51 protein-coding genes, 1 tRNA gene and 1 pseudogene (1 of these 53 only partly in view) are annotated in these 55,710 nt (G+C 73.0%); 28 read left to right on the forward strand and 25 right to left on the reverse strand.

Features of this window, described 5'->3' with window-relative positions:
* Positions 1–212, reverse strand: a pseudogene (locus EOE48_RS11515) (invasion associated locus B family protein); the annotation flags it as partial.
* A 410-nt stretch (positions 213–622) separates the two neighbouring features.
* Between EOE48_RS11515 and EOE48_RS11520 the strand changes: the two are divergent.
* The 7 genes from EOE48_RS11520 to EOE48_RS11550 all read left to right on the forward strand — a co-directional run bounded on the left by EOE48_RS11520 (position 623) and on the right by EOE48_RS11550 (position 6,128).
* On the forward strand, positions 623–1,381 hold the full coding sequence (locus EOE48_RS11520; RefSeq protein ID WP_127729071.1) for a pyridoxine 5'-phosphate synthase: 759 nt from the start codon (positions 623–625) through the stop codon (positions 1,379–1,381).
* Positions 1,378–1,776 (forward strand): holo-ACP synthase, encoded by a 399-nt coding sequence (gene acpS / locus EOE48_RS11525; protein WP_127729073.1) that lies wholly within the window; start codon positions 1,378–1,380, stop codon positions 1,774–1,776. The genes EOE48_RS11520 and acpS overlap by 4 nt, the downstream gene beginning before the upstream one ends.
* A 142-nt stretch (positions 1,777–1,918) precedes the next feature.
* Positions 1,919–2,710 (forward strand): signal peptidase I, encoded by a 792-nt coding sequence (gene lepB, locus EOE48_RS11530; protein ID WP_127729075.1) that lies wholly within the window; start codon positions 1,919–1,921, stop codon positions 2,708–2,710.
* A gap of 23 nt (positions 2,711–2,733) precedes the next feature.
* Positions 2,734–3,519 (forward strand): ribonuclease III, encoded by a 786-nt coding sequence (rnc, locus tag EOE48_RS11535; protein ID WP_425463652.1) that lies wholly within the window; start codon positions 2,734–2,736, stop codon positions 3,517–3,519.
* A gap of 5 nt (positions 3,520–3,524) precedes the next feature.
* On the forward strand, positions 3,525–4,466 hold the full coding sequence (gene era, locus EOE48_RS11540; protein ID WP_127729077.1) for a GTPase Era: 942 nt from the start codon (positions 3,525–3,527) through the stop codon (positions 4,464–4,466).
* Complete coding sequence (locus EOE48_RS11545) at positions 4,463–5,380, forward strand: class I SAM-dependent methyltransferase (RefSeq protein WP_127729079.1); 918 nt, start codon at positions 4,463–4,465, stop codon at positions 5,378–5,380. Before era ends, EOE48_RS11545 begins: the two co-directional genes overlap by 4 nt.
* Positions 5,381–5,390: 10 nt before the next feature.
* On the forward strand, positions 5,391–6,128 hold the full coding sequence (locus EOE48_RS11550; RefSeq protein ID WP_127729081.1) for a 16S rRNA pseudouridine(516) synthase: 738 nt from the start codon (positions 5,391–5,393) through the stop codon (positions 6,126–6,128).
* A 395-nt stretch (positions 6,129–6,523) separates the two neighbouring features.
* Here the strand turns inward: EOE48_RS11550 and EOE48_RS11555 are convergent, their stop codons facing one another.
* Positions 6,524–7,942, reverse strand: a complete 1,419-nt coding sequence (locus EOE48_RS11555; RefSeq protein WP_187371398.1) for an exopolysaccharide biosynthesis polyprenyl glycosylphosphotransferase — start codon at positions 7,940–7,942, stop codon at positions 6,524–6,526.
* Positions 7,943–8,316: 374 nt separating this feature from the next.
* Between EOE48_RS11555 and EOE48_RS11560 the strand changes: the two genes are divergently transcribed.
* Positions 8,317–9,585, forward strand: coding sequence for an MFS transporter (locus EOE48_RS11560; protein WP_127729085.1), 1,269 nt, complete (start codon positions 8,317–8,319; stop codon positions 9,583–9,585).
* A gap of 72 nt (positions 9,586–9,657) precedes the next feature.
* On the opposite strand, the gene hmuQ is transcribed toward EOE48_RS11560, so the two are convergent.
* On the reverse strand, positions 9,658–9,993 hold the full coding sequence (gene hmuQ, locus EOE48_RS11565; protein ID WP_127729087.1) for a heme-degrading protein HmuQ: 336 nt from the start codon (positions 9,991–9,993) through the stop codon (positions 9,658–9,660).
* A gap of 577 nt (positions 9,994–10,570) precedes the next feature.
* Between hmuQ and EOE48_RS11570 the strand changes: the two genes are divergently transcribed.
* On the forward strand, positions 10,571–10,975 hold the full coding sequence (locus tag EOE48_RS11570; protein ID WP_127729089.1) for a helix-turn-helix domain-containing protein: 405 nt from the start codon (positions 10,571–10,573) through the stop codon (positions 10,973–10,975).
* A gap of 127 nt (positions 10,976–11,102) precedes the next feature.
* On the opposite strand, the gene EOE48_RS11575 is transcribed toward EOE48_RS11570, so the two are convergent.
* Complete coding sequence (locus EOE48_RS11575) at positions 11,103–12,428, reverse strand: cobyrinic acid a,c-diamide synthase CobB (RefSeq protein ID WP_246154183.1); 1,326 nt, start codon at positions 12,426–12,428, stop codon at positions 11,103–11,105.
* A gap of 157 nt (positions 12,429–12,585) precedes the next feature.
* Here EOE48_RS11575 and EOE48_RS11580 point away from each other — a divergent pair, with 157 nt between their 5' ends.
* The 3 genes from EOE48_RS11580 (at position 12,586) to EOE48_RS11590 (ending at position 16,587) form a co-directional block, all read left to right on the forward strand.
* Positions 12,586–13,686, forward strand: coding sequence for a cobalt-precorrin-5B (C(1))-methyltransferase (locus EOE48_RS11580; protein ID WP_127729093.1), 1,101 nt, complete (start codon positions 12,586–12,588; stop codon positions 13,684–13,686).
* A gap of 99 nt (positions 13,687–13,785) precedes the next feature.
* The gene (locus tag EOE48_RS11585; protein ID WP_127729095.1) at positions 13,786–14,121 is read left to right on the forward strand and encodes a hypothetical protein; all 336 of its coding nucleotides are present in this window, start codon (positions 13,786–13,788) and stop codon (positions 14,119–14,121) included.
* Between the two features lie 6 nt (positions 14,122–14,127).
* Positions 14,128–16,587, forward strand: a complete 2,460-nt coding sequence (locus tag EOE48_RS11590) for a PBP1A family penicillin-binding protein (RefSeq protein WP_187371392.1) — start codon at positions 14,128–14,130, stop codon at positions 16,585–16,587.
* A 28-nt stretch (positions 16,588–16,615) separates the two neighbouring features.
* Here EOE48_RS11590 and EOE48_RS11595 read toward each other — a convergent pair whose 3' ends face one another.
* The 4 genes from EOE48_RS11595 to EOE48_RS11610 form a co-directional block, all read right to left on the reverse strand.
* Positions 16,616–17,191, reverse strand: a complete 576-nt coding sequence (locus tag EOE48_RS11595) for a cob(I)yrinic acid a,c-diamide adenosyltransferase (protein WP_127729097.1) — start codon at positions 17,189–17,191, stop codon at positions 16,616–16,618.
* A 44-nt stretch (positions 17,192–17,235) separates the two neighbouring features.
* Positions 17,236–17,823, reverse strand: a complete 588-nt coding sequence (locus tag EOE48_RS11600; protein WP_127729100.1) for an acyloxyacyl hydrolase — start codon at positions 17,821–17,823, stop codon at positions 17,236–17,238.
* A 139-nt stretch (positions 17,824–17,962) separates the two neighbouring features.
* A complete protein-coding gene (locus tag EOE48_RS11605) occupies positions 17,963–18,148 on the reverse strand; it encodes a twin transmembrane helix small protein (RefSeq protein ID WP_127729102.1) in 186 nt (61 codons plus the stop codon).
* Between the two features lie 107 nt (positions 18,149–18,255).
* On the reverse strand, positions 18,256–19,062 hold the full coding sequence (locus EOE48_RS11610; protein ID WP_246154184.1) for a glycoside hydrolase family 25 protein: 807 nt from the start codon (positions 19,060–19,062) through the stop codon (positions 18,256–18,258).
* 194 nt (positions 19,063–19,256) lie between these two features.
* On the opposite strand from EOE48_RS11610, the gene EOE48_RS11615 reads away from it, so the two are divergent.
* Positions 19,257–19,700, forward strand: a complete 444-nt coding sequence (locus EOE48_RS11615) for a DUF488 domain-containing protein (RefSeq protein ID WP_127729106.1) — start codon at positions 19,257–19,259, stop codon at positions 19,698–19,700.
* A 7-nt stretch (positions 19,701–19,707) separates the two neighbouring features.
* Here the strand turns inward: EOE48_RS11615 and EOE48_RS11620 are convergent, their stop codons facing one another.
* Positions 19,708–20,775: a glycosyltransferase family 4 protein gene (locus tag EOE48_RS11620; protein WP_127729108.1), complete on the reverse strand. Its 1,068-nt coding sequence runs from the start codon at positions 20,773–20,775 to the stop codon at positions 19,708–19,710.
* The gene (locus tag EOE48_RS11625) at positions 20,772–21,602 is read right to left on the reverse strand and encodes a UDP-2,3-diacylglucosamine diphosphatase (RefSeq protein WP_127729110.1); all 831 of its coding nucleotides are present in this window, start codon (positions 21,600–21,602) and stop codon (positions 20,772–20,774) included. Before EOE48_RS11625 ends, EOE48_RS11620 begins: the two co-directional genes overlap by 4 nt.
* A 251-nt stretch (positions 21,603–21,853) precedes the next feature.
* On the opposite strand from EOE48_RS11625, the gene EOE48_RS11630 reads away from it, so the two are divergent.
* The 4 genes from EOE48_RS11630 to EOE48_RS11645 all read left to right on the forward strand — a co-directional run bounded on the left by EOE48_RS11630 (position 21,854) and on the right by EOE48_RS11645 (position 25,627).
* Positions 21,854–22,843, forward strand: a complete 990-nt coding sequence (locus EOE48_RS11630; RefSeq protein WP_127729112.1) for a DMT family transporter — start codon at positions 21,854–21,856, stop codon at positions 22,841–22,843.
* A 139-nt stretch (positions 22,844–22,982) separates the two neighbouring features.
* Complete coding sequence (locus EOE48_RS11635; protein WP_127729114.1) at positions 22,983–23,456, forward strand: RidA family protein; 474 nt, start codon at positions 22,983–22,985, stop codon at positions 23,454–23,456.
* Positions 23,457–23,459: 3 nt separating this feature from the next.
* Positions 23,460–24,215 (forward strand): glycerophosphodiester phosphodiesterase family protein, encoded by a 756-nt coding sequence (locus tag EOE48_RS11640; protein ID WP_127729116.1) that lies wholly within the window; start codon positions 23,460–23,462, stop codon positions 24,213–24,215.
* 107 nt (positions 24,216–24,322) lie between these two features.
* On the forward strand, positions 24,323–25,627 hold the full coding sequence (locus EOE48_RS11645; RefSeq protein ID WP_127729118.1) for an MFS transporter: 1,305 nt from the start codon (positions 24,323–24,325) through the stop codon (positions 25,625–25,627).
* A gap of 4 nt (positions 25,628–25,631) precedes the next feature.
* Here the strand turns inward: EOE48_RS11645 and EOE48_RS11650 are convergent, their stop codons facing one another.
* From EOE48_RS11650 to EOE48_RS11660, 3 genes are all read right to left on the reverse strand, one after another.
* Positions 25,632–27,038 carry an amidase gene (locus EOE48_RS11650; RefSeq protein WP_127729120.1) on the reverse strand — a complete coding sequence of 469 codons (1,407 nt, stop codon included), beginning with the start codon at positions 27,036–27,038 and terminating at the stop codon, positions 25,632–25,634.
* Positions 27,035–28,651 carry an ABC transporter substrate-binding protein gene (locus EOE48_RS11655; RefSeq protein ID WP_127729122.1) on the reverse strand — a complete coding sequence of 539 codons (1,617 nt, stop codon included), beginning with the start codon at positions 28,649–28,651 and terminating at the stop codon, positions 27,035–27,037. Before EOE48_RS11655 ends, EOE48_RS11650 begins: the two co-directional genes overlap by 4 nt.
* Before the next feature lie 70 nt (positions 28,652–28,721).
* Positions 28,722–29,603 carry a beta-keto acid cleavage family enzyme gene (locus EOE48_RS11660; RefSeq protein ID WP_127729124.1) on the reverse strand — a complete coding sequence of 294 codons (882 nt, stop codon included), beginning with the start codon at positions 29,601–29,603 and terminating at the stop codon, positions 28,722–28,724.
* 292 nt (positions 29,604–29,895) lie between these two features.
* Here EOE48_RS11660 and EOE48_RS11665 point away from each other — a divergent pair, with 292 nt between their 5' ends.
* Together EOE48_RS11665 and EOE48_RS11670 are read left to right on the forward strand one after the other, a co-directional pair.
* Complete coding sequence (locus EOE48_RS11665) at positions 29,896–30,375, forward strand: (2Fe-2S)-binding protein (RefSeq protein ID WP_127729126.1); 480 nt, start codon at positions 29,896–29,898, stop codon at positions 30,373–30,375.
* Complete coding sequence (locus tag EOE48_RS11670) at positions 30,372–32,702, forward strand: xanthine dehydrogenase family protein molybdopterin-binding subunit (RefSeq protein WP_127729128.1); 2,331 nt, start codon at positions 30,372–30,374, stop codon at positions 32,700–32,702. Before EOE48_RS11665 ends, EOE48_RS11670 begins: the two co-directional genes overlap by 4 nt.
* A 51-nt stretch (positions 32,703–32,753) precedes the next feature.
* Here EOE48_RS11670 and EOE48_RS11675 read toward each other — a convergent pair whose 3' ends face one another.
* The 3 genes from EOE48_RS11675 to EOE48_RS11685 form a co-directional block, all read right to left on the reverse strand.
* Entirely contained in the window at positions 32,754–32,990 is a 237-nt protein-coding gene (locus EOE48_RS11675; RefSeq protein ID WP_127729130.1) for a hypothetical protein, read from the reverse strand.
* 56 nt (positions 32,991–33,046) lie between these two features.
* Positions 33,047–33,481 (reverse strand): hypothetical protein, encoded by a 435-nt coding sequence (locus EOE48_RS11680; RefSeq protein WP_127729132.1) that lies wholly within the window; start codon positions 33,479–33,481, stop codon positions 33,047–33,049.
* A 614-nt stretch (positions 33,482–34,095) separates the two neighbouring features.
* Positions 34,096–35,046, reverse strand: a complete 951-nt coding sequence (locus tag EOE48_RS11685; RefSeq protein WP_127729134.1) for a class I SAM-dependent DNA methyltransferase — start codon at positions 35,044–35,046, stop codon at positions 34,096–34,098.
* A gap of 103 nt (positions 35,047–35,149) precedes the next feature.
* On the opposite strand from EOE48_RS11685, the gene EOE48_RS11690 reads away from it, so the two are divergent.
* The 6 genes from EOE48_RS11690 (at position 35,150) to EOE48_RS11715 (ending at position 40,676) form a co-directional block, all read left to right on the forward strand.
* A complete protein-coding gene (locus tag EOE48_RS11690) occupies positions 35,150–36,229 on the forward strand; it encodes a ligase-associated DNA damage response exonuclease (protein ID WP_127729136.1) in 1,080 nt (359 codons plus the stop codon).
* Entirely contained in the window at positions 36,226–37,932 is a 1,707-nt protein-coding gene (locus EOE48_RS11695; RefSeq protein ID WP_127729138.1) for a cisplatin damage response ATP-dependent DNA ligase, read from the forward strand. Before EOE48_RS11690 ends, EOE48_RS11695 begins: the two co-directional genes overlap by 4 nt.
* A gap of 325 nt (positions 37,933–38,257) precedes the next feature.
* On the forward strand, positions 38,258–38,965 hold the full coding sequence (locus tag EOE48_RS11700; RefSeq protein WP_127729140.1) for a thiamine phosphate synthase: 708 nt from the start codon (positions 38,258–38,260) through the stop codon (positions 38,963–38,965).
* Entirely contained in the window at positions 38,962–39,768 is an 807-nt protein-coding gene (thiD, locus tag EOE48_RS11705) for a bifunctional hydroxymethylpyrimidine kinase/phosphomethylpyrimidine kinase (protein WP_127729142.1), read from the forward strand. The genes EOE48_RS11700 and thiD overlap by 4 nt, the downstream gene beginning before the upstream one ends.
* 53 nt (positions 39,769–39,821) lie before the next feature.
* Positions 39,822–40,379 carry a metallophosphoesterase gene (locus EOE48_RS11710; RefSeq protein WP_127729144.1) on the forward strand — a complete coding sequence of 186 codons (558 nt, stop codon included), beginning with the start codon at positions 39,822–39,824 and terminating at the stop codon, positions 40,377–40,379.
* A gap of 222 nt (positions 40,380–40,601) precedes the next feature.
* Positions 40,602–40,676 (forward strand) — tRNA-Gly (locus EOE48_RS11715).
* 67 nt (positions 40,677–40,743) lie between these two features.
* On the opposite strand, the gene EOE48_RS11720 is transcribed toward EOE48_RS11715, so the two are convergent.
* The 5 genes from EOE48_RS11720 to EOE48_RS11740 form a co-directional block, all read right to left on the reverse strand.
* Complete coding sequence (locus tag EOE48_RS11720) at positions 40,744–41,247, reverse strand: L,D-transpeptidase (protein ID WP_127729146.1); 504 nt, start codon at positions 41,245–41,247, stop codon at positions 40,744–40,746.
* A gap of 137 nt (positions 41,248–41,384) precedes the next feature.
* Positions 41,385–41,960 (reverse strand): TetR/AcrR family transcriptional regulator, encoded by a 576-nt coding sequence (locus EOE48_RS29175; RefSeq protein WP_187371393.1) that lies wholly within the window; start codon positions 41,958–41,960, stop codon positions 41,385–41,387.
* A gap of 320 nt (positions 41,961–42,280) precedes the next feature.
* Positions 42,281–42,688: a tautomerase family protein gene (locus EOE48_RS11730; RefSeq protein ID WP_127729150.1), complete on the reverse strand. Its 408-nt coding sequence runs from the start codon at positions 42,686–42,688 to the stop codon at positions 42,281–42,283.
* Positions 42,689–42,760: 72 nt separating this feature from the next.
* Positions 42,761–43,402, reverse strand: a complete 642-nt coding sequence (gene bluB / locus EOE48_RS11735) for a 5,6-dimethylbenzimidazole synthase (protein WP_127729152.1) — start codon at positions 43,400–43,402, stop codon at positions 42,761–42,763.
* The gene (locus EOE48_RS11740; protein ID WP_127729154.1) at positions 43,399–48,261 is read right to left on the reverse strand and encodes an NAD-glutamate dehydrogenase; all 4,863 of its coding nucleotides are present in this window, start codon (positions 48,259–48,261) and stop codon (positions 43,399–43,401) included. Before EOE48_RS11740 ends, bluB begins: the two co-directional genes overlap by 4 nt.
* Before the next feature lie 137 nt (positions 48,262–48,398).
* Between EOE48_RS11740 and EOE48_RS11745 the strand changes: the two genes are divergently transcribed.
* The gene (locus EOE48_RS11745) at positions 48,399–49,055 is read left to right on the forward strand and encodes a peroxidase-related enzyme (protein ID WP_127729156.1); all 657 of its coding nucleotides are present in this window, start codon (positions 48,399–48,401) and stop codon (positions 49,053–49,055) included.
* A gap of 6 nt (positions 49,056–49,061) precedes the next feature.
* On the opposite strand, the gene EOE48_RS11750 is transcribed toward EOE48_RS11745, so the two are convergent.
* Entirely contained in the window at positions 49,062–49,367 is a 306-nt protein-coding gene (locus tag EOE48_RS11750) for a hypothetical protein (RefSeq protein ID WP_127729158.1), read from the reverse strand.
* A 433-nt stretch (positions 49,368–49,800) separates the two neighbouring features.
* Here EOE48_RS11750 and EOE48_RS11755 point away from each other — a divergent pair, with 433 nt between their 5' ends.
* Both EOE48_RS11755 and EOE48_RS11760 read left to right on the forward strand, forming a co-directional pair.
* Positions 49,801–50,682, forward strand: a complete 882-nt coding sequence (locus tag EOE48_RS11755; RefSeq protein WP_246154186.1) for a hypothetical protein — start codon at positions 49,801–49,803, stop codon at positions 50,680–50,682.
* Between the two features lie 101 nt (positions 50,683–50,783).
* The gene (locus EOE48_RS11760; protein ID WP_127729160.1) at positions 50,784–51,200 is read left to right on the forward strand and encodes a hypothetical protein; all 417 of its coding nucleotides are present in this window, start codon (positions 50,784–50,786) and stop codon (positions 51,198–51,200) included.
* 61 nt (positions 51,201–51,261) lie between these two features.
* Here the strand turns inward: EOE48_RS11760 and rsmA are convergent, their stop codons facing one another.
* The 3 genes in view from rsmA to EOE48_RS11775 are tightly spaced (at most 13 nt apart) and all read right to left on the reverse strand, a layout consistent with a single transcriptional unit that may run on beyond the window.
* Positions 51,262–52,095, reverse strand: coding sequence for a 16S rRNA (adenine(1518)-N(6)/adenine(1519)-N(6))-dimethyltransferase RsmA (rsmA, locus tag EOE48_RS11765; RefSeq protein ID WP_127729162.1), 834 nt, complete (start codon positions 52,093–52,095; stop codon positions 51,262–51,264).
* Entirely contained in the window at positions 52,092–53,096 is a 1,005-nt protein-coding gene (pdxA, locus tag EOE48_RS11770; RefSeq protein WP_127729164.1) for a 4-hydroxythreonine-4-phosphate dehydrogenase PdxA, read from the reverse strand. Before pdxA ends, rsmA begins: the two co-directional genes overlap by 4 nt.
* Before the next feature lie 13 nt (positions 53,097–53,109).
* A protein-coding gene (locus EOE48_RS11775; protein WP_425463653.1) for an LPS-assembly protein LptD crosses the window boundary here: on the reverse strand, positions 53,110–55,710 show its 3' portion. The gene runs 18 nt beyond the window's last position; 2,601 of the gene's 2,619 nt are visible here — the last part of the coding sequence; its start codon lies off the right edge, out of view; the stop codon is at positions 53,110–53,112.

Raw genomic sequence — 55,710 nt, forward strand, 5'->3', positions numbered from 1 at the left:
GGCGGCGCGTCGGCGCGAGGGAGCGCCGGCTGGGCCGGCTCCTCGGCGGGCTTGGCGGGCGCCGGGGCATCCTGCCCCTTGGGAGCGGCATCCGCCGGCGGCTGGCCGGCCGGTGCCTGGGCCAGGGCCGCCGGGACCGAGGCGGTCAGCGCCGCCGCCGCGAGGGCGATTCGCAACCTGGACAGGACCGTGCTCTCCGCTTGCTCCGCCACGCGCTTCCACCGCCCAACCGCCCCGCGGGCGGGCGGTTCCGCAACGCCATCCGAGCCGCCAGGCTGCGCCGGGAAGGCGGCGAAGTTGTGGGGCGCCGGCAGGGGCGGCCGGGCGGGCGCGTCGCCGCCGCGGGGGAGCCGTCGAACAGACATCGTGAGCCTCTCCGGGGCGGTCACCGGCCGCCCAAGCGATCGTCGGGTTGCGCGCGGCGGCCCCGCCGCGGCGGCCGGACAGTGGGGTGCCGTCGCCGGAGTGTCCAGGCGAGAGGCGCCCGCGACGGCGATTTCCCGGCCGTTCCCGGTGGATGGGCGGCATCCGGACCGGGATTCGGTGCCCGGATGGAAGAACGTCCGGCTGGTCCGCCGGACCTCCGCGCGCTACACCGCGCGGGCCTCACAGAGTGCTTCCGATGTCCGCGTCCTCCCTGCGCCTCGGCGTCAACGTCGATCACGTCGCCACCCTCCGCAACGCCCGCGGCGGCTCCTACCCGGATCCGGTGCGCGCCGCGCACGAGGCGGTGCGGGCCGGCGCCGACGGGATCACTGCCCATCTGCGCGAGGACCGGCGCCACATCCGGGACGCCGACATGGAGCGGCTGCGCCGCGAGGTCGACCGCCCGCTCAACTTCGAGATGGCGGCGACCGGCGAGATGGTGGCGCTCGCCTGCGCTCTGCGCCCCCACGCCGCCTGCCTCGTCCCGGAGAAGCGCGAGGAGCGCACCACCGAGGGCGGGCTCGACATCGTGACCGGGCGCGAGCACCTGCGCCCGGCGATCGCGCGGCTGGCCGGGGCGGGGATCCGGGTGTCGCTGTTCGTCGAGCCGGAGGTCCACGTCATGGAGGCGGCCCGCGCGCTCGGCGCGCCGGTGGTCGAGCTGCACACGGGGACGTATTGCGAGGCGTACCTCGCCGGGGACGAGGCGGCGACGGCCCGCGAACTCGCCCGGCTCGCCCGCGCGGCGGCGCACGGGGCCGCCCTCGGGCTCGAGATCCATGCCGGGCACGGCCTCACCCTCGAGAGCGTCGGGCCGGTGGCGGCGCTGCCGCAGGTGCGCGAGCTGAACATCGGCCACGCCCTCGTCGCCGAGGCGGTCTTCGTCGGCCTCGGGCCGGCGGTGGCGGCGATGCGGGCGGCGATGGACGCGGCCCGCGCGGAGGCGGCGGCGTGATCGTCGGCATCGGCTCCGACCTGTGCGACATCCGCCGGATCGAGCGCTCCCTGGCGCGGTTCGGCGACCGCTTCACCCACCGGGTCTTCACCGAGGGCGAGCGCGCCCGCAGCGACCGGCGCGCGGCCCGCGCGCCGTCCTACGCCCGCCGCTTCGCCGCCAAGGAGGCCTGCGCCAAGGCGCTCGGCACCGGCATGAGCGGGGGGGTGTTCTGGCGCGACATGGAGGTGGTCAACCTGCCGGGCGGGCGCCCGACCCTGCGCCTGACCGGAGGCGCGGCGGCGCGCCTCGCCGCCCTGGTCCCGGATGGGCACCGCGGGGTGGTCCACGTGACGCTCACCGACGACCCGCCGCTGGCCCAGGCCTTCGTGATCATCGAGGCGCTGCCGGCGTGAGTCGGCGCACGCCGCGTCACCGCGCCTGCCGGGTGCCGCGTTGCGAGGCCGCGGAGGTTGGTCTAGACCGCCCGCTTGCGGCAGGCCGGGCGGCGTGCCACCGGCGGCAGCCAAGGCGGGAGGACCGCCGGAGACGAAGACGATGGACCGTGCGCGCAGCAACCAGGACGTGAAGGCCGGTCGGGAGGCCGGCCTGTGGGACTCGATCAAGGAAACCCTCAAGGTCGGCATCCAGGCGCTGCTCATCGCGGTCGTGGTCCGGACCCTGCTGTTCCAGCCGTTCAACATCCCGTCCGGGTCGCTGGTGCCGACGCTGCTGATCGGCGACTACCTGTTCGTATCGAAATATTCCTACGGCTATTCCAAGTATTCGCTGCCGCTGTCGGAGTATCTGCCGTTCCAGGCCCACGGCCGGATCTGGGGCGCCGAGCCCAAGCGCGGCGACATCGCGGTGTTCAAGCTGCCGAAGGACAATTCCACCGACTACATCAAGCGGGTGATCGGTCTGCCCGGCGACCGCATCCAGATGATCAACGGCCTCCTCAACATCAACGGCCGGCCGGTGAAGCGCGAGCAGATCGCCGACTACTCGACCACCGACGCCTTCGGCCAGCCGACCCAGGTCGCCCAGTACACCGAGACGCTGCCGAACGGCGTCTCGCACACGATCATCGAGCGCGACGGCGACCGCGGCCTGTGGGACAACACCAGCGTCTACACCGTGCCGGCCAACCACTTCTTCATGATGGGCGACAACCGCGACAACTCCACCGACTCGCGCGATCTCGGCAGCGTCGGCTACGTGCCGTTCGAGAACTTCGTCGGCCGGGCGGAGGTCATCTTCTTCTCGGTCGACGAGGGCGCGGCCGCGTGGCAGGTGTGGAACTGGCCCTGGACCGTGCGCTGGAGCCGGCTGTTCAAGCCGATCCACTGACGGGGGCCGAATTGGACACCGACGTGGACGCCGACGACGGCCCCGCCGAGATCCGGATCGCGACCGGGGCCGCCCCGCCGGCCCGGGCCCGCAAGGGCACGCGCCCGCGCCCGGACCTGGCGGTCCTCGAGGAGCAGGTCGGCCACCGGTTCCGCGACCGGTCGCTGCTGATCCGGGCGCTCACCCATGTCAGCGCCGCATCTGGCAGCGGCGGCAGCTACCAGCGGCTCGAATTCCTCGGCGACCGGGTGCTGGGCCTCGCGGTCGCCGACGGGCTGTTCGCGGCCCTGCCCGACGCCGACGAGGGCGACCTGTCGCGGCGGCTGTCGGGGCTGGTGCGCCGCGAGAGCTGCGCCGCCGTCGCCACCGCCTGGAACGTCGGCCCGCACCTGAAGCTCGGCCTCGGCGAGGTCCATGGCGGCGGGCGCCGCAACGCCGCGATCCTGGCCGACGCCTGCGAGGCGATCCTCGGGGCGGTGTTCCTCGATGCCGGCTACGACGCCGCCAAGGCGGTGATCGACCGCGCCTTCGCGGCCGGGGAGGAGACCGGCGGCACCCGCAGCCGCGACCCGAAATCGGCCCTCCAGGAATGGGCCCAGGCGCGGGGGCTGGCGCCGCCGACCTACGTCGTGGCGGAGCGCTCCGGCCCCGATCACGCGCCGCGCTTCTATATCGAGGCCCGGCTCGCCGGCCTCGCCCCCGGGCTCGGCGTCGGCGGGTCGAAGCGGCTCGCCGAACAGGAGGCCGCCCGGCTGCTGCTGGTCCGCGAGGGCGTGTGGGAGAACGAGCCCGAGGCCGGGCAGGACTGAGCGAGATGGCACAAGACACTCCCCCCGACGAGGCCGCCGGCCCGTCCGAGGCCCAGACCCGCGCGGGCTTCGTCGCGCTCATCGGCGTGCCGAATGCCGGCAAGTCGACCCTGCTCAACAGCCTCGTCGGGACCAAGGTCTCGATCGTGTCGCGCAAGGTCCAGACCACCCGGGCGCTGATCCGCGGCATCGCGATGGACGGGCCAGCGCAGATCGTCCTCGTCGACACGCCCGGCATCTTCGCCCCCAAGCGCCGGCTCGACCGGGCGATGGTCACCTCGGCCTGGAGCGGCGCGGCGGACGCCGACGCGGTCTGCCTCCTCGTCGACGCGCGCAAGGGGGTCGACGAGGAGGTCGCGGCGATCCTCGGGCGGCTGCCCGACCTGCGCCGGCCCAAGATCCTGATCCTGAACAAGATCGACCTGATCCCCCGCGAGCGCCTGCTGGCGCTCGCCGCCGACCTCAACGGGCGGGTGCCGTTCGACCACACCTTCATGGTCTCGGCGCTGAACGGCGACGGCGTCGACGACCTGCGCCGGGCGCTCGCCGCGCAGATGCCGCCGGGCCCCTGGCTCTACCCCGAGGATCAGGTCTCGGACGCGCCCCTGCGCGTGCTCGCCGCCGAGATCACCCGCGAGAAGATCTACGACCGGCTGCACGAGGAACTGCCCTATTCCTCCACGGTCGAGACCGACCAGTGGCAGGTGCGCAAGGACGGTTCGGTCCGCATCGAGCAGACGATCTTCGTCGAGCGCGAGAGCCAACGGAAGATCGTGCTCGGCAAGGGCGGCCAGACGATCAAGGCGATCGGGCAGGCGGCCCGGGTCGAGATCGCCGAGGCGGCCGAGGCCGAGGTCCACCTGTTCCTGTTCGTGAAGGTGCGCGAGAACTGGGCCGACGACCCCGAGCGCTACCGCGAGATGGGGCTGGAGTTCCCCCGCGGGTGAGTGCCGGTCCCGATTCCGCTGTCTACGGCCGGCCGCCGCCCGAGCTCGCCGACCCGCCCGAGGGCGCCGTCCAGCTCTCGCCGCTGATCCCGGGCTCCGAGGCCCTGGAGGCCATCGCGCCCGGCACCCTGTCGGACCTCGCCGTGCTGGCCCCGCCCGGCACCGTCGAGCGGCGCTTCACCCTCGCCCTCGCCCTGCGGGCGCTGGCGGCGGACGGCGCGCTGACGGTGCTGGCGCCCAAGGAGAAGGGCGGATCCCGCCTCGCCCGCGAACTCGCCGGGTTCGGCTGCGCTGTCGAGGAGACCGCAAAGCGCCATCACCGCGTCTGCCGCACCCGACGGCCGGCACGGCCCGACGGGCTCGACGCGGCGCTGGCCGAGGGCGCCCCCCGGCGCCTCGACGATCTTGGCCTGTGGAGCCAGCCCGGGGTGTTCAGTTGGAACCGGATCGATCCCGGCACCGCGCTGCTGCTGGAGAACCTCCCGGCGCTCGCGGGCCGCGGCGCCGATCTCGGCTGCGGCATCGGCGTGCTGGCGAAGGCGGTGCTCGCCGCCCCGAAGGTGACCGCGCTGGCCCTCGTCGATATCGACCGCCGGGCGGTCGAGGCCGCCCGGCGCAACGTCGAGGATCCGCGGGCGAGCTTCGCCTGGGCCGACCTGCGCGAGGCCGGCGCGGTGCCCGAACGCCTCGATTTCGTGGTGATGAATCCGCCGTTCCACGACGGCGGCGCCGAGGACCGGGCGCTCGGCCAGGGCTTCGTGCGCCGCGCCGCGGCGAGCCTGCGCCCCGGCGGCACCCTGTGGCTCACCGCCAACGCCCATCTGCCCTACGAGGCCGTGCTGGACGAGTCGTTCCGGCAGGTCACGCCCCGGGCGTCGGAGCGCGGCTACAAGGTGTTCGAGGCGAAGAAGTGAGAACAAGGCGATGAGCGCGTCGGTCCGGCTCGACCGGCTGCTCGCCAATCTCGGCTACGGTTCCCGGCGGGAGATCCAGGCGCTGGCCCACGGGGGTGCGATCCGCCTCAATGGGGCGGTGCTCGGCGAGGCCGACCGGCGCATCGCGGTGACGCCCGACCTGCCGGAGCGGATGACCGTGCGCGGCGAGCCCGTGGACCCGCCGCCCGGGCTGGTGCTGATGCTCCACAAGCCCCTCGGCGCCACCTGCTCGCACAAGGAGGCCGGCCCGCTCGTCTACGGCCTGCTGCCGGAGCGCTGGCGCCGGCGCGACCCGGCGCTCTCGACGGTCGGCCGGCTCGACAAGGACACGTCGGGCCTTCTGCTGCTGACCGACGACGGCGCCCTGCTGCACCGGATCATCGCCCCGAAGGCGAAGGTGACCAAGCGCTACCGGGTCGTGCTGGCGCGCCCGCTGCGCGGCGACGAGGCCGAGGTGTTCGCCTCCGGCACGCTGATGCTCGACGGTGAGGACAAGCCGCTGCTGCCGGCCGCGCTCACCGTCGAGGATTCGCGCCGGGCCAGCCTCGTGCTGGGCGAAGGCCGCTACCATCAGGTCCGGCGGATGTTCGCGGCGCTCGGCAACCACGTCGAGGCGCTGCACCGCGACCGCGTCGGCGGCCTCGACCTCCCCGGCGACCTCGGACCGGGTCAGTTCCGGCGGCTCGGGCCGGACGAGGTCGCGCGGATCTTCTCGGAACCTGTTTGATACGATGTCCGGACGATTCGTTCCGGAAATCGTATCGCCAGCCCGCGCGGTGCAGAGCAAGGCTCTGCGCGCACCTGAGCGAAGCCGATTTCCTCATCGCGAAGCGATTGCGCAGCAATCGCCGAGCGATCAATCGAAAATCGCATGACTCGTCGTCTAAAGGATAACCGCCGCTTTCCCGGACGACTGAAACGCAGTGGAAGGAGATCCGGGATCCAGCACGACAAGTCGCGAAGCGTCTGATTCTCGGCAACGTTGCCGGTATCGAGCCGCTTCGCGGCACTTCCTGTGCTGGATCCCGGATCTCCTTCCGCTTTCGCTCCAGTCGTCCGGGAAAGGGGTTCTCCCGGCGGTCCATGCCGTAGAAAAAACCCTCGGATAGGCTCCGGCGCCGGTCAGTAGGCGTTGCGGAAGGCGCTGCGGGCCAGCACCGTCATCACCAGGATCTGGATGTCGAACCACAGCGACCAGTTGTCGATGTAGTGCAGGTCGTGCTCGACGCGCCGGCGCATGTCGGCATCTGTCAGGGTCTCGCCGCGCAGCCCGTTGACCTGGGCCCAGCCGGTGATGCCCGGCCGCACGTTGTGGCGGCGGGCGTAGCGGGCGATCCGGCGCTCGAAGCTGCGGTCGTGGGCGAGGGCGTGCGGCCGCGGCCCGACCAGCGACATGTCGCCCCGGATCACGTTCAGGAGTTGCGGCAGCTCGTCGAGGTTGGTGCGGCGCAGGACCCGTCCGACCCGGGTGATGCGGTCGTCGTTGCGGGTGGCCTGCCGAAAAACCGCGTCCTTGGCCGTGCGCATGCTGCGGAACTTGAAGACCGAGAACGCCTCCTGGTTGAAGCCGTGCCGGCGCTGCCGGAACAGGCACGGACCGGGCGTGTCGAGGCGGATCACGACGGCGATCAGAAGAAGCAGCGGAGACAGCAGGGCAAGCGCCGTGGCCGCCACCAGGAGGTCGAAACTGCGCTTGACCGCGATCTCGAGCGGACCCAGCGGCGGCCGGCCGATCCGGAGCCCGGTCAGGCGGCCGACGCGGTCGACCCGGACCTCGCCGAAGCGGTCCATGACCCGTCCCGGGCGCAGGTGGAGGCCGACCGGCACGCGCAGGAAGGCGTCGATGCAGGATTCCAGCGGCGCCACCTCGCCCCACGGGATCAGGATGAAGACGTCGTCGGGCTTGAGGAAGCGCACCACCGAGACGGCGAGGTCGAGATCCTCGGCCAGCCGCGCCCGCACCTCCTCGGGATCGACGGTCGTGTCGGGTGAGCGCAGGACCGTCTCGCCGATCACCCGCAGGCCGAGGTCGTACGCGTCGTGCCGGGCATGGAAGCTCGCGACGTCGGCCTCGTAGCCGACGAGATGGACGCGCCGGGCCGAGACCGAACGCGGCGTGCTGTGGCGCCGTACCAGCGACACGGTGAGGCGCCGGGCGACGACGACCGCCGGGAGGCCGGCGGCGAAGCAGACCAGCACGCCGATCCGCGACACCTCGCCGGTGGTCTTGGTAAGGAAGCCGACGATCAGGGCACCGGTCCAGGCCGCGAGCCACAGGGTGGCGGTGCGCCGCAGCAGCGGCACGCCCGAGAGGGCCGCCTCGACGCTGTATTCGCCGCGGGCGAGGGTCGGCACGATCAGGAAGGCCGTCACCAGGACGAGCACGTGCCAGACCGCCTCGATCCCGGATCCGGCCTCTCCCGGCAGCGAGCGGTGGACGAGTTCGGCGAGGAACCCGACGCACGCGATCGCTAGGCAGTCGGCCAGGGCCAGGGCGGCGCCGATCGCGAGCCGCAACAGGCCGCGGCCGCGCCGCGGCATCAGCGAGGTCCAGCGCGTCGAGGGGCGTTCGTCCGGCACGGCACGGGCGGAGGACCGCACGGCGGGCTGTCGCGCGCGTGGCATCGGCGTCGTTGCTCCCTCTGCGGCCCCCCGGCTTATCGGTGCCGGGTGGAACCATAATTCGTTGCCGTCCGTGCCGTTCCGGGACGGCGGGCGGACGGGACGATCCGTCAGGCAAGAAGAGGACCGGGGAACTGCACGCGAGGTGCCCGCGAGCGCGACAGGGCTGGGTTGTCGCGAACAGGAGAGCGGCCCTGGACGAGACCTTGTATGACGAGGCACGCACGCGATCAATCGCGGGCGCCGACGGGCCGGGAGGCCTCCGCGGCGAAGCGGGCCAGGGAGGGACGGGGATGGATGCGCGCGCGCGCGAACGGGGCCTGACGCGGGAAGCCCCCGTCACCGGTCCGCCTCAGGTCGGGCAGAGCGCCGTACCCGCCGCGGCCGGCGGCCCGGCCGCCGTCGTGCTCGCGGGCCTGAGCCTGTCGCACCTCCTCAACGACCTGATCCAGTCCCTGCTGCCGGCGATCTACCCGCTGCTCAAGCAGTCCTACCGGCTCGATTTCGGCCAGATCGGCCTCATCACCCTCGCGTTCCAGCTCACCGCCTCGCTGCTCCAGCCGGTGGTCGGGCTGTTCACCGACAGGCACCCGCAGCCGTTCTCGCTCGCGGCCGGCATGATGATCTCGCTGGCGGGCCTGCTGCTGCTCTCGACCGCCGGGAGCTTCCCGATCCTGCTCCTGGCCGCCTGCCTCGTCGGGATGGGCTCGGCGATCTTCCACCCGGAAGCCTCGCGGGTGGCGCGCCTCGCCTCGGGCGGGCGCTTCGGCCTCGCCCAGTCGGTGTTCCAGGTCGGCGGCAATGCCGGCTCGGCGATCGGGCCGCTGCTCGCCGCCTTCATCGTGGTGCCGAACGGCCAGGGCAGCGTCGCGGTCTTCGCGGTGGCGGCGCTCGCCGGCTTTGCGATCCTCAGCCTCGTCGGGCGGTGGTACCGCGGCCGTCTCGCCGCCGGCGCCGGCCGTCGCAGGGCCGGCGGACCGGCCGCCGGCACGCTGCCGCGCTCGCGGGTGGTCGCCACCATCGCGATCCTGCTGGTGCTGATCTTCTCGAAGTTCTTCTACATGGCGAGCTTCAGCTCGTACTTCACCTTCTACCTGATCCACCATTTCGGCGTCTCGGTGCAGGAATCGCAGCTTTATCTGTTCGTGTTCCTCGGCGCGGTCGCGGTCGGCACCGTGGTCGGCGGGCCGATCGGCGACCGGTTCGGGCGCAAGGTCGTGATCTGGGGCTCGATCCTCGGCGTGCTGCCGTTCACGGTGGCGCTGCCGCACGTCAACCTCGCCTGGACCGTGGTGCTGACGGTGCCGATCGGGATGATCCTCGCCTCGGCGATGCCGGCGATCCTCGTCTACGCGCAGGAACTGCTGCCCGGCCGGGTCGGGCTGGTCGGCGGCCTGTTCTTCGGCTTCGCCTTCGGCATGGGCGGGCTCGGCGCCGCGATCCTCGGCGAGATCGCCGACCTCACCAGCATCGAGACCGTGTACCGCGCCTGCGCCTACCTGCCGGCGATCGGCCTGCTCGCCGCCTTCTTGCCCCGGCTCCAGCCGGCGCCCAAGACCTGATTCCGACGCGGCTGAAGCCATCGCCGCGCCCGGAGCCGGTCCTCCGCGGATCCGGCCCCGGCCCGTCGCCGCCTACTCGGCGGCGGCGCTCGCCGGCCGCGCGAGGGTCTGGATCGTCTCGAACCCCTCGAAGTTCGGGTGCCCGAGGTAGAGCGGGCGCGAACCCGGCGCCTTGCTGTGCGCCTTGCGGAACTGCTCCGAGCGGGTCCACGCCTCGAAGGCGTCCCGCGACTCCCACACCGTGTGCGAGGCGTAGAGGACGTGATCCTCGTTCTCCGGCCCGCGCAGCATGTGGAACTCGACGAAGCCCGGCATCTCGCCGAGATGGCTGTCGCGGCCGAGCCAGAGCTGCTCGAACTCCTGCGTGGCGTCCTTGTAGACCTTGAACCGGTTCATCGCGATGAACATGGGAACCTCGTCGTGGCCGTGCGGCGCCCGGCGCCGGGTGGCGCGACTCAAGGCGATTTGCCGGTTCAGATCAAGCCGACCGTGCCCGTCGGCGGGATCGCGACCCGGCATGTCGACCGGGGCGGAGGCCGTGATATGTCAGTTTTGGCCGAGACATCTCGCGGCCTAGGCCGGATGGCCGAGGGATTCTGTCGCGGCGATACTCGGCCGCCCGCCTTCGGTATTTTTCAACACGCTTCTTCCCTTGGGGAATACGCCCTGAGCGTGTAGGGTGAGTCGGAGTTGCATATCGGCTCTCCTCGATCGGGCGGCATCCGTGCCCCCTCTCGGACGAATCGGCCTATGCCAGCTGCCGTCACCCGACGTGAGGGAGGGAGGGACGCCGTGCGCGCCCGCTCCGCCTTCTCGCCGTGACGGTCGCGCGAGACCGGTTCGCGGAGTGTCCGCGCACGGTGTCGTTGGTTGAAGCGCCGGACAGGCTCCGCGTCCTCCCGCGGAGCCGGTTCGGGATCCGCCGGCGGAGCGCGCCGCACCGGCCTCGCCGGCGGCAGGCCGCCGGTCACGACGTAGAGGATGTATGCCCAAGCAGACCACAGAGGTCGATCGTCTCGTCGGCGTCCGCATCACCGCCCTGCGCAAGGCCAAGGGACTCAGCCAGACCGCGCTCGGCAACGCGGTCGGCGTGACCTTCCAGCAGGTCCAGAAATACGAGAAGGGGCAGAACCGCGTCGGCGCCGGCCGGCTGCGCGAGATCGCGCGGCTGCTCGAGGTCCCGGTCTCGGCCTTCTTCGAGGATCGGGCCGAGGAGACCGGTGGCGACGACAACGTCTTCGGCTTCCTCAACGTGCCGGGCGCGATCGATCTCCTGCGCGCCTACGTTCAGGTCGAGGACGACCAGATGCGGCGCGAGGTGCTCTCGATCACCCGCTCGGCCGCCCGCCTGAGCCGGACCCCCGCCGTGCCGGACGACGCAGAGGAGTGATACGGTTTTTGGACCTTTCGTTCCGGAAACCGTATCACCAGCCCGCGCGGTGGAGCCGAAGGCTCCACACACCTGAGCGAAGCCGAAATCCGCATCGCGAAGCGATCGGAAACCGTACGAGGCCCGCTCAGCCCGCCGCGATGAGGTGGAAGAAGCTGCCGGTGACCTCGCCGCGACGGTGGCCGGCGAAGCCGAGATCGCGGCCCTCCGCATCCGAGACCCGCGCCAGGGCGGACGATTCGTCGGGGGCGTCGGTCAGTTCGCTGGCGTAGTGGAACTCGTGCCCGACGAGGCGCCCGCCCGCCGGGCCGAGGCGACCGGCGGCGACGAGATGCGCGACCCGGTAACCGAGATGGAGCCGGCGCCGGGCGTAGGAGGTCGCGACCGGCAGCAGCCCCGCCATGGCGTGGGTCGCGCCCTCGGCATCCACCAGACCGTCGCCGAGCACCATGTAGCCGCCGCACTCGCCATGGACCGGCCGGGTCGTCGCGAAGCGGCGCAGGCCGCCGAGGAAGCGGTCCGACGCGGCGAGGCGCCCGGCCTGCAGTTCCGGATAGCCGCCCGGCAGCCAGCAGGCGTCGCAATCCTCCGGCGGCGGCTCGTCGGCGAGCGGCGAGAACGGCACCAGTTCGGCCCCGGCGGCGCGCCAGCCGGCGGTCATGTGCGGATAGACGAACGAGAACGCGGCGTCGCAGGCCAGCGCGATCCGCTGCCCCGGCGGCCGCGGCAGCGTGGCGGCGGAGGGCGGCGGCACCGCGCCGGCGGCGGCGGCCACGACCGCGTCGAGGTCGATCCCGGATTCCGCCAGGTCGGCGAGGCGGTCGAGCCGCGCGTCGAGGCCCGCGGTCTCGCGGGCCTGGACCAGACCGAGATGGCGCTCCGGCAGGGTCAGGGCGTCGTCGCGGGCGAGGGCGCCCAGCACCCGCAGGCCGACCCGCTCCAGCCCGGCTTCGACCAGCCGGCGGTGCCGCGGGCTCGCCACCTTGTTGAGGATCACGCCGGCGAGGCGCAGCCGCGGATCGTAGGCGGTGACGCCGAGCGCCGTCGCGGCGGCCGATTGCGCCGCCCCGGACACGTCGAGGACCAGGATCACCGGCCAGCCGTAGCGCGCCGCGACCTCGGCATTGGCGCCGCTGCGGCCTTCCGCCGCCACGACGCCGTCGAACAGCCCCATCGAGCCTTCCGCCACCACGAGGTCGGCGCCGTCGCCGACCGCCCCGGCCACCGCGTCGAGCAGGGGCGGGTCCATCGCGAAGCTGTCGAGGTTGTAGCTCGGCCGTCCGGTCGCGGCGGCGTGGAAGGCCGGGTCGATGTAGTCCGGGCCGCACTTCGCGCCGGCCACCGAGAGGCCGCGGCGGGCCAGCGCCCGCAGCAGCGCCAGGGTCACGGTGGTCTTGCCCGATCCCGAGCGGATCGCGGCGACGAGGAGCCCGCGGGGGAGGCTTGCGGTCACGAAGGGGTCTCCGGTGCGGCCGGGGGCGGCGTTTGCCCGGACGGGCACCGTATCACGAGCCCGCGCGGCGCATGAGCGAGGCCGAAATCCGCATCGCGATAGCGACTGCAACGCAGTCGCCGAGCGATCAATCGGATTTCGTATGATACCACGCGCCATGGACGAGACGCGACCGAGCGGCCCCCTGCGCCGCGGCTGGACCACCGGCGCCTGCGCGGCGGCGGCGGCCAAGGCCGCCTATCACGGCGCGCGCGGCGCAGCCTTCCCGGATCCGGTCGAGATCCCGCTGCCGGGCGGCAGCCGCCCGGCCTTCGCGCTGGCGGTGTCGGAACGGCTCCCCGACGGCGCCCGGGCCGGCATCGTCAAGGATGCCGGCGACGATCCCGACGTGACCCACGGCGCCCTCGTGATCGCGACGGTGTGGCCGCGCCCCCCGGGATCGGGTCTGCATTTCCGCGCCGGGCCGGGGGTCGGCACCGTGACCCGGGCCGGCCTGCCGCTGCCGGTCGGCGAGCCGGCGATCAACCCGGTGCCGCGCCGGATGATCGCCGAGGCCCTGAGCGAGGCGGCGGCCGAGGCCGGCGGCACCCCGGACGCGGTGGTCGAGATCGCGGTTCCAGGCGGCGAGGAACTGGCGGCGCGCACCCTCAACCCCCGGCTCGGCATCCTCGGCGGCCTGTCGATCCTCGGCACCACCGGGATCGTGGTGCCGTATTCCTGCGCCGCCTGGATCGACACGATCCATCGCGGCATCGACGTCGCCCGGGCGGCGGCGCTGACCCACGTCGCCGGAGCGACCGGCTCGACCTCGGAGGCGGCGGTGCAGCGCCTGCACGGCCTGTCCGAGCCGGCGCTGATCGACATGGGCGACTTCGCCGGCGGCATGCTGAAGTACCTGCGCCGCCACCCGGTGCCGCGGGTCACCGTCGCGGGCGGCATCGCCAAGATGACCAAGCTCGGCCACGGCCTGCTCGACCTGCATTCCCGGGCCGGGCCGGTCGATCTCGCGTGGCTCGCCGGGCGGCTGCGCGAGGTCGGCGGCGGCGACCTCGCCGAACGGGCGGCTGGCGCCAACACCGCCCTCGAAGTCCTCGGCCTCGCCGAGGCGCGCGGCCTGCCCCTCGCCGACGACGTGGCGCGGCACGCCTGGGAGACCGCCGCCCGGGTGCTCGCAGGCTCCGGCAGCGAACTCGAAGTCGTGGTGTTCGACCGCACCGGCGGCCTCGCCGGGCGGGCGCCGTTCCGGCGCGTCGGATAGCAGAGGCGCCGTTCCGGCGCGTCGGATAGCGGAGCAGGCGGAACGGAACCGCGGAGCTTGGCGTTGGGGCCTCGTTCCCCGTTCCGGACCGGAGCCGGCATGCGTCTGCGTCATCTCCTCCTCGCCTTCTGCCTCCTCGTCGGCTTCGGCGGCCTCGCCGGCGCCTCGCCGCTGATGCCGCGCGCCGCGGTGACGGTCGCGCTCGACCAGCCCAGCACGGTCGAGACGGTGCGCTGGCGCCGCCACCGGCACTGGCGCGGGCATCGCGGCTGGCGCCGGCACCACTGGCACCACCGGCATTGGCATCACCGCCGCTACCATCACCGGCGGCACTGGCACCGGCGACACCACGTCCGCTCCCTGCGCTTCAGCCGCCCGGCGGCCGTGCGCGGGCAAGCCCATCGCTGGATCGAGCCCCGCGCGGCGGGACGCTGACGCGCGATGGCCGGAACGCCCCCGGAACCGCCGCGACGCGACTGGCTCGAACTCGGCGCCGCCGGTTCCGCGGGCCCCGGGTCCGAGGTCCCGCCGGATGAACCGGACGCCGCTGCGAAGCCGACCGGCCGCGCCCGGGCCGCGCGTGCCGCAGCCGCCTTCGGGCCGGCGCTGCGCGCCGCCGCCGGTCGGGCCGCTGCCGGAGCGGGCGCCGCCCGTCGGGCGCTCGGCCGCGCCGCCGGGCATCCGGCGGTCGGTCGGGCCGCCGCCGGTGCCGGACGGGCCTGGGCGCCGGTCGGCCGGGTTCTCCGGCGGGTGCCGTGGCGGCGCAGTGCCGCCATCGCGGCCGTCCTCGCCGTCGCGGCGGCGCTCGGCACGTTCGTCTACGCCCTGGCGACGCTGCCGGTGAATGGCGGCCTCGTCGTCGAGCCGACGAGTTCGGCCCTGGTGGTGCGCTCCGAGGCCGGGCAGGCCTTCGCCACCCGCGGCATCATCAAGGGCGCGAAGCTGTCGCCCCGCGACGTGCCGCCGGTCCTGGCGCAGGCGATCGTCGCGATCGAGGACCGGCGCTTCTACGACCACCCCGGCATCGATCTGCGCGGCCTCGCCCGCGCCGCCCTGCGCAACGCCGCCGCCGGCGGCACCCGCGAGGGCGGCAGCACCCTGACCCAGCAGCTCGTGCGGATGATGTACCTGTCCCAGGACCGCACGCTCAAGCGCAAGGTCCAGGAGGCGGTGCTGGCGCTGTGGCTGGAATCGCAGCTCGACAAGCAGGAGATCCTGACCCGCTACCTCAACACCGCGTATTTCGGCGCCGGGGTCTACGGCGCCGACGCGGCGGCGCAGCGCTACTTCGGCAAGCCGGCCCGCGACCTGACCCTGCCGGAGGCCGCGATGCTGGCCGGGCTGGTGCGGGCGCCGTCCCAGCTCGCGCCGCACCGCAACCTCGACGGCGCCCGCGGCCGGGCCGCCCAGGTGCTCGATGCGATGACCGAGACCGGGGCGATCACCCGCGAGCAGGCCGAAGCCGCCAAGCGCAGCCCGGCGACGGTGCAGGTGCCGACCGAGACGCCGGTGGGCACGAACTACTTCGTCGACGCGGTCGCCGACGCCGCCAAGGGCCTGATCGGCACCGGCCCGGCCGACGCCACCGTGCGCAGCACCCTCGACCTCACCCTCCAGAACATCGCCGAGAGCGTGCTGGCGCGACGCCTCGACGGGGATGGCGAGCGCCGAAAGGTCGGCCAGGGCGCGATCGTCGCGATGGCGCCGGACGGCGCGATCCTGGCGATGGTCGGCGGGCGCGACTACGCCGACAGCCAGTTCAACCGGGCGACGCAGGCGAGGCGCCAGCCCGGCTCGCTGTTCAAGCTGTTCGTCTACCTGACCGCCCTGCGCAACGGCTACCGTCCCGACTCGGTGATGGTCGACCGCCCGACCCAGATCGGCGAGTGGGAGCCGGAGAATTACGGCGGCCGCTACCGCGGCTCCGTCACCCTGCGCACCGCCTTCGCCCAATCGGTGAACACCGTGGCGGTGCAGCTCGCCGAGGCGGTGGGGCTGCCGGCGGTGATCGCCACCGCTCGCGGCCTCGGCGTGCAGTCCGAGCTGCCCTCCGTCCCGAGCCTTGCCCTCGGCTCGGCCGAGACGACCCTGATGGAGATGACCCGGGCCTACGCCGCCGTCGCCGCCGGAACCGAGACGGTCGAGCCCTACACGATCCGCCAGATCACCAGCCGCGACCAGACCCTGTACAACCGCCCGCCGGTCGCCCCGGCACCGATGCGCGACGCCACGGCCCGCGCCGGGATGGTCGACCTTCTCGCCGCGGTCGTGCGGGAGGGGACCGGCAAGGCGGCGCGGGTGGCGGTGCCGTCCGGCGGCAAGACCGGCACGACCCAGGACTACCGCGACGCATGGTTCGTCGGCTTCGCCGCCGACCTCGTCGTCGGCGTCTGGGTCGGCAACGACGACAACTCGCCGATGGAGGGGGTCACCGGCGGCGACATGCCGGCCCAGATCTGGCGCGACGTCGTCACCCAGGCCCTCGCCGCGCGCGCCAAGTCGGCCAAGGCGGCGCGGCCGACCACCGCGGTGTCGCTTCCGCCGCCGGAGGCCCGTCCGGCCCCCGAAGCCCGGCCTGCCCGCGGCGGGGCCGTGAACGGCACCCCAGCGGTGGTCGACACCGGCACCCTCGACTTCGACGGCACGACGGTGCGCCTTCTCGGCGTCGACGGGCTCGGCGGCCGCAACGCCCGCGAACTCGGCCGCTACCTGCGCCGGCGCGACGTCGCGTGCCTGCCGGCGGGCGAGGGCGACGGGTTCCGCTGCACCCTCGACGGACAGGACCTGTCGGAGCTGATCCTCTTCAACGGCGGCGGCCGCGCCTCGGCGGATGCGACGCCGGAACTGCTGGCGGCCGAGGAGCAGGCGCGCTCGAACCGCATCGGGATCTGGCGGCGGTAAGTCGCGGCGTGGCGGTGGGGCGCCGGAGTCAGGTCCGGTTCTGCCCCGGCACCCACAGCACGTCGGCGGCGCCGTCGTCGTTGACGACCCGGGCGGCGACGAACAGGAAATCCGACAACCGGTTGAGGTACTGGATCACCTCCGGCGACACGGTCTCGCCGGGCGACGCCGCGAGCGCGACGGCGAGGCGCTCGGCGCGGCGGCACACCGTGCGGGCGAGGTGCAAGGCCGCCGCCGCCGCCGAGCCGCCGGGCAGCACGAAGGAGCGCAGCGGCGTGAGGCGGGCGTTGAGGGCGTCGATGTCGCCCTCGATCCGGGTCACCTGGGCCGCGACGATGCGCAGGGGCTCGTAGGACAGCGGCTCGCCGGTCTCGGGCGTGGCGAGGTCGGCGCCGAGATCGAACAGGTCGTTCTGGATCCGCGCCAGCATCCCGTCGAGGTCGCCGGACGTGTGCTGGCGGACGAGGCCGAGGCAGGCATTGGTCTCGTCGACCGTGCCGTAGGTCTCGACCCGAAGATCGGCCTTGGAGCGCCGCTCGCCGCTCGCCAGCGCCGTCGTGCCCTTGTCGCCGGTGCGGGTGTAGATGCGGTTCAGCACCACCATGGGCGGTCTCCCCCTCGATGCCCTGGCCGGATCGCGGCCCCGGCTCAGAACGTATAGGAGATCTTGCCGCCGTAATTGGTCAGGCCGCGGTTCTCGATGCACAGGCCGGCATTCGACATGTGCTCGATCGTCGCCATCACGCTCCAGCGCTCGGTGAGGCGGAAGCCGACCGCCGCGGCCTCGCGGAACATCGGCGAGCAGCCGAGCGAGTTGAAGGTCTTGGGCACGTCGATCTTCGGGCCGGTATAGCCGTTATGGGCGGCGGCGCCGAAGAAGCCCTCGACGAAGATCCGGTCGGTGATGTCGACGGTCCAGGTCGCGCCAATATAGGCGTAGCTGGTGCGACCATCGACGTTGTAGCTGCCGCCGACCGTCGGCCGCGGCACGAAGTAGCTCCAGAACCGGTCGAGGCCGAGATTCGGCTTGGCGAAGACCAGTTCGGCGTTGATGTTGGAGGTGTTCTTCTCGTTGCTGCCCGGATCCTGGGCCGAGCCGCCGATGCGGAACTCGGAGACGATGCTGAGCGGCTGGACCGGTGGACGATACTCCGGCACGGGCGCCGCGTAATCGGCGGCGAGGGCGGCCGGAGCGGCCAGGAGGGCCGCAGCGAGACTCAGGGTCGGTACGCGCATCGGGGAGTGTCCGGCGGATCGGTCGGGCCGATCGGAATCGCCGCACCCTAGCCGGGCGCCGCCGCGGCGTCTCGCGCCGCAATCCCGGTGCGGTCGTGTTTTCGCCGACCTGAGGCGGCCGGGTGACACCCGGGGCCGCTCAGGCGCCGCGCCACCACAGCACGCCCATGATGACGAGGATCGCCACGAATTGCAGCACGACCCGCAGCCGCATCATCCGCTGTGAGAAATTGGCGCTGCCGCCGCGCAGCATGTTGGCGAGGCCGAACAGCAGCACGACCGCCACGGCGAGGCAGGCGACGAGGACGAGGGTGTTACCCGACATGGCGTTCAGGGGTCCGGGCTACGGGGGAGGGCCCCATATGCCCCCTCGCGGCCGGGCTGCGAAGTGGGACCGTTCGGCGCGAGGCCGCCGGTCCCGCCGGCGCCCGCCTACTTGTCGGCGCACAGCCCGGCGGCGGACAGGCGGCGGTAGTGGCGCGGGTCGCAGTCGGTGGCCATGAACGAGGCCCACTCGGCCTGCGTGCCGTAGAAGGCGTTGCGGTCGACGTCGCCGCGCACCCCCGGCACCCGGCCGGTCGAGGTGAACTGCCACAGCATCCAGCGCCGGTTGACGTAGCGGTTCTCCGGCTCGGCCGCGGTCGAGCGCAGCCAGTGCGGATAATCCTCCAGCTCGCCTTCCAGCACGTCCTTGTGGAACGTGATGTCGGTGTAGATGATCGGCCGCTTGCCCGTGTACGCCTCCATCTCCTGGAGCATGTACTGGGTCATCGCCAGGGCCTCGGCCTTCGGCAGCTTCTTCGGGCACTTCTGCGAGTGGCCGTTCCACTCGACGTCGAGGACCGGCGGAAGGGCATTGGGGTCGTTCGGCACGTTGGCCTTGAACCAGTCCATCTGCTCCTTGGCCGAGCGGCACCAGAACACGAAGTGGTAGGCCCCGCGCGGCACGCCGGCCCGGGCGGCGCCGACCCAGTTCTCGCGGAAGCGGTCGTCGACGTGGTCGCCGCCCTCGGTCGCCTTGATGAAGGCGAACTGGGTTCCGGCCGAGCGCACCGAGGCCCAGTCGATCGGACCCTGCCACTTCGAGACGTCGATGCCCTGGATCGGGTGCGCCTTCGCCCGTGCGACGCCGGGATGGGGCTTCACGTCGCCCTTGGTCGGGTAGAAGTCGGCGGTGCCGGCGCAGGCGCCGACCAGCGCCAGGGCGGTCCCGGCGGCGAGGCGCCGGATCCAGGTCATCGTCCGAGGGGCGGGCGTGAGGGGAAGCGACTCCAGCGGCATCGACACGCGACCTGAATTTACGCCGAACACGAGGGCTAATCGATGCGCAGGAGCCGGTTAATAGAGGCTTGACGGGATCGAGAATGATTCCCGGAAGGCGTGACATCAGAGCCACATGCGCCGCACGATCGCGGTGCCGGCGAGGAGGGGGCGTGTCGCCGACGATCTACACCATCGGGTACGAGGGCAGCGACCCGGAGCGGTTCGCGGCCGCCCTGCGCAGCGCCGGGGTGGCGACCCTGGCCGACGTGCGGGCGGTCGCCCTGTCGCGCAAGCGCGGCTTCTCGAAGAGCGCCCTGCGCGACGGCCTCGCCGCGGCCGGGATCGGCTACGCCCACCTGCGGGCGCTCGGCACGCCGAAGGCCGGCCGCGAGGCGGCGCGGGCCGACGACGCCGCGCTGATGCGGAGGATCTACTGCGACGAGGTGCTCAACACCGCCGCCGGAGCGACCGCCCTCGGCGAACTCGCGGCCCTCGCCGCCGGCGAACCGGTGTGCCTGCTGTGCTTCGAGCGCGACCCGGCGCGCTGCCACCGCCGGGTGCTCGCCGAGCGGCTGGCCGGGCGCGGCTTCGCGGTGGTCGACCTGTTCGCCTGAAGAGGGATCAGGGCAGGGCGACGCTGCCGGTCGGGGCCTGGGGCGTGCGCCGGGGCACGACGCCGGCGCGGGCGAGCGACGTCTCGATGTTGCCGTAGAACTGACGCGCGCTCTCGGCCCAGGTCCAGCGCAGGGCGTGCTCGCGGCAGCGCGCCCGCGGGATCGCCAGGGCGGCGCGGGCGGCGGCGGCGAGGTCGTGGTCGAGCACCCCGATGCCCGCCCCGCCGACCACGTCCTGCGGCCCTGCCACCGGAAAGGCGGCGATCGGCAGTCCGCAGGCCAGGGCTTCGAGCAGGACGATGCCGAAGGTGTCGGTGAGGCTCGGGAACACGAACACGTCGGCGGCGGCGTAGACCCGTGCCAGCGTCTCGCCGGTCAGCGCGCCGAGGAAGCGGGCGTCGGGGGCGATCGCCGCGAGCCGCGCCCGGTCGGGACCGTCGCCGACCACCACCTTCGAGCCGGGCAGGGACAGGCGCAGGAAGGCCGCGACGTTCTTCTCGACCGCGAGGCGGCCGACGAACAGGAACAGCGGGCGCGGCAGGTCGGCGAGCGCCTCGGGCACCGGCTCGTCGCGGGGGCGGTAGAGGGTGGTGTCGACCCCGCGGGTCCAGTGCATCAGGTTGCGGAAGCCGCGCCCGGCGAGTTCCCGCTCCAGCGTCGCGGTGCTCACCATCGTGCCGTTGGCGGCACCGTGGAAGCGGCGCAGCCAGGCGTAGCTCCAGCTCTCGGGGACCGGCGCGCGGGCGGCGAGGTATTCCGGGAACCGGGTGTGGTAGCTCGTCGTGAACGGCTGGGCCCGCGACAGGCAGACCCGCCGCACCGCGAGGCCGATCGGCCCCTCGGTGGCGATGTGGACGTGAGCCGGGGAGGGCCAGCGCGCCGCGACCCCGCGGGCGGTGGCGAGCGACAGCCGGATCTCCGGGTAGCCCGGCATCGGCACCGAGCGGAAATCCTGCGGCGTCAGCAGCACGGGATCGAAGCCGTGGCGCGGCCCGGCCTTGACCACCTGTTCCAGCGAGCGGACGACGCCGTTGATCTGCGGATGCCAGGCATCCGTGGCGACGAGGAGCCTCACGCCACCGCCCGCGCGTCGGAGGCCCCGGCCGCGGGCAGGAGCTCGCGCCCGGCCGGGGACGAGGTGCCGGCCCTGATCCGGTCGGCGAAGCGGATGAGTTCGAGCCGGCCGTCGTAATGCTCGACCACCGCGGTGCAGGACTCGACCCAGTCGCCGGTGTTGACGTAGCGCAGGCCCTCGATCTCGCGGTCGGCGGCGTGGTGGATGTGACCGCAGATCACCCCGTCGGCCCCGACCCGGCGCGCCTCGGCGGCGAGCACCTCCTCGAACCGGCCGATGAAGTTGACCGCGTTCTTCACCTTCAGCTTGGCCCAGGCCGAGAGCGACCAGTAGGTCAGGCCGAGCCGGCGGCGGACCCAGTTGAGATGGGTGTTGACGAACAGGGCCGCCGTGTAGGCGCCGTCGCCGAGCAGCGCCAGCCAGCGGGCGTGGCGGACCACGAGGTCGAACTGGTCGCCGTGCAGCACGAGGTAGCGCCGTCCGTCCGCCGCCTCGTGGACGAGCCGGTCGTGGATCTCGATCCCGCCGAAATGCATGTCGAGGAAGTCGCGCAGGAACTCGTCGTGGTTGCCCGGCACGTAGACGAGGCGGGCGCCCTTGCGGACCTTGCGCAGCAGCTTCTGCACCACGTCGTTGTGGGATTGCGGCCAGTACCAGCCCGAGCGCAGCTTCCAGCCGTCGACGATGTCGCCGACGAGGTAGATCTCGTCGGCGTCGACCTCGCGCAGGAAGTCGAGAAGCATCTCCGCCTGGCAACCGCGGGTGCCGAGGTGGGTATCGGACAAGAACAGGGTCCGCACGCGAAGCGCGTCGGGATCGTCGGCCATGGTCGTTTCCCCGGCTGCTGCCCATCAGCCAAAGCCGAGTCCCGTCTCACTTTGATGACGGCACCCGAGGTTTCCACCGGCGGGCACGGGGCGATTGCCGCTTCGTTAAGCGGCGCATGCGCGTTCCGCAGACCAGAAGCCCGCGGACGCGGCTGGTCCGGCCGTTCCGGTTGTGGTCTGTCATGCTCCCGTCCCGGTTGTCGCGGCGTACCGATCCGACCCGGGCGCCCCTCCCATCGAGCGCGAGTGCCATGGCAGCCCCCCTCGTCGTCCCCGGCCGTCCCGTCCCGCAGGGGGGCACGTCGGAGCGAGGCGCCACCGGAGGCCGGCCGTATCTCGGCATCAGCCTCAAGGTCCTGTCGGCGCTGGCCTTCACGGTGATGTCGGCGGGGGTGAAGAGCCTCGCCGACCGCTACCCGACCGGCGAGATCGTGTTCTTCCGCTCGTTCTTCGCGATCCTGCCGCTGCTGGTCTGGCTCGGCTGGCAGGGTCCGATCCTGGCGGCGGTGCGCACCCGCAACCTGCGCGGGCATCTCCTGCGCAGCATCATCGGCGCCTGCGGCATGTTCGCGGGCTTCGCCGCCCTGTCGTTCCTGCCGCTCTCGGATGCGGTGGCGATCGGCTACGCCTCGCCGCTCCTCGTCGTGGTGCTGGCGGCCATCGTGCTGCGCGAGCGGGTCCAGGGGTATCGCTGGGCCGGGGTCATCGTCGGCTTCCTCGGCGTGCTCATCATGCTGGCGCCCCACCTCCAGTTCGGCGGCGCCGGCTTCGCCAGCTCGACCGGCGCGCTGTTCTCGTGCCTCGGCGCGGTCTGCGCCGCGGCGGCCACGATCCAGGTCCGCAAGCTCACCGGCACCGAGCGCACCGGCGCCATCGTGCTGTACTTCTTCCTGTTCACCTCGCTGCTCGGCCTCGCCACCCTCGCGCTCGGCTGGCGCATGCCCGACCTCGGCGACTTCTCCCTGTTCGTGCTCGTCGGCATCCTCGGCGGCATCGGCCAGATCCTCCTGACCGAGAGCTACCGCTACGGCGACGCGTCCCTCGTCGCGCCGTTCGAGTACACCACGATGCTGTGGTCGCTGCTGCTCGGCTGGTTCGTGTTCGGCCAGTTGCCGCAGCCGGCGGTGGCGGTCGGCGGCTGCATCGTCGCGGCGGCGGGCGTGTTCGTGGTCTGGCGCGAGCGCCGGCTGGTGCTGGAGCGCGCCCGCGAGGCCGCCGCCGGCGGGGCCCGCGCCGGCTGAGCCGCGGGCGTCCCGAATCTGATCCGGCTTGACTGTGGCGCGCCTGCGCCGCGCCAGGGTTGCCATCGCGGGCGGGCTGCGCCACAGACGCCCTGACAACGCCGCCGCGCGCGGCCCAACCCAACCGGGAGACACCCGCATGAGCGCCACCCTGGAGCGCCTGAAGGAACTCGGCCACGTCCTGCCGCCGGCCGCAGCCCCGGTCGCGAACTACGTGCCGTTCAAGCGGGCCGGCAACCTGGTGGTGATCTCGGGCCAGATCTGCTTCGGCCCGGACGGCAAGCTCGACCCGCGCCATACCGGCAAGGTCGGCGGCGGCATCAGCCAGGAGGTCGCGGCCGAGGCGGCGCGGTTCTGCGCCCTCAACGTGCTGGCCCAGCTCCAGGCGGCGGCGGGCAACCTCGACGACGCGGTGGTGAGCTGCATCCGGCTGGGCGGCTTCATCAACGCCGCGCCCGGCTTCTCGGCGGTCGCCGCCGTGATGAACGGCGCCTCCGACCTGATGGTGGAGGTGCTCGGCGAGCGCGGCCGTCACGCCCGCTCGACCGTCGGCGTCGCCGAACTGCCCCTCGACGCGGTGGTCGAGGTCGAGGGCATGTTCGAGGTCCGCTGAGCGATGAGCGAGCGCCTCGCCCCCGACTGGCTCACCGCCCGGCCGATCGCCCATCGCGGCCTGCACGACCGCGCGGCGGGCGTGCCGGAGAACACGATCGCGGCGGCCGAGGCGGCGATCGCCCGCGGCTACGCCATCGAGTGCGACGTGCAGCTCAGCGCCGACGGCGAGGCGATGGTCTTCCACGATTTCGGCCTCGGCCGGCTGACGGCTGAGTCCGGCGAGGTCGCCGGCCGCGCGGCGGCGGATCTCGGCCGCCTCGCCGTCGCCGGCAGCGGCGAGCGCATCCCGACCCTGCCGGACTTCCTCGCGGCCATCGCCGGCCGCACCCCGCTGGTGATCGAGGTCAAGTCGCGCCACGACGGCGACCTCGCGCTCGCCCGCCGGGTCGCCGCGATCCTCGCCGGTCATCCCGGGCCGGTGGCGCTGAAATCCTTCGATCCCGCGGTCGTCGGCGCCCTGGCCGAGCTGTGCCCGGGCATCCCCCGCGGAATCGTCGCCGAGAGCCGCCACGACGATCCGTCCTATGCCGGGCTGACCGCCGAGGCCCGCCACGGCCTCGCCCACCTGCTCCACGTCGAGCAGAGCCGCCCCGACTTCCTGTCGTGGCGGGTCGACGACCTGCCGAACGCCGCCACCCACCTCTGCCGCCTGCTGGGCCGGATGCCGGTGATGACCTGGACGGTGCGCAACGAGGATCAGGTCCGCCGCGCCGGCCGCTACGCCGACCAGATGGTGTTCGAGGGTTTCCAGCCCTGAACTCGGGCGACCTTACGGGATCCGAAGATTTTTCATCCCGTGGCGGATGAACTTTCGGTCGCTTCGCCGGTTCGTGGACGGATTTGCTCCAGCCGGGACGAACGACCATGGCGACCACGGAAACCGGGCCGCAGGCCGCGCCGCCGACGCGGGCCCTGCGCGGGCTCGACGCGCTGAACTTCACCCTCGCGGACGTCCGCGACGGTCTCGGGCCCTACCTCGCGATCTACCTCATCGCGGTGCGCGGCCCGGACCAGGGCTGGAACGAGGCGACGACCGGCCTCGTCATGACCATCGCGGGCGTCGCCGGCCTCGTGGCGCAGACGCCCGCCGGGGCGCTGATCGACCGCACCCGGCAGAAGCGGGCGATCGTGATCGCGGCGGCCCTCGCCGTGACCCTGAGCTGCCTCGCGCTGCCGTTCATCTCCAACTTCTATGCCGTGGCGGCGACCCAGTCGCTCGCCGGCATCGCCGGGGCGATCTTCCCGCCGGCGCTCGCCGCCATCACCCTCGGGGTGGTCGGGCCGCGGCTGTTCGCCCGCCGGATCGGCCGCAACGAGGGCTTCAACCACGCCGGCAACGCGGTTTCGGCGGCGCTCGCGGCGGGGCTCGCCACGCTGTTCGGGCCGGTGGTGGTGTTCTGGATCATGGGCGCCCTCGCGGTGCTGTCGATCGGCGCGATGCTGATGGTGCCGGCCGACGCCATCGACGACGACGTCGCCCGCGGCCTCGACTGCCCGCCCGGCGAGGAGAGCTGCGAGCAGCCCTCCGGCGTCGCGGCCCTGCTCCAGAACCGTCTGCTGCTGCTCTTCGCCGTGCTGGCCGCCCTGTTCCACCTCGCCAACGCGGCGATGCTGACCTCGGTCGGGCAGCTTCTCACTCACCTGTCGGGGAAGGACCACGCGACCTCGCTGATCGCGATCTGCATCGTGGCGGCGCAATGCGTGATGGTGCCGGTGGCGATGTTCGTCGGCGCCAAGGCCGACACGATCGGCCGCAAGCCGATCTTTCTCGCGGCCTTCGGGGTGCTGGCCCTGCGCGGCGTGCTCTACACTCTGTCCGACAACCCGTTCTGGCTCGTCGGCGTGCAGTTGCTCGACGGCGTCGGGGCCGGGGTCTACGGCGCCCTGTTCCCGATCGTGGTCGCCGACCTCACCCGCGGCACCGGGCGCTTCAACGTCAGCCAGGGCGCGGTCGCGACCGCCCAGGGCCTCGGCGCGGCGCTGAGCGCGACGCTCGCCGGCCTCATCATCGTGTCGGCCGGCTACTCGGCGGCCTTCCTGACCCTCGCGGCGATCGCGGCATGCGGGTTCGCGCTCTACCTGTTCGCGATGCCCGAGACCCGCGAGGGCGCCGCGCGCTCCGACGATCCCGCGATGCCGGGCGCCGCCGCGGCGGTGCCGGCGGCGTGAAAACCTACAGCGGCGGCCGGCGCTGATGCCAGTCGGTCGCCTGCTGGTAGGCCTGCCCGATGCGGAGCGCCGTCGCCTCGTCGTAGCCGCGGCAGCAGATCTGGAGCGACAGCGGCAGGCCGCCGGCGGTGAAGCCGTTCGGCAGCGCCAGCGCGCACATCTCCAGCAGGTTGACGAAGCGGGTGAAGCGCGACGGCACGACGTCCTGGTCGAGGCCGGCGAGGGGCAGGGCGGCCGTCTCGGTGGTCGGGGTGAGCAGGGCGTCGATGTCGGCCAGCGCCTTGTCGAGGCCGCGCTTCATGTCCTGCTGCATCCGGCGGGTGCGCAGGTAGTCCTGCGCCGACACGCCGGCCCCGGCGAGGATGCGGGCGCGCACGTCGGGGTCGAGTTGCGCGGTCCGGTCCTCGGCGAGGTGGCCGTCGAACAGGTACGCCTCGGCCTGGAGGATCGCCGAGGACCGCACGAAGTCGACGAATCGGAACGGCAGGCTCACGTCGACGATCTCGGCCCCGAGGCGGGCCAGCACCTCCAGCGAGCGGTCGTAGGCGGCGAGCGCCTCGGCGGCGACGCCCTCGCGCTCCGCCCGCGGCATCCGGGCGAGGCGCAGGCCGCGCACGCCGCGGTCGAGATGCGGCATCGGATCGGCCGGCACGACTCCGCGGGTGTTCGGGTCGAGGGGGTCGGGCCCCTGGATCACGGCGTAGAGCAGGGCGCAATCCTCGACGCAGCGGGCCATCGGCCCCGGGGTGTCGAGGGTGGTGCTCAGCGGCAGGATCCCGGCGGTGCTGACCCGGCCGATCGTGGTCTTGAGGCCGGTGATGCCGCAGAACGACGCCGGCAACCGCACCGAGCCGCCGGTATCGGTGCCGATCGCCCACGGCGTCAGCCCGGCCGCGACCGCGACGCCCGAGCCGCTGCTCGACCCGCCGGGGGTGCGCGGCTGCGCCGGGTCCCACGGGTTGAGCGGCGTGCCCATGTGGCGGTTGGTGCCCCAGCCGCCGAAGGCGAACTCGACCGTGTGGGTCTTGCCGAGCACGATCATCCCCTGGGCGATCATGCGCCGGGCGATGGACGCGGTCGCCGTCGCCGGCCGCCCGCGCAGGGCCGCCGACCCGCCGGTGGTCACCCGCCCCTCGAGGTCGATGAGGTCCTTGAGCGCCACCGGCACCCCGTGCAGCGGCCCGACGGCGTGCCCCGAGCGGATCGCCCGGTCGGCGCCCTCGGCGGCGAGGCGGGCGTCCTCGCCGTAGACCTCCACGAAGGCGTTCAGCCGCGGCTCCAGCGCGGCGATCCGGGCCAGCAGCGCCTCGACCGCGTCGACCGGCGACAGCCGGCGGGCGGCGATCGCCCGGGCGAGGGCGTGGGCCGGCAGCAGCGCCGGGTCGGTGGCGGCGGGCAGGGCGTCGGTCATCGCGTCGCGCCCTCCTGAAGGCTGACCAGGGTGAGGTCGACGAACCACGATTGCGGCGACACGAATCCCTTCACCCGCGGCGACATCGCCCGCGGGTTGAGGTCGTGGACGATGAACAGCCAGGGCGGGTCGTCGACGAGGCGCTCGTGCGCGGCCCGGGTCGCGGCGGCGATCTCGGCCGGATCGGTCGATTCGGCCAGCATCGCCATCGCCCTGTCGAAGGCGTCGTCCTTGAATTGCGCGAAGTTGAAGCCCTTCGGCGAGACGTTGGCCGACGAGAAGTAGCGCGCCATCACCGAGGGGTCGGAGGAGGGCGAGCTGACGTTGAGGGTGTTGGCGCCCTGCAGTTGCGGCGCGTCCGGCGCCGCCCGGGCGGCGTTCAGCAGCACCTGCCACTCGACGACGTTGAAGCTGACGTCGACGTTGCAGTTCTGCTTCAGGCTCTCCTGCAGGAACTCGTTCATCGGCAGCGGCTGCATCTGGCCCGAGCCGGAGGTCGAGATCATCGCCTTGAGGGCGAGCGGCGCCTTGGCGGTGTAGCCGGCGGCCTCCAGCAGCGCCTTGCCCTTCTGCGGATCGAGCTTGTAGCGGTTCTGCGGGTTGCCGAAATTCGGGTCGCTCGCCTTGAGCCAGCCGACCGAGGGCTCCGCGGTCCCGTTGAGGAAGGCGACGAGGCCGTCGCGGTCGATGCAGTAGTTCAGCGCCTGCCGGACCCGCACGTCCTTGAGCGGGCTGTTCGTCGCCCCGCTGTTGTAGAACCACGGCCAGACATGCGGGTAGGACCCGGTGGTGATCGCGAAGCCGGCCTGCTTCAGAGACGGGATCGCGTCCGGGGCCGGGGCCTCGATCCAGTCGACCTGCCCGGCGCGCAGGGCCGCGATGCGGGCATTGGCCTCGGGGATCGGCAGCAGCCGCACTCGGTCGACCTTCGCCCTGCGCTCCGCATCCCAGTAGCCGTCGTTGCGGGCGAGATCGACCGCCTCGCGCGGGGTGACCCGGGTGATGCGGAACGGCCCGGTCCCGGCCGCCGGCAGGGTGCCGACCTTGGCCCAGTCGCGCCCGGCCTTCTCGAACGAGGCCGGCGAGGTGAACAGCACGTACACCGCCATGTACGGGAAGTACGAGGCCGCAACCGTGGTGGTGATGGCGACGGTGGCATCGTCGATCTTGCGGTAGCCGGCGACGATCGGCGCCCGGGCCCGGGTGATGCCGGCCGCCGCCGGCTCGTGCTGCGGGCTGTCGGGCTTGAAGTAGCGGTCGAGGTTCCAGATCACCGCGTCGGCGTCGAACGGCGTGCCGTCGTGGAAGGTGACGCCCCGGCGCAGGTGGAAGATCCAGGTCTTCGTGTCGCCCGGCGCCTGCTCCCAGCTTTCGGCGAGGCCCGGGCGCAGACCGGCGAGCCGGTCGGTGCGGGTGAGGTCCCACAGCACCAGCCCCTCGAAGACCGGGTAGCCGAGGAAGCGCATGCCCTCGAAGCCGTTGTTCGGCAGCCCGGTCGTCGTCGGCGTGTCGGCGGCGGTCATGGCGATGCGCAGGACCGCCTCCGCCGACGCGGGCGCGGCTGCCGTCAGGGCGCCCGCGAGGGCGGCGAGGCGAAGGGCGTGGCGGAGCATGCGGCGGGACCTCGGGCGGGATCGACGGTGCCGCTCCGGGCGCAAGACTCGGGCCACGGCCCCGCCGGGATCAGCGCGGCGGGAGCCCGAAGATCTGCCGCGCTTCGTCCGGCGTCGCCGGGGCGCAGTCGAGATGGGCGAGCAGGCTCACGGCCTTCTCGACCAGCGCGGCGTTGCTCGGCGCGAGCCGGCCCGGCGCGAGGTAGAGGTTGTCCTCGAGACCGACCCGGACGTTGCCGCCGGCTGCGGCGGCGACGGCCAGCATCGGGTACTCCGCCCGCGAGATGCCGAAGGCCGACCAGGCGGCGCCGGCCGGCAGGCGGTCGCGCATCTGGAGCAGCGTCTCGGGCGTCGCCGGCGCCCCCCACGGGATGCCGAGGCAGATCTGGAACAGCGGCGGGGTCGCGAGGTGGCCCTCCGCGACGAGGTGGCGGGCAAGCTCGATCTGGCCGAGGTCGAACACCTCGATCTCCGGCTTGGCGCCGGCCTCGCGGATCATCCCGGCCATCGCCCGGAGGTGGCCGGGGGTGTTAAGGAAGGCGTGCTCGCCGAAATTCATCGTCGCGACGTCGAGGGTGCAGATCTCGGGGCGCAGCTCGGTGACGTGGCGGGTGCGGGCCTCGGGCGAGGCCAGGGTGGTGCCGGGGCCCGCCACCGCTGGGTCGGGCTCGCCGGCGACGTAGCGCCCGCCCGCCCCGGTGGTGAGGTTCAGGATCACGTCGGCGTTGCGCCCGCGGATGCGCTCCACCGTCTCGCGGTAGAGTTCGAGGTCCATGCTGGGTGCGCCGGTGGCGGGGTCGCGGACGTGGATGTGCACCACCGCGGCGCCGGCCTCGGCCGCCTCCAGGGCCGAGCGGGCGATCGCCTCCGGGCTCACCGGCACCGCCGGGTTCTTCTTCGGCGTGTCGAACGAGCCGGTCAGGGCACAGGTGATGACGGTCTTGCGGGCCATGCGGGGCTTCCTCCGCGGCGGCCTCGTGGAGCGGACCGCCGGTCGGGCTCAGGCTCGCACAGCCGTCGCCGGGCGCACAGCCCGCGACCCCTGCGCGACGGGCATGGCTTGGCCGAAACGGAGTCGGCGACGAAGACTGCATCCGCTCGCCGCACACGGGCAGGTTGCTCCGAGCCCCGCCGCGGGAGTACCAGATCCAGGCTGGAACTCTTCTCGTTCGAGCTGGGAGGGCCGCGCCGCGACCGGAATCATGTCCGCGGGGCGCGGAACGTCAGACAGCCGGAGGGCGACGATGATCAACCTGAGCGTGAACGGCGAGGAACGCCGCTACGAGGGCGACCCCGAGATGCCGCTGCTGTGGTATCTGCGCGACGAGCTCGGCCTGACGGGCACCAAGTTCGGCTGCGGCATCGCGGCCTGCGGCGCCTGCACCATCCATGTCGGCGGCACCGCGGTGCGGGCCTGCCAGACCCCGGTCTCGGCGGCGGACGGCCAGCCGGTCGTCACCATCGAGGGTCTGTCGGCGGACGGCAACCATCCGGTCCAGGCCGCGTGGCGCGACCTCAACGTGGCGCAGTGCGGCTACTGCCAGACCGGGCAGATCATGCAGGCGGCGGCCCTGCTCAAGGACACCCCGAAGCCGAGCGACGACGACATCGACTCGGCGATGAGCGGCAACCTGTGCCGCTGCGGCACCTATCCGCGCATCCGCGCCGCGATCAAGCAGGCGGCCGGCGTGACCCCGAAGACCGAGCAGGGAGGCCGGCTGTGATCCACGATCTCACCCGCATCGCCGACGCCGCCGCGGCTCCCGAGCCGGAATCCGCGCTCACCAACGTCAGCCGCCGGGCGCTGCTCGGCGGGGCCGGCGCCCTCGTTCTGGCGCTCGCGGTCCGCGCCCCGGCCGCCCGCGCCGCCGACGAGAAGAAGTTCGGCGCCGACGGCATGCCGCGCGGCTGGCGCGACGACCCGACCGTGTTCGTCGCCGTCGCGCCCGACGGCACGGTGACGATCACCTGCCACCGGCAGGAGATGGGGCAGGGGGTCCGCACCTCGGTCGCCCTCGTGGTCGCCGACGAGCTCGACGCCGACTGGGCGAAGGTCAAGGTGGTCCAGGCCCACGGCGACGAGGACCGCTTCGGCAACCAGGACACCGACGGCTCGCGCTCGCTGCGCCACTTCTTCATGCCCCTGCGCCGGGCCGGCGCCGCCGCCAGGGCGATGCTGGTCGAGGCCGCGGCCCAGCGGTGGAAGGTGCCGGCCGCCGAGGTGACGGCGGAGAACGGCACGCTCACCCACGCCAAGTCCGGCCGCACGCTCGGCTACGGCGACGTGGCCGAGGCCGCGGCCAAGCTGACGCCGCCCGACCGCGCCGGCATCGCGCTCAAGGACCCGTCGGCCTTCCGCTACATCGGCAAGGGCCAGATCGGACTCATCGACAACCGCGACATCACCACCGGCAAGGCGATCTACGGCCTCGACACCCGTGTCGAGGGGATGCTGTACGCCGTCGTCGCCCGGCCGCCGGTCTTCGGCGGCAAGCTCAAGACCTACGACGCCGCCGAGGCGATGAAGGTCCCGGGCGTGGTCAAGGTCATCACCATCGATCCGCCGGCCCCGCCGGTCGAGTTCCAGCCCCTCGGCGGCGTGGCGGTGATCGCGAAGAACACCTGGGCGGCGATCAAGGGCCGCGAGGCGCTGAAGCTCACCTGGGACGACGGCCCGAACGCCTCCTACGATTCGGACACCTACCGCGCCACCCTGGAAGAGGCCGTGCGCAAGCCCGGCAAGGTGGTGCGCCAGGAGGGCGACGTCGACGCGGCGCTCAAGGGCGCGGCCAAGCGCCTGGAGGCCGAGTACTACGTGCCCCACCTCGTCCAGGCCCCGATGGAGCCGCCCGCGGCCACCGTGCGGATCGCCAAGGACGGCAAGGTCGAGGCCTGGGGCTGCGTACAGGCTCCCCAGGCCGCCCGCGACCGCATCGCCAAGCGCCTCGGCATCGACCCGAAGACCGTGACGGTGAACGTGACCCTGCTCGGCGGCGGCTTCGGCCGCAAGTCGAAGCCGGACTACTTCGTCGAGGCGGCGCTCTGCTCCAAGGCGATGGACGGCGCTCCGGTCAAGATGACCTGGACCCGCGAGGACGACCTCCACAACGGCTACTACCACACCGTCTCGGTCGAGCGGATCGAAGCCGGGCTCGACGCCAAGGGCATGCCGGTGGCTTGGCTGCACCGCAGCGCCGCCCCGACCATCGGCTCGATCTTCGTCGACGGCGCCGACCACGAGATCCCGATCGAGCTCGGGATGGGCCTCGTCAACGTGCCGTTCGCGATCCCGAACGTCCGGATGGAGAACCCGGCGGCGCCGGCGCATGTCCGCATCGGCTGGTTCCGCTCGGTCTCGAACATCCCGCACGCCTTCGCGGCGCAGTCCTTCATCGCCGAGATGGCCCACGCGGCCGGGCGCGACCCGAAGGACTACCTGCTCGAGGTGATCGGGCCGGCGCGGGTGATCGACCCGGTCAAGATCGGCGACGTGTGGAACTACGGCGAGGATCCGTCGCGCTATCCCTACGACACCGGGCGCCTGCGCAAGGTGATCGAGGCGGCGTCGAAGGGCATCGGCTGGGGCCGCGAGCTGCCGAAGGGGCGGGGGCTCGGCATCGCCGGGCATTACAGCTTCGTCAGCTACACGGCGGCCGCCGCCGAGGTCGAGGTCGGCCCGAAGGGCGAGATCACGGTACACCGGGTCGACATCGCGATCGATTGCGGCACCCAGATCAACCCCGAGCGGGTGCGCTCGCAGCTCGAGGGCGCGGTGGTGATGGGCATGGGCCTCGCGCTCACCGCCCAGATCACCTTCAAGAACGGCCGCACGGTGCAGGACAACCTCGACACCTACGAGCTGACCCGCATCGATGCGGCGCCGAAGGTGATCGAGGTCCACCTCGTGCCGGGCGGCGACTATGCCAAGCCGCTGGGCGGCGTCGGCGAACCCGGCGTGCCGCCGGTGGCGCCGGCCATCGTCAACGCGGTGTTCGCGGCGAGCGGGCGGCGCATCCGCCAGCTCCCGATCCGCGACAAGCTGAGCGCCTGATGCTCACCTGGGCGGCGCGACGGCGCCGCCCGGGTTGGTTGCGGCCGGGGCTCAGATCCAGGGCGGCACCGTGAACTCGCCGAGCGGCCGCCACCCGAGCCGCCGATGCGCGAGGTGGTAAAGCAGCGCCATGGCGATCATGCTCGGCACCGCGACGAGCGCGAACAGGCCGGCGTTGTGGGTCGGCACCGCCGCGAGGGTCCCGAGGGCGACCGCGATCAGGACAATCACGCCGGTCGGGTGCCGCGGTCCGGGTTGGTTCGCGTCGGTGTGGTCGTGCTGCGCCATCGGGTCGTCTCCGTGAACGGGAATGGCATGTCGGGTCGACATCGTTCGGTGCGGGATCAGCGGGCGCGGCAGTTCGGGCCGTACCAGGAGCCGCTGCGGGCATCGAAGCCGGAATTGTTGAAGCTCGACGCCGAGCAGACCGGGTAGCTCCGGTCGCCGCTGCGCTGCAGGCTCGCCAGCCTGTTGAGATCGCGCCGGCGCTCGTCCTCGCGGTTCTGCGCGGCGATCTGGGTCTGCATCGCGATCCGGCGGTCCTGCGCCAGCATCTCGCGGTGCTGGGTCACGCCCATCATGCACTGGGCGAAGGCATCGGTGCCGGGCTCGAAGCCGTATTCGGCGCACGAGCCGCGGTCCATCGCCCGCTGCTCGCGGGCGGTGACGCAGGCCGAGACGGCGAGGGCGCAGGCGCCGGTGAGCGCCAGGCGCGCCAGGGTTGCGGCCGGACGGCGGGCCGGCGGATCGCGATGGGGAAGACGCGGGAACTCACGCATGGAACGCAACCTGACTGTCGAGCGAAGACCGGCCGTGCTCCTCGCGCGGTGCGGGTCGGGTGCTGCGGATCCTCCGGCACCCGCCTGAAGATCCGCTGCCGGATTTCCCTCCAATTGACGCCGTCGCGTTTCGGCCCGATGCCGTGGTTCGTTGCGTGGCGGTCACGAAGGCGCCCTCGATCGGCGATCCTCTCCGGCGGGCTTCGATCCGGCGACCGCCGTCGGCGACGCGCCCGCGGTCAAGGGCTCACGGCCGACACGTTTAGACGCAAGCTCGGCGCTTGCCCGGCTCACCCAGTCTGCTACACGGGCCGTCCTTGCCGTCTGTGCGCCTGGAGGCTTCCGGAACCCTTCCGGGCTGCGCGACGGAGAGGCCGGCGACGACGGGTTCGGGCGGACCAGTTCTCTGCATCCGATCCAGTGAGGCTCAGTGGGCCGAGTAGTCGCAGGAGCGTCACGGGTTCGGGGAACAGGAACCGCGACCCTGGCGCATGGCCCACCTGAAATCCTCCCCGATCCCGCCCGGCCCGCCGCGAGACGGCGCGCGCCCTGCCGGTGCCCCGGATCGCTGACGGCGGCAGCCGAGATGGCGCCGTGGTCGTCGGCCGCGACGGTCAGGCCGGGACCGCCTCGGCACCTCGCTCCAGCACCACGATCCGGCCCGGCACCCCGGCGCCGTTCTGGCGCCGGATCGCCGCCTCCGTCATCGCCGCCATCGCCAGACCGGCGGCCTCCCGGGCGGCGTGCAGCGCGTCCTCGCCATGGGCGTAGCGCCCGTCCGGCCCGAGCACGGCGCCCGCACCCGGATGCGTTTGCAGCGTGACCGCGAACAGGCCGCCGGGCGCGAGCGCCCGCGCCGCCGCCGCGAAGGCCGGGGCGAGGTCGCGCAGGTAGATGAACACGTCGGCCGCCACGATCAGGTCGGCCGCGCCGGCGGGCTCGGCCTCGAGGAAGCCGACGAGGTCGCCGACGGCGAGGCGGTCGTAGGCGCCGCCGGCCCGCGCCCGCGCCAGCATCGCGGGCGACAGGTCGACGCCCGCGAGCGTGTCGACCAGCCCGGCGAACGCCGCGCCGACGAGGCCGGTGCCGCAACCGAGGTCGAGCGCCCGCCCGAAGCGCGGCGGCCGGCCGCGCCTTGCCGCGAGATCGTGCAGGACCTCGCGAATCATCTCGGGGCCGCGATAGCCCAGGCCCTCGACGAGATGGCGCTCGAACCGCGGCGCGTAGCCGTCGAACAGCGCCCGCACATAGGCCGGCGACAGCGCCTCGCCCGACGCCTCCCCGAGTTCGGCGAGGTGCAGGCCCGCCCCGAGGGCGTCGCCGGGGTCCAGCGCCAGGGCGCGCGCGAAGGCGTCCCGGGCGGCCTCCCGCCGTGCCGGGTCGTCGCCGGCGAGCCGCGCCCGGGCCCGGCCGAGGAGGATCCAGGCCGGGCCGTAGGCGGGCGCCCGCTCCAAGACCTGCTCGGCGAGGTCGGCCGCGGCGGAAAAGTCGTCCTCGGCGAGGGCCGCCTCGGCCCAGGCGTAGCGGCGGTCGGCGAGGAGGTCGCCGGAGGAGCGTAGCGTCATGGCGGCAGGGTCGTGGCGGCAGGATCGTCGCGAGTGAGGACCGCATCGGCGGGACTTGTCGAAGGGGCGGCCTATATCCCTTTCCCCGCTGCCGACGAGTGCCATGGCGACACGCCCGACCGAGATCCTGTCTCTCACCCGCGAGGGCCTGTACTGCCCGGCCGGCGACTTCCACGTCGATCCGGTGCGGCCGGTGGCCCGCGCCCTCATCACCCACGGCCACGCCGACCACGCCCGCTCCGGCCACGGCGCGGTCTGGGCGACGCCCGAGACGCTGCGGATCATGGCGGTCCGCTACGGCGAGGACTTCTGCGAGACCCGCCAGGAGGCGCGGCTCGGCGAGGCGGTGCGGCTCGGTGAGGTGACCGTCTCGTTCCACCCCGCCGGCCACGTCCTCGGCTCGGCCCAGATCGCCATCACCCAGGGCGGCTGCCGCATCGTGGTGTCGGGCGACTACAAGCGCGCGCCCGACCCGACCTGCCTCGGTTTCGAGGTCGTGCCCTGCGACGTGTTCATCACCGAGGCGACCTTCGGCCTGCCGGTCTTCCGCCACCCCGACGCCCGCGACGAGGTCCGCCGCCTGCTCGACTCGGTGCGGCTCTTTCCCGAACGCACCCACATCGTCGGCGCCTATGCGCTGGGCAAGGCGCAGCGGGTGATGGCGCTGCTGCGCGAGGAAGGCTTTTGCGAGCCGATCTACCTCCACGGCGCGATGGAGAAGCTGACCGAGCTGTACAAGCGCGAGGGCATCCCGCTCGGCGAGACGATCAAGGTCGTGGCCGCCGAGCGGCCGAAGCTCGGCGGCCGGATCGTGCTGTGCCCGCCCTCGGCGATCCAGGACCTGTGGTCGCGCAAGTTCCCCGACCCGGTCACCGCCTTCGCGTCGGGCTGGATGCGGGTGCGGGCGCGGGCGCGCCAGAAGGGCGTCGAACTGCCCCTCGTCATCTCCGACCATTCCGACTGGGACGACCTCTGCCGCACCATCCGCGACACCGGTGCCGGCGAGGTCTGGGTCACCCACGGCCAAGAGGACGCTCTGGTCCACTGGTGCGGCACCCACGGCATCCGCGCCAAGCCCCTGCACATGCTCGGCTACGGCGACGAGGGCGAGGCCGAGCCGGACCCGGCGCCCGCGACCGCCGCGGATGCGCCTGCCGCGGATGCGGCCGGGGAGGCGGCGTGAACGACTTCGCCCATCTCCTCGACCGGCTCGGCTACGAGCCGCGGCGCAACGCCAAGCTGCGCCTGCTCCAGGACTTCTTCCGCCACGCGCCGGACCCGGAGCGCGGCTACGCGCTGGCGGCGATGACCGGGCACCTGAGCTTCCGCGAGGCCAAGCCCGGGCTGATCCGCGGCCTCGTCGAGGCCCGGGTCGATCCCGAACTCTTCCGCATGTCCTACCACTATGTCGGCGACCTCGCCGAGGCGACGGCGCTGATCTGGCCGGCCGCGCCCGAGCCCGAGCCGGGCGCGCCCGGGCACAACCGGCCGCCGCCGCAGGTCCCGAGCCTCGCCGAGGTGGTCGAGACCCTCGGCAACGTCGGCAAGGCCGAGCTGCCGGCCCGGATCGCCCTGTGGCTCGACGCCCTCGACGAGACCGGGCGCTGGGCCCTGCTCAAGCTCATCACCGGCGAGTTGCGGGTCGGCGTCTCGGCGCGGCTCGCCAAGACCGCGGTGGCGAGCCTCGGCGGGTTCGAGGCCGATGCCGTCGAGGAGGTCTGGCACGGGCTGAAAGCCCCCTACGAGCCGCTCTTCGCCTGGGTCGAGGGAAAGGGCGAGCGGCCCGAGAGCCTGAACCCGGCCCCGTTTCGCCCGCCGATGCTGTCGCATCCGATCGAGGACGAGGACTTTCCCAAGCTCGACCCCGGGGCGTTCGGCGCCGAGTGGAAGTGGGACGGCATCCGGGTCCAGCTCGCCGGCGGCCTTGACCGCGCCGGGCAGCGGGTCGCCCGGATCTACTCCCGCACCGGCGAGGACATCTCCGGCGCCTTCCCGGACCTCACCGACGCGATCACCTTCGCGGGCGCCCTCGACGGCGAGCTGCTGATCCTGCGCGAGGAGCGGGTGCAAAGCTTCAACGTGCTCCAGCAGCGCCTGAACCGGAAGGCGGTGACCCCCAAGCTCCTGCGCGACTTCCCGGCCCATGTCCGCGCCTACGACCTTCTCGCGGCGGACGGCGAGGACCTGCGCGGCCTGCCCTTCGCCGAGCGGCGCACCCGGCTCGAAGCCTTCGTGGCCGGTCTCGACCACGCCCGCATCGACGTCTCGCCGCTGGTGCCGTTCGCCGATTGGGAGGCGCTCGCCGCCGCCCGCCGCGACCCGGCCGCCGCCGGCGGCGGTCCCGACGCCGACGCGATCGAGGGCGTGATGCTCAAGCGCCTCACCAGCCCCTACATGCCGGGCCGGCCGAAGGGGCCGTGGTGGAAGTGGAAGCGCGAGCCGTACCGGGTCGACGCCGTGATGATGTACGCCCAGCGCGGGCACGGCAAACGCTCGTCGTTCTATTCCGACTACACGTTCGGGGTCTGGCGCGACGCACCGGACGGGAGCGAGGAGCTGGTGCCGGTCGGCAAGGCCTATCACGGCTTCACCGACGAGGAACTGGCGAGGCTCGACCGCTACGTCCGCAACCACACCGTCAAGCGGTTCGGGCCCGTCCGCGAGGTCGAGTACGGCTTGCGGACGGGGCTGGTGCTGGAGATTGCCTTCGAGGGCGTGCAGCGCTCGACCCGGCACAAGTCCGGCGTCGCGATGCGGTTTCCCCGGGTCGGCCGCATCCGCTGGGACAAGCCGACCGCCGAGGCCGACCGGATCGAGGCGCTGGAACGGATCCTGGAGCGCGGCGAGCGCGAGATCCGGCCCGGGGAGGCGATTGACGGCGGCTGAGGCGGCCGATTATACCAACTGCCTGAAATCGTTACGGATCTTATGGTCGAGAGGGCAGGGCGGGGGCCACCCGCAGCGCGCGACTGAACCCTCCCCCCTGTGCGGGGGAGGGTGCCCGGCGGAGGCCGGGCGGGAGAGGGGAGCGCGACGCTGTTCCAGGTGGCGCACTGCACGGCTGCCGAGCCAGATCCGGAAGCGTGGTTCCCCTCTCGGCGGGACTTCGTCCCGCTTCACTCGCCACCCTCCCCCGCAGAGGGGGGAGGGTTGAGTGGCCCGCACCACCGACACACCCGCCGGACCGATCCGGCTCCAGGAGTTCCCACGGATGCGCGACACCCCCCGCCCCGGCGACCTCGTGCCGGTCGACCTGCGGCTCTACGGCATCCTCGACGTCGGCTTCAGCGGCGGCGATCCCGACACGCTCGCCCGCCTCGCCCGCGATGCCGCCGCCAGCGGCTGCACCCTGCTGCAATATCGCGAGAAGGACATCGGCAACGCCCGGCTCAGCCTCGCGCGCATCCGCGCGATTCACGCGGCGCTCTCCGGCACCGGGGTGCCGCTCCTCGTCAACGACCGGGTCGACCTCGCGCTGGCCGCCGGCGTCGAGGGCGTGCATCTCGGCCAGGAGGACCTGCACCCGGCCGACGCGCGCCGGCTGCTCGGGCGCGGCGCGATCATCGGGCTCACCCTCAAGTCCTCGGCCCAGGCCGACGAGCTCTACCGGCTGCCGGTCGATTACGGCTGCGTCGGCGGGGTGTTCGCCACCACGAGCAAGAACAACCCCGACCCGCCGGTCGGCCTCGACGGGCTCAACCGGATCATCTTTCGCGGCCGCCTCGCCCGCGGCCCGGGCCTGCCGCTGGGCGCCATCGCGGGCATCGACCGCAGCAACGCCGCCGCGACCATCGGCGCTGGAGCCGACGGGCTCGCGGTGATTTCGGCGCTGTTCGGAGCGCCGGGCGAGGTCGAGGCGCGGGCGCGCGACCTTCGCGCCCTCATCGACACCGCACTCGCCAGCCGGGGCGCCGCATGACCGCCATCGCCGTCACGGTCGCGGGCTCCGATTCCGGCGGGGGCGCCGGCATCCAGGCCGACCTCAAGACCTTCTCGGCACTCGGCGTCTACGGCGCCAGCGTCGTCACGGCGCTGACCGCCCAGAACACGCGCGGCGTCCAGGGCATCCACAACGTGCCGGCGGACTTCGTCGGCCAGCAGATCGGCAGCGTGTTCGGCGACCTCGCCGTCGCGGCGGTGAAGATCGGCATGCTGTCGCAGGCGCCGGTCATCGCGGCGGTGGCCGAGGGGCTGGCGCGCCACGCACCGGACTGCCCGGTGGTGCTCGACCCCGTGATGGTGGCGACGAGCGGCGACCGCCTGCTCGGCGACGGCGCCATCGACGCGCTGCAACGCCTCCTGCTGCCCCGCGCCCTCGTCATCACGCCGAACCTGCCCGAGGCCGCGGCGCTGCTCGGCGAGGCGGTGGCCACGGACGAGGCGGCGATGCTCGACCAGGGCCGGCGACTGCTCGCCCGCGGGTCGAAGGCAGTGCTGATGAAGGGCGGCCATGCCGGCGGCGCCGAGAGCGTCGACCTGCTGGTCGGCGCCGACGGCGGCGTGTTGCGCCTCACCGGCCCGCGGGTCGCGACCCGCAACACCCACGGCACCGGCTGCACCCTGTCGGCCGCCATCGCCGCCGGGCTCGCCCGCGGCCTTCCCCTGGCCGAGGCGGCGCGGGCGGCGAAGGACTACGTCTCGGCCGCCATTGCGGCGGCCGACCGCCTGACCATCGGCCACGGCCACGGCCCGGTCCACCACTTCCACGCCCTGTGGACCTGAGCGCCGGGGCTCCGGGTTGAGGTGGCGGTCCCGCCTCCCGCCCCCGTCCCCGCATGACCCTGTACTTCACCGCCGACACCCATTTCGGCGACCGTCACATCCTGCGCCTGCGTGGCGCCGCCTTCGGGTCGATCGAGGCGCACGACGAGGCGCTGGTCGCCCGCTGGAACGCGGTCGTCGGCCCCGACGACGCCGTCTGGCACCTCGGCGACTTCGCCGCGCATGCGAGCCGCGAGCATTGCGCGGCGGTCTTCGCCCGGCTCAACGGCAGCAAGCGGCTGGTGCGCGGCAACCACGACAGCAACCGCGTCCTCGACCTGCCCTGGGCCGAGCCGCCGGTCGAGTCGATCCGCCTCACCGCCGAGGATGCCGCCGGCACGCCCTGGCGGCTGTTCCTCGCCCACTACGCCCACCGCGCCTGGCCGGGCCTGTGGCGCGGCACCCGCCACCTCTACGGACACACCCACGGCACCATCCCGGACACGATCCGCTCCTGCGATGCCGGCGCCGATGCCTGGGACTACCGCCCGGTTTCTCTCGACGCGCTGCTGGCCCGGCAGGACGCCGCCACGCTGGTGCCGGACGAGCTCGCCCGCGACGGTGCGGAGTGATGCGGTTTTCGGACGATTCGTTCCGAAATCCGGATCACCAGCCCGCGCGGCGCTTGAGCGAAGCAGAAATCCGCATCGCGGATGCGATCCCGCAGGGATTGCCGAGCGATCAATCGGATTTCGTATGACGCTGTGCCGGCTCAAACAACCGCTTGCATCCGTCGCCGGGATGGTGTTTATCCCCCGTCACCGGCGCCGCCGAGGCGGCCGCGGAACGCGAGAGCGGGTGTAGCTCAGGGGTAGAGCACAACCTTGCCAAGGTTGGGGTCGAGGGTTCGAATCCCTTCGCCCGCTCCAGTTCCTCCGGTACGATTCAATCAGAGCGAAGTGGAGGGGTCCCTGAACGATGTCGGGACCGTCTCCGCTATTGCGTGACGACCACCTGGGTGCCGACCGCGACCCGGCCGAACAGGTCGACCACGTCCTGATTGTACATCCGGATGCAGCCATAGGACGCGAAGGTTCCGATCGAGCCCGGGCGGTTGGTGCCGTGGATCGCGTATTCGCCGCGATCGAGGGTCAGCGCCGCCGCGCCCATCGGATTGCGGGGCGAGCCGCCGGCGATCACGTCGGGCAGGCGCGGGTTGTCGCGCTTGACCTCGGCCGGCGGCGACCACGCCGGCTGCACGTACTTGCCGTCGATGCGGGCGTAGCCGGTCCACTGCTTGCCGGCCTTGCCGACCGCCACCGGGTACCGGATCGCCGTGCCGTCGCCGTTGACGAAGTAGAGCCGGCGCTCGCCGGTCCGCACCACGATCGTTCCGGGCGCGGCATCGGCCCCGAACGACACCACCTCGCGCGCCTGCGCCGGGGCACAGGTCAGCGCCGCCGCGGCGAGTGCCGCGGCCCATCCACTCTGCTTGAACATCCCTGCGGTCCTCGACCGTGACCTTGAGCGGGACGATAATCCGCCGTCGATCCTGTCGTTCCGGTTGGCGAACACGCTTCACGAAGCGTGAAGGCCGGGACGCCGCGCGACAGCGTTGAGGAAGTCTGACCGGCCGCTCAGGCCGTCAGCACATCGAGGGTCTGGAGCGCCCCGTCGATCGCGCGCCGCATCGCCGCCTCGTCCCAATGCACCCGGGCCAGCACGTAGCCGCCCTCCACCACCGACAGCAGCGTCGCCGCCAGCAGGGCGGGGTCGATCGCGGCCGGCAGGTGCCCGGCGCGCTGCGCCTCCTCCAGGCTCGCCCTCAGGCAGGCCTCGATATGGCCGACATAGCCGGCGACCGGCGCCCGCAGGGCCGGCTCCTCGATCGCCGCCTCGTTGGCGAGGCGGGCGAGCCGACAGCCGCGCAGGGCCTGCCGCTCGCGGGTCAGGTAGTCCCGGACCCGGGCGAGGGGAGGCCGGGCGGGATCGAAAAGTCCGTCGACCACCGCCCGCTCCTCGTCCGCCATCTCGCCGAGCGCCGCCGCCGCCACCTCGCGCTTGCCGGGGAAGTGGTGGTAGAGGCTGCCCTGGCCGGCGCCGCTGCGGTCGAGCACGTCGCGCGGGCTCGTCGCCTCGTAGCCGCGCTCCCACAGCAGGTCCTTGGCCGCCGCGACGATCGCCTCGCGCTTCGATGGTCCCTGCCGCGCCACGCCCCGGTCCTCCGTTCCGGCGCCGGTATGGCGCGGATCGCGGGAAGGGACCAGGGGGGCGACCGACGAGGTCCGGGCCGCGCGTCCCGACAGGCTCCGCCTTTTCCCGGACGACTGGAACGCAGTGGAAGAAGATCCGGGATCCAGCCGTAAGACTCGCCGCGAAGCGGCTCCGTGCGTCGGCACCGCCGCTGAGGACGGACGCTTCGCGACTCGTTGTGCTGGATCCCGGATCTCCTTCCGCTTTCGCTTCAGTCGTCCGGGAAAGGGGAAGCTCGCGATCGATGCGAACCCTTTGACGAGGCGGGTTGTGACGGAGTTCAGCCCGCCGCCGCGAGGTGCGGCGGCACCGTCTCGGCGTAGTGCGCGATCCCGTCGCCGAACGACCAGTTCTCCCGCGCGATCTCGACCAGCGTCACGAACAGGTTGCGCGGGTCGAGGCCGGTCTTCGCGGTCTCGGCGGCGAGCGCGCGGAACAGCGCCTGCTTCTGCGCGACGCCGCGGCCGGTCGAGAGCTGGACCTGCACCACCACGAGGTCGTCGTCGCGGGAGACGCCGAGATAGCCCGGGTCGTAGATCAGGTCGTCTTGCGCGCTCGACACGATCTGGAAGCGGTCGTCGGCCGGAACCCCGAGGGCCGAGACCAGGGCGGCATGGACCGCATCGGCGAGGGCGCGACGCTCGGCATCCGGGCGGGGCTTCTTGAGCGTGATGTGGACGAGGGGCATCGGAGCAGGCCTCCAGCGCGGGATCCGCGCTCGACCCACCTACTGTACCTACTAGTATGTATCAAGCTGAAATCAGCGGTCGAGCATCAGATCCCCCGGCGCCCGCCGCGCCTGCCAGCCGTGGCGGACGAGTTCGGGATCGTCGTGCTCCTCGGCCGGGTAGCCGAGGCAGAGATAGGCGACGAGGCGCCAGGAGCCCGGCACGTCGAGCCGCGCGACGACCGCGTCCGGGTCGAGGATCGACACCCAGCCGACCCCGATGCCGCGGCAGCGGGCGGCGAGCCACAGGGTGTGGATGGCGGTGACCACCGAGTAGCGCAGCATCTCCGGCATGGTGGCGCGGCCGAGGCCGTGGCCGTCGCCGGTGGCCTCGTCGCAGAAAACCGCGAGATGGACCGGCGCCTCGCGCAGTCCCGCGAGCTTCAACCGGCGATAGGCGTCGGCGCGGGCGTCGGAGTAGGACGCCGCCGCGGCCGCGTTGCAGAGGGCGAAGCTGTCGACGACCGCCTCGCGCCGCGCCGGATCGGCGACGCGGACGAAGCGCCAGGGCTGGCTGTTGCCGACCGACGGGCTGAGGCAGGCCAGCGCGAGGCAGTCGCGCAGGTCCGCCTCCGGCACCGGATCGGGGCGGAAGCGGCGCACGTCGCGGCGCCACGCGACGAGGGTCGCGAAGGTCTCGCGAAAACCGGCGTCGAAATCCGGCGGCGCGGTCACGGGCCGGCGGGCGGGGCCGCCGCGGGTCCACCCTGGTCACGACGGGCGAGGTCGCCCAGCAGGCTCGCCGCCACCGAGACCTTCGACACGGTCAGGCCCGAGGCCGAGATCGCCGCGACGGCGGTGCGGATGCGGGCGAGGGCGGCGCCGCGGGCCCGGCTCCACGCCTCGACGGCGTCGGCCCCGGCGCCGTCGCTCGCCGCCGCCTCGGCGGTGAGGGCGCGGTGGGCGGCGCCGATCCCCGCGACGGCGCGTTCGAGGGCGATGCGGTCGAAGGTGTCGGCGACCGCCACCGAGCGGGCGGCGCGGGTGAGCGGGCCGAGGCGGAACAGGTCCTCGATCGCGAAATGGGTCGCGGCGATCGCCGCCGGGTCGCGGCCGGTCGCGTGGGCGACCTCGACGATGTCTGGGGCTGCGCCGAGTTCGCCGAGGGCGGCGAGCCGGGTGGCGAGCGCCTCCGGCACGCCGTGGTCGGCGAGGAGGCGGACGCGCTTGGCCAGGGCCTCACGGGCGTTCGGCGCCAGGACGGCCGGGAGGGCGGCGGCCACCGCCGCCACGCCGTCGCGGTAGCGCCCGACCACCGCCGCGACGCCGCCGGACAGGTCCGCATTGCGGATGAACCACACCATCTGGTGGCGCAGCAGGTCCTGGAGGTCGGCGTAGAGGGCGAGCTGCTGGTCGCCGGAGATCGCGCCGTCGAGCCCGTCGACGGCGCGGTTGAGGTCGATCAGCCCGAAGGCGTCGCGGGCGGCGACGTAGGCGGCGGCGAGCGTCGCCGCGTCGGCGCCGGTCTCGTCGGAGAGGCGGCTGACGATGGTCGGACCGCCGCGGTTGACGATGACGTTGGCGAGCGTCGTCGCGATGATCTCGCGCCGCAGGCGGTGGTTCGCCACCGCGTCGGGGAAGCGGGCGACGAGGACCGGCGGGAAGTAGCGCTCGAGTTCCGTCGCCATCGCCGGGTCGTCCGGCACCGCGCTGTCGAGGAGCGCGTCCTTCAGCGCCAGCTTGGCGTAGGCGAGCAGCACCGCGAGCTCCGGCCGCGTTAGCCCCTCGTTCTCCTGCGCCCGCTCGGCCAGCGCAGCGTCGGAGGGCAGGAACTCGACGCCGCGGTCGAGGCGGCCGTCGGCTTCGAGGCTCTGCATCAGCCGGGTGGCGAAGCCGGTCTCGGCGGCGCCGCCGCGCTGGGCGAGCGACAGGGCGAGGGTCTGGAGCTGGTTGTTGCGCAGCACGAGGTCGGCCACCGCCTCGGTCATGCCGGCGAGCAGCGCGTTGCGCGCCTCCGGCCCGAGACGGCCGTCGCGCTCCGGCCCGGTGAGCGCCACCTTGATGTTGACCTCGACGTCCGAGGTGTTGACCCCGGCGGAGTTGTCGATCGCGTCGGTGTTGAGCCGGACGCCCCGGCGCGCCGCCTCGATGCGCCCGCGCTGGGTCAGCCCGAGATTGGCGCCCTCGCCGACGACCCGCGCGCGCAACTCGGCGCCGGTGATCCGGATGGCGTCGTTGGCGCGGTCGCCCGCCTCGTCGTCGCCCTCGGACGAGGCGCGGATATAGGTGCCGATGCCGCCGAACCACAGCAGGTCGACGGGCGCGCGCAGGATCGCCTGCATCACCTCGGCGGGCGTCGCCTCGTCGCGGTCGAGGCCGAGGCGGGCGCGCACCGGGCCCGAGAGCGGGATCGTCTTGGCGGAGCGCGAAAAGATGCCGCCGCCGGCCGAGATCGCCGCCCGGTCGTAATCGGCCCAGGACGAGCGCGGCAGTCCGAACAGGCGCTTGCGCTCGGCGAACGACGCCGCCGGGTCGGGATCGGGGTCGAGGAAGATGTCGCGGTGGTCGAAGGCCGCGACGAGCTTGAGGCAGCGCGACAGCAGCATGCCGTTGCCGAACACGTCGCCCGACATGTCGCCGACGCCCGCCACCGTCACCGGCTCGCTCTGGATGTCGATGTCGACCTCGCGGAAGTGGCGCTTGACCGCCTCCCAGGCGCCGCGGGCGGTGATGCCCATCGCCTTGTGGTCGTAGCCCTGGCTGCCGCCCGACGCGAAGGCGTCGCCGAGCCAGTGCCCGGTCTCCAGCGAGATCGCGTTGGCGATGTCCGAGAAGGTCGCGGTGCCCTTGTCGGCGGCGACGACGAGGTAGGCGTCGTCGCCGTCGTGCCGCACGGTGTCGGGCGGCGGCACGATGGCGCCGTCGACGATGTTGTCGGTGAGGTCGAGCAGGGTGCGGATGAAGATCCGGTAGCTCTCGGTGCCCTCGGCGAGCCACGCCGCCCGGTCGGAGGCCGGCGGCAGCCGTTTGGGGAAGAACCCGCCCTTGGCGCCGACCGGCACGATGACGGCGTTCTTGACCTGCTGCGCCTTGACGAGGCCGAGGATCTCGGTGCGGAAGTCCTCCGGCCGGTCGGACCAGCGCAGGCCGCCGCGGGCGATGTAGCCGAAGCGCAGATGCACGCCCTCGACCCGCGGCGAGTAGACGAAGATCTCGAACAGCGGCCGCGGCAGGGCCATGCCGTCGACCCGGGCGCAGCGGAACTTGAACGCGATCGTCTCCGGCGGCAGGCCGCCCTGGCCGATCTGGAAGAAGTTCGTGCGCTGGGCCGCCTCCACGAGGTTGACGAAGCGGCGCAGGATGCGGTCCTCGTCGAGGCTCGTCACCGCCGACAGCCCGGTCTCGATCCGGGCCCGGATCTCGCCTTGGGCCGCGTCGCGTTCCGTGCCGGGGCGCGGGTCGAACCGGGCGTAGAACAACGCCACCACGTCGCGGGCGAGGCCGGCATGGCGGGTCAGCGTCGTGGCGAGGTAGTCCTGGCCGTAGCGGATGCGGAGCTGGCGCAGGTAGCGGCCGAGCGCCCGCAGCAGCGCCACGTCGCGCCAGCCGAGCCCGGCTTCGAGGACGAGGCGGTTGTAGGGATCGGACTCGGCGAGGTCGCGCGCGATGGCGAGCATCGCCGCCTCGACCGGGCCTTCGACGGAGGTGAGGTCGATCGGCCCGCCGGCGGCTCGCTCCAGCAGCATGTCGTGCAGCCAGATCTCGGCGCCATCGGGCAGGGCCGGGTGGAGCCGGTAGCTGCGCTCGTCGATCACCCGGAAGCCGAGATTCTCCAGCCCCGGCACCCGCTCGGACAGCGGCAGCGCCTCGCCGCGGGAGAACACTTTCAGGCCGATGCGGGTGTCGGGGTCGCCGGGCCGGCGGTGGAGGTCGACCGCCCGGGGCCGGTCGGCGGAGAGGCGTTCGAGGATCGCGAGGTCGGACAGCACCTGCGGCCCGGCATAGGTCTCGCGGTAGCCGGCCGGGAACGCCTCGGCATAGGTCGCCGCGAGGCCGCGGGCGCGCTCGCCGTGCATCGTGTCGGTGAGGGCGGCGCGCAGGTCGTCGGCCCAGTTGCGGGCGAGCGCGGCGACACCTTCCTCCATCCGGGCGGTGTCGGGCTCGGGCCCGGCCTCCTCGCCCAGGCGCACGATGAGGTGGAGTCGCGCCAGCGAGCCCTCCGGGAAGTCGGCATAGGCCGCCGCGACCTCGCCGCCGAGCTGCCCGGCGAGGTGCGAGGCGATGCGGGCCTGCAGGGTCGAGTCGAACCGGTTCTTCGGCACGTAGACCAGCAGCGAGACGAAGCGGCCGAACTCGTCGGGCCGCGCCAGCACCCGGATGCGCGGGCGCTCGGCGAGGCCCGCGATGGCGAGCGCCGCGGGCAGCAGCCGCTCGGGGGTGATCTGGAACAGGTCGTCGCGGGGATAGGTCTCGAGGACGTTGAGCAGGGTGCGCCCGGCATGGCTGGTCGGGTCGAGGCCGGCCCGCTCCAGCACCGCCGCCACCTTGCCGCGCAGATACGGCACCTCCTCGGCCCGGCTCGCATAGGCGCTGCCGGCGAACAGGCCGACCAGCCGCAGCTCGCCCGCGAGCTTGCCGGCGGGGGAGAAGAGCTTGATCCCGATCATGTCGAGATGCGAGCGGCGGTGGACCCGCGAGCGCAGGTTCGCCTTGGTGATGATGAGCGCCTCGGGCCGTTCGAGGAAGGCGCGGACCTCCGGCGTGATCGCCACCATCGCCCGGCCGCGACGCAGAACCTCGACCTCCGGGTCGCGCAGCAGCCCGAGGCCGCTCTCCGCCAGTCCCTCGTGATCGGACCCCTCGCCGAGGCGGTACTCGCGCAGGCCCAGCAGGATGAAGTGGCCGTCGCGCAGCCAGTCGAGGAAGGCCCGCGCCTCGGCGACCTCGCCCTCCGGCAGCGGCATCGGCCCCGCATAGGCCGCGGCGGCGGCGTCGAGCCGGGCCAGCATCGCGGTGCCGTCGTCGGTGGCGACCGCCACGTCGGCGTAGACCCGCGCGAGGCCCTCGGCGACGGCGGCGCGCTCGTCCTCGCCGAGCCGGTCGAGATGGATGTGGATGAAGCTCTCGCGCCCGAGCGTCGCGGCGCCGTTGGCGGTGGTCTCGCCGACGACCCGGACCAGGGTGCCGTCGGGCCCGCGCTCGACGCCGAGGATCGGGTGGGCGACGAGGCGCGGGGTCAGCCCGCGCTCGGCGAGTTCCGCCAGGGTCGAATCGAGCAGGTAGAGCCGGTTGGCGTTCACCGCCTCCAGGATCGTGAGCTCGCGGCGCCGGCCCTCGCGTTCCAGACTCGCGTCGGCGAGGCGCAGGCTCGTCGCCTGCGACGGCCGCGCATCCGCGAGGTAGCGGCGGGCGGCGCCCGCGAGGTCGGCGAGACTGTCCGGCGCGTAGGCGGTCAGGTCCTCCGGCGAGACCCGGCCGAACAGGTCGCGCACGAAGCCGCCCGGCTCCCCGCGCCCGTTCGCGATGGCGGCCGCGGCCGCGATGAGGTCGGTCCGGGTCGCCCGGGCTTCCGGCGTCGCGGTCGAGAGTTCCACGGCTCGCTCCTGGCTTCGGGACCGCCCGGGGCGGGTCCGGCGAACCGGAGCGGTGGCATAGCTGCCGCCGGGCCGCAAGCCTCGCCTGCGGCGGGTCGCCGCCCTATAGCTGCGGTCGAACCACGGGGAGGATCGCCATGGCGGGCGCCGGGAAGAAGAACAGGGAGACGAAGCCGGTGGGGGAGACCCCGCGGGTCCAGGAGGCGGACGGGCCGGTGATGGCGCTGGACCTGCCGCCCACCGCCGACCTGCCGCCGGACATGCAGGCGTATTTCGACAAGTGCCGCGAGAAGATCGGCTTCGTGCCGAACGTGCTCCTCGCCTACGCCCACGACGGCGCCAAGCTCGCGGCCTTCGCGGCGTTCTACAACGACCTGATGCTGGCGCCGTCGGGTCTGTCGAAGCTGGAGCGCGAGATGATCGCGGTGGCGGTGTCGAGCGTGAACCGCTGCTACTATTGCCTCACCGCGCACGGCGCGGCGGTCCGGAGCCTGTCGGGCGACCCGGTTCTCGGCGAGCTGATGGCGATGAACTACCGCGCCGCCGATCTGTCGCCGAGGCACCGGGCGATGCTCGATTTCGCGGTCGCGCTGAGCGAGGCGCCGTGGACGATCGAGGAGGAGGACCGTGCGACCCTGCGCGACGTCGGCTTCACCGACCGCGACATCTGGGACATCTCGGCGGTGGCGAGCTTCTTCAACATGTCGAACCGCATGGCCTCCGCCGTCGACATGCGCCCCAACCGCTCCTACCACGGCGACGTCCGAACCCTGCCGGACCTGCCGAAACCCTGATCGGGGTCAGGCGACGCCGCGCTGGCGGTCGGGCGCAGCCGACTCGTCGGTCGCGGGGGCGACCTCCGGGATGCGCCGGCCCTCGGCCGCGAGGCCGCGCAGGATCGCCACCATCTCGTCGGTGCTGCGGTCGTGGTCGCCCTCCGCCCGCCCGGCCTCGCCGCGCCGGTGGTACAGGGCGAACGCCGCCGCCGCCGCACAGGCGCTGCCGCCGAGCGGCGCGCCGACCACCGCGAGCAGCGGTCCCTGCGAGAACAACAGGGCTCCCGTGGCCAGTCCGCCGCCGATGGCCGTTGCCAGGATCGAGAACATCCGCACCTCCATCTGTGCGCCGCACAATGCCACAACTCGGATCCTTGTAATCCTCATTGCGATGCAAGGGTGAGCGACCGGTGAACGGGAACACTCAAATCAACGCGAGCTTTTCCGCGATGTTCCGCCGACGGGTCACCACACGTCCGACGACGACCGCGACCTTGGCCAGGATACCGTGACATCTTGGACCGGTGGTGAAGACATGCTTTCTTTTTAGGCGAGCGGTCGTCCGGGCGGATGACCATGTGGGGTCCAACGTGCTGCGCCGGCGCCGTCCTGACGATCGCGAGGGGATCGCGGTCATCCTTCGGTAACCCTGTCGGGAAAAGGCGGGGGACAAGCGCGTCCGCCGACACCGGATCCTACGCGCGACGCGGAATCCTGGCCCGGTCGCGGCCCCGTCGGGCCGCCCGGCGCCACGGAGGACCGCATGGTCGGGCTGAGAGCCGAGTTCGACGACGGGGCGCTGACCCGGGCGGGGCGACGCCTCGCCGGGGATCTCGGCCCGGCCGAGCCGCTGCTGCCGCGGGAACTGCCGCGGCGGCGGCCCGCGTCGCGCGCGCGGCCCGTCGCCCGCACTCTCGGCGCCACCGCGATGATCGCGCTCCTGAGCCTGCTCGCCCGGGAGCAGCGCGGGGCGGTCGCCGAAGGTCCGGCCGCGGCCGCGGATCCCGCACTCGCCGAGCGGGTCGCCGCGACCCCGGCCTGGCTGCCCGCGGCGGCCGACCGCTACCGGCTCGCCGAGGCGCCGGCCGCCCGCGCCGCCTCCCGCTCGCGGGGCGACGGCGGGCGCGAGGACCGGCTCGCCGCGGGCGATTTCGCGTCGATCGACACCCCGTATCTCGACCTCGGCGTGAGCGAAGGCGGCGAGGAGCCGGTCACCACCCTGTACGTGTCGCTGGTGCGCCGGGCGGCGGAGACCGAGGGGCTCGCCGTCACCCGCTCGGGCGAGCGCGGGCAGGTCGCCACCCGGTTCGGCATGGCCGAAACCCTCGACGCGACGCTCGCCGACGCGGGCACGCGCCGGGCCTGCACCGCGTTCCGGCTCGGCGGGCCGTTCCGGGTCGAGGGCTGGCTGTGCGCGCCACTCGGCCTGCTGCCGGAGGCGCAGGCGGTCGCTTGCGCCATCGACCGGCTGCAGGCGGCGCCGGGGGTGATCCTGCCGGCCGCCGCCGCGGCGGCGCTGGCGCAGCCGCGCCTGCCGGCCTGCGCGCCGCCGGAGCCCGCCACCACCGCCAGCACAGCCCCGGGCAAGCGTCGCGCCCGACACAATGCGGCAGGTTTGCGGCAATCCGCACAAGCGTCGCCTTAAACCGGGAACTCTAGCTTCGCTGGTACGTCTTATCCACACAGGGCGCCGAAAGTTTTAACGAATGCGGCGCTAGCGTGTCCTCACTGCAACAAAGGTGCGTCATGCGCTTCAGCCACTTCGCCCTGCTCGGGCTTCTCTCCGTCACGACGCTCGGCGCCGGCACCACCGCGTCGGAAGCGCAGGACAGCTACCTGATCCGCCAGTCCCGCGGCGGCCAGTCCCTCGCCATCCGGGTCCGTCCGCGGAGCTGGCTCGATGCGGGCAACGTGGTCGAGGCCAATTCGGGTGCGACCGGCAACCCGGCCACCAACCCGCACTTCATCACCGCCTCGTACCTCAACTCGCCGCCCTACATCAGCAACCGCGAGCGCTGGGGCGGCGCCGGCATCCTGCCCGATCCGATCACCAACGGCCCGTTCATCGGCGCCCGCCGCACCGCCGTCACCGTCGACCTGTCGGGCATCGACTGCATCGACCCGACCTCGGTCATGGCCCGTCGCGGCGCCTGCGCCTACTGAGCACGAGCCGCACAAACCGGAAGGGGCCCCTCGTGGGGCCCTTTTTCGTTGCGGGGCCGACCTACAGCGCCCGCGCCATCGCGACGAAGCCGGCGACCGGCACCTCCTCGGCGCGGGCGGTCTCGGGAATCCCCGCCGCGTCGAGCAGGCGGGCCGGCTCGGGCGTGACGCCCTTGAGGCTCTGGCGCAGCATCTTGCGGCGCTGGCCGAAGGCGGCGCCGGTGACCGCCTCCAGGGCACGCACCGGGCAGGCCAGCGGCTCGCGCCGCGGCACCAGCCGCACGACGCTGGACGTCACCTTCGGGGGCGGCACGAAGGCCGAGGGCGGCACGTCGAACAGGATGTCGGCCTGCGTGCGCCAGCCGCACAGCACGCCGAGGCGGCCGTAATTGGCGCGGTCGCCCTCGTCGGCGACGATGCGCTCGGCGACCTCGCGCTGGAACATCAGCGTCAGCGAGTCCCACCACGGCGGCCAGACCTCGCTGGCGAGCCAGCCGGTGAGGAGCGCGGTGCCGACGTTGTAGGGCAGGTTGGCGACGATCCGCGCCGGCCCGTCGCCGATCAGCGGCCGGGGATCGAACGCGAGGGCGTCGGCCTCCACCACCTCCAGCCGCCCGGGATAATGCGCGGCGATCTCGGCGAGCGCCGGCAGCGCCCGCGGGTCGCGCTCGACCGCGACGACGCGGGCGGCGCCGTGCATCAGCAGCGCGCGGGTGAGGCCGCCGGGGCCCGGCCCGACCTCGACCACCGTCACGCCGTCGAGGGGGCCGGCCGCCCGGGCGATCCGCCCGGTGAGGTTGAGGTCGAACAGGAAGTTCTGGCCGAGCGCCTTGCGCGGCATCAGGTCGTGGGCGCGCACGACCTCGCGCAGGGGCGGCAAGCCGTCGGCGCTCATCGGGCGGAGAGCCGGCCGGCGAGCCGCAGGGCGGCGACGAGGCTGTCGGGCTTGGCGACGCCCTGCGCAGCGATGTCGAAGGCGGTGCCGTGGTCGGGCGAGGTGCGCAGGAACGGCAGCCCGAGGGTGACGTTGACGCCGTCGTCGAAGGCCAGCGTCTTGATCGGGATCAGCGCCTGATCGTGGGTCGGCGCCAGGGCGACGTCGTAGGTCGCGCGCGCCCGGGCATGGAATAGCGTGTCGGCGGAGAGCGGGCCGCGGATGTCGATGCCCTCGCGCCGCAGGCTCTCGACGGCCGGCGCCAGCACGTCGCGGTCCTCGGTGCCGATGCTGCCCGCCTCGCCGGCATGGGGGTTGAGGCCGGCGAGCACCAGCCGCGGCGCGGCGATTCCGAACCGCACCCGCATGTCCCGGTCGACGATGCGGGCCGTCTCGATCACGAGGTCGGCGGTGAGCAGGTCCGGCACCGCGCGCAGCGGCACGTGGATCGTCACCGGCACCACCGCCAGGGTCTGCGACCACAGCAGCATCACCGGCCGCGGCGGCGCCTCGCCCGGTGCGGCAGCGAGGGCCGCCAGAAACTCGGTGTGGCCCGGATGGGCGAAGCCCGCGTCGTAGAGGACGTGCTTGGCGATCGGGCAGGTGACGAGCGCGGCGCAGCGCCCGGCCCGGACGAGGGCGACCGCCTCCTCGATCGAGGCGAGGATGGCCGGCGCGTTGGCGGGATCGGGCCGGCCGGCCTGCGCCCGCAGCGGCAGGCCGCGGGCAAGCGGCCTCACCAGTAGCGCGCGGTCGAACCCGGCCGCCGCCTCCTCCGGTTCGCCGACGACCACCGGCACGTCGAGGCCGAGCCGCCGCGCCGTCGCGGCGAGGAAATCCGGGTCGCCGAGGATCAGGAACGGCGTCAGCCCGGCCTCGCGCCGGGCGATCCAGGCCCGGAGCGCGATTTCCGGGCCGATCCCGGCCGGGTCGCCGAGGGTGAGTGCGAGCACGGCCGTCATGTCCCGCCTTTCGTCACCGCGCGGTGGCGATGCCGTCCGCCGTGGTGGTGCTGCTGATGTTCTGGCGCAGGTTGGCCTCGCCGAGGGTGCGCAGTTCCAACCGCAGCAGCAGGGTCTGGTTGCGCTCGCGCAGGCCCGACGCGGTCTCGATCGGCGACGAGATGTAGTTGATCGAGACGGTGGTGCACTCGTCGCGGTAGCCGAAGCCGACGCCGGTCGAGGACGGATACCACTTGGTCGGGTGGCTGTAGACCGGGGCGCTGCCGACCGGGTTGAGGAAGTAGGCGTCGGCCGCCGCCGCGTAGGTCTCGCGCACCTGGAGATAGTGCGACAGGTCGAACAGCACCGAGCCCGACACGAACCAGTTCGGGGTGATGTTGTAGGTCGCCGCCGCCTGGATGCCCTCGCGGCGGCGGTCGAAGCCGAGTTCGGGCTGGGACTCGTAGCGGGCGTAGAGCACCGAGGCCTCGAGCGGCAGGAACGGCGCGAACTTGGCGTTGATGCCGCTCTCGAACCGCTTCAGCCCGAAGGTGCCCTGGTCGAAGCGGGCGCGGGTGATGAAGCTGATGTTGCGGTTGGGCGAGATCTGGAAGCGGCCGACATAGTCGGACTCGTCGGTCTCCAAGCCCGAGTTGCGGCCGGTGTTGGAGATGTCGCCGCGGCGGAACGAGTTGACGCCGGCGATGGCGAAGGACTGGCCCGCCATGGCGTTCATGTAGAAGCCGCTGGCGGTGGTGACCGAGTACTCGGCGCCGATATTGGCGCGCACGCCGCCCTCGACCCGGTCCCAGCCGGAGAACTTGTCCCAGGCGAACAGCGAGGTGTCGTCGAAGACGAGGCTCTGAGCGTCCTCGTTCGGCAGCCGGCCGACCCGCGTCTCGCTCGGCCGGGCGATGACCTGGATCACCGGCGACACCGTGTGGACGCCGAGCGGGCCGAAATCGGCCACCAGGGGATAGCGGTATTCGAGCCCGACCGCCGGCATCACCCGGCCCGAGAAGTCGGTGTCGGGCGAGAACAGGCTGTTGATCTCGCGGTTCTGGAACTCCGACCGGTTCGGGTCGACGTAGAACATGTCGCCGCGCAGGTAGGCGAAGGGCTGCCAGACCTGTCCGAACTCGTCGATGAAGTCGCGTCGCCACGACACCTGGGCGCTGGCGCGGGTGTTGACGCCGGCCAGCCCCCGCACGATGCACCGGTCGCGCTCGAACACCGTGCAGGTGCCGTAGAGCGGATAGTTGACCCCGTTGAGGCTCGGGCTGAGCAGGTAGGTGCGGGTGCTCGGGATCTCCTGGAACTGCGTCGCCTCGCGGGTCAGGCTGGTGATGTTGGCCTGGAACCGCACCTCGCCGCCGAGCGGCGCCGGCCCGTTGATGCGCTTGTCGTAGTCGATGACCGGCGCGACGATCGGCTGCTGCTTCTGCCAGTCGTAGGTCGACAGGCCCTTGAAGTAGTAACCCCGCGCCTCGAACCACGAGCGGTCGCCCTGGCCGATCAGGTAGGCGGTCGAGACCGCCTCGCGGAAGTAGTCGACCGTGATCGCCTGGTTGCGGATCCGGTAGTTGTCGAGGAACCACTTGTCGGTGACGCCGACGACGTCCCAGCCGGCGCGCCAGTTCGGGCTGAGGAAGAACTGGCCCGAGGATTCGACCGAACCGCGGAAGTCGCGGTTGCCGGGTCCGAGCGGGCTGGTGAGGAAGGCGCTCGGCGTGGTCTGGAAGATGCCGCTCAGGCGCAGGTTGTAGAAGCCGTTGGCCAGCCGCTGGCGCCACTCGGCCTGCCCGAGCACGCCCTGCTTCGACAGGAAGGTCGGCTCGACGGTGAGGTCGTAGTCGGGCGCGATGTTCCAGAAGAACGGCGTGCCGATGCCCTGCCCGAGCACGCCGGACGACACGAAGTGCGGCGCCAGGAAGCCGGTCTCGCGGCGGATCGACGGATCCGCCGTGTAGAAATACGGCATGTAGGCGACCGGGACGCCGGCGATCTCGAGGGTCGAATCCTCGTAGTAGATCCGGTGTTCCTCGTTGTTGTGGATGATCCGCGCCGACTTCACCTGCCACAGGGGCGGGCGCTCGGGGTCGGTCTTGCACGGCTCGCAGGCGGTGTAGGTGCCGTACTCGAAGGTCGTGGTCTCGCCGGCGACGCGCTCGGCCCGCGGGGCCGAGAACCGCACCTTGGCGACCCGGCCGCGCTGCTCGATCGTCTGCTGGACGCGCAGGGAATCGATGAAGCCGCTCTTGAAGTCGTCGGTCAGCTCCATCCGGTCGCCGGTGACGACCGAGCCGGTCTCGTCGGTGAGGCGCACGTTGCCCTCGGCGAAGACCCGCCCGGTGTTGCGGTCGTAGCGGACGCGGTCGGCGAGCAGGGTGCGGGGGCCGTAATGCAGCTCGGCATTGCCGACCGCCGAGACCGTGTTGCGGTCGTTGTCGTAGACGAGTTCCTTGGCCTCGACGATCAGGCGCTCGCTCTCGCCGGGCTTCGCCTTCGCGGCGGCCAGGGCAGGAACGTTCTGCGCCAGCGCCGTGCCGGACCCGACCACGCCGGTCAGCCCCGCCGCGGTCGCGGCGGTCATCAGCATCGTCAGGGACCTTCTGGCCGCGGAATCCGCCGCCCT

Origin of the sequence: Methylobacterium oryzihabitans, assembly GCF_004004555.2 — a bacterium.
Classification (GTDB): domain Bacteria; phylum Pseudomonadota; class Alphaproteobacteria; order Rhizobiales; family Beijerinckiaceae; genus Methylobacterium; species Methylobacterium oryzihabitans.

Coding starts and splice junctions, on each gene's coding strand:
- EOE48_RS11520 (WP_127729071.1), top strand. CDS start 623: ATGTCCGCGTCCTCCCTGCGCCTCGGCGTCAACGTCGATCACGTCGCC.
- lepB (WP_127729075.1), top strand. CDS start 1,919: ATGGACCGTGCGCGCAGCAACCAGGACGTGAAGGCCGGTCGGGAGGCC.
- era (WP_127729077.1), top strand. CDS start 3,525: ATGGCACAAGACACTCCCCCCGACGAGGCCGCCGGCCCGTCCGAGGCC.
- EOE48_RS11550 (WP_127729081.1), top strand. CDS start 5,391: ATGAGCGCGTCGGTCCGGCTCGACCGGCTGCTCGCCAATCTCGGCTAC.
- EOE48_RS11555 (WP_187371398.1), bottom strand. CDS start 7,942: ATGCCGCGGCGCGGCCGCGGCCTGTTGCGGCTCGCGATCGGCGCCGCC.
- EOE48_RS11560 (WP_127729085.1), top strand. CDS start 8,317: ATGGATGCGCGCGCGCGCGAACGGGGCCTGACGCGGGAAGCCCCCGTC.
- hmuQ (WP_127729087.1), bottom strand. CDS start 9,993: ATGTTCATCGCGATGAACCGGTTCAAGGTCTACAAGGACGCCACGCAG.
- EOE48_RS11570 (WP_127729089.1), top strand. CDS start 10,571: ATGCCCAAGCAGACCACAGAGGTCGATCGTCTCGTCGGCGTCCGCATC.
- EOE48_RS11580 (WP_127729093.1), top strand. CDS start 12,586: ATGGACGAGACGCGACCGAGCGGCCCCCTGCGCCGCGGCTGGACCACC.
- EOE48_RS11585 (WP_127729095.1), top strand. CDS start 13,786: ATGCGTCTGCGTCATCTCCTCCTCGCCTTCTGCCTCCTCGTCGGCTTC.
- EOE48_RS11590 (WP_187371392.1), top strand. CDS start 14,128: ATGGCCGGAACGCCCCCGGAACCGCCGCGACGCGACTGGCTCGAACTC.
- EOE48_RS11595 (WP_127729097.1), bottom strand. CDS start 17,191: ATGGTGGTGCTGAACCGCATCTACACCCGCACCGGCGACAAGGGCACG.
- EOE48_RS11600 (WP_127729100.1), bottom strand. CDS start 17,823: ATGCGCGTACCGACCCTGAGTCTCGCTGCGGCCCTCCTGGCCGCTCCG.
- EOE48_RS11605 (WP_127729102.1), bottom strand. CDS start 18,148: ATGTCGGGTAACACCCTCGTCCTCGTCGCCTGCCTCGCCGTGGCGGTC.
- EOE48_RS11610 (WP_246154184.1), bottom strand. CDS start 19,062: ATGACCTGGATCCGGCGCCTCGCCGCCGGGACCGCCCTGGCGCTGGTC.
- EOE48_RS11625 (WP_127729110.1), bottom strand. CDS start 21,602: ATGGCCGACGATCCCGACGCGCTTCGCGTGCGGACCCTGTTCTTGTCC.
- EOE48_RS11630 (WP_127729112.1), top strand. CDS start 21,854: ATGGCAGCCCCCCTCGTCGTCCCCGGCCGTCCCGTCCCGCAGGGGGGC.
- EOE48_RS11635 (WP_127729114.1), top strand. CDS start 22,983: ATGAGCGCCACCCTGGAGCGCCTGAAGGAACTCGGCCACGTCCTGCCG.
- EOE48_RS11640 (WP_127729116.1), top strand. CDS start 23,460: ATGAGCGAGCGCCTCGCCCCCGACTGGCTCACCGCCCGGCCGATCGCC.
- EOE48_RS11645 (WP_127729118.1), top strand. CDS start 24,323: ATGGCGACCACGGAAACCGGGCCGCAGGCCGCGCCGCCGACGCGGGCC.
- EOE48_RS11650 (WP_127729120.1), bottom strand. CDS start 27,038: ATGACCGACGCCCTGCCCGCCGCCACCGACCCGGCGCTGCTGCCGGCC.
- EOE48_RS11655 (WP_127729122.1), bottom strand. CDS start 28,651: ATGCTCCGCCACGCCCTTCGCCTCGCCGCCCTCGCGGGCGCCCTGACG.
- EOE48_RS11660 (WP_127729124.1), bottom strand. CDS start 29,603: ATGGCCCGCAAGACCGTCATCACCTGTGCCCTGACCGGCTCGTTCGAC.
- EOE48_RS11665 (WP_127729126.1), top strand. CDS start 29,896: ATGATCAACCTGAGCGTGAACGGCGAGGAACGCCGCTACGAGGGCGAC.
- EOE48_RS11675 (WP_127729130.1), bottom strand. CDS start 32,990: ATGGCGCAGCACGACCACACCGACGCGAACCAACCCGGACCGCGGCAC.
- EOE48_RS11680 (WP_127729132.1), bottom strand. CDS start 33,481: ATGCGTGAGTTCCCGCGTCTTCCCCATCGCGATCCGCCGGCCCGCCGT.
- EOE48_RS11685 (WP_127729134.1), bottom strand. CDS start 35,046: ATGACGCTACGCTCCTCCGGCGACCTCCTCGCCGACCGCCGCTACGCC.
- EOE48_RS11690 (WP_127729136.1), top strand. CDS start 35,150: ATGGCGACACGCCCGACCGAGATCCTGTCTCTCACCCGCGAGGGCCTG.
- EOE48_RS11700 (WP_127729140.1), top strand. CDS start 38,258: ATGCGCGACACCCCCCGCCCCGGCGACCTCGTGCCGGTCGACCTGCGG.
- thiD (WP_127729142.1), top strand. CDS start 38,962: ATGACCGCCATCGCCGTCACGGTCGCGGGCTCCGATTCCGGCGGGGGC.
- EOE48_RS11710 (WP_127729144.1), top strand. CDS start 39,822: ATGACCCTGTACTTCACCGCCGACACCCATTTCGGCGACCGTCACATC.
- EOE48_RS11720 (WP_127729146.1), bottom strand. CDS start 41,247: ATGTTCAAGCAGAGTGGATGGGCCGCGGCACTCGCCGCGGCGGCGCTG.
- EOE48_RS11730 (WP_127729150.1), bottom strand. CDS start 42,688: ATGCCCCTCGTCCACATCACGCTCAAGAAGCCCCGCCCGGATGCCGAG.
- EOE48_RS11745 (WP_127729156.1), top strand. CDS start 48,399: ATGGCGGGCGCCGGGAAGAAGAACAGGGAGACGAAGCCGGTGGGGGAG.
- EOE48_RS11750 (WP_127729158.1), bottom strand. CDS start 49,367: ATGTTCTCGATCCTGGCAACGGCCATCGGCGGCGGACTGGCCACGGGA.
- EOE48_RS11755 (WP_246154186.1), top strand. CDS start 49,801: ATGGTCGGGCTGAGAGCCGAGTTCGACGACGGGGCGCTGACCCGGGCG.
- EOE48_RS11760 (WP_127729160.1), top strand. CDS start 50,784: ATGCGCTTCAGCCACTTCGCCCTGCTCGGGCTTCTCTCCGTCACGACG.
- rsmA (WP_127729162.1), bottom strand. CDS start 52,095: ATGAGCGCCGACGGCTTGCCGCCCCTGCGCGAGGTCGTGCGCGCCCAC.
- pdxA (WP_127729164.1), bottom strand. CDS start 53,096: ATGACGGCCGTGCTCGCACTCACCCTCGGCGACCCGGCCGGGATCGGC.